This is a genomic window from Kutzneria sp. CA-103260 (assembly GCF_018263855.1).
In the GTDB taxonomy this organism is placed as follows: Bacteria; Actinomycetota; Actinomycetes; order Mycobacteriales; family Pseudonocardiaceae; genus Kutzneria.
The window spans coordinates 3,445,245-3,502,308 of the sequence record NZ_CP073318.1 but is presented as its reverse complement, the minus strand read 5'-3'; the positions used below and the strand labels follow the sequence as shown (position 1 = coordinate 3,502,308).

The window sequence follows — 57,064 nt, the reverse complement described above, 5'->3', positions numbered from 1 at the left end:
AGCGCGACGACGAGACCTCGTTGGTCACCCAGGCTCCCGGCTATCTACTGCGGGTCGATCCGGAGCAGGTCGACTTGCTCCGGTTCCAGCGCCTGTTGGCCGAGGGACGGCTGGCGCTGGCGGCGGGGAAGTGGGAACTGGCGGCGCGCACGTTGCGCCGGGCGCTGCTGCTGTGGCGCGGACCGATGCTCGCCGACCTGGTCGAACGCGGCGTCTCGGTGCCGGAGATCGCATCTCTTGACAATGAACGGCTGGCTGCCGTCGAGGACCGTTTCGATGCCGAACTGGCCTGCGGCCGGCACCTGGAGATTGTCGCGGAGCTGGAGGCGATGGTGCTGGCGGAGCCGCTGCGCGAACGCCTGTGCGGACAGCTGATGATGGCGCACTACCGCGCTGGACGGCAGGTCGACGCGCTCGGCGACTACCGAGCGATCCGGGACGAAATGGCCGACCGCCAAGGCATCGATCCGTCACCCGCGCTTCAGCAACTGCACGAGATGATCCTGCGGCACGATCCGCAACTCCACGTGCCGGCGGCGTCGACCGGCGCCGCTGCCGGGGGCGCTGGCTTGGGTGCTGATCAGGGCGTCGACCCTGTCCCGGCGGGTGGTGACGCGGTCCGGTCCTGGATTCGCCTCGAACCGACCGGCTCGGCGGCCTGCCGATGGCGTCGGTGTCCGCCTGTCGGGCGGGCCTTGGTTGAACAGGTTGACTTCGTGTGCACACGAACCCCTACCCTCGGAGGGGTGGAACGGCTGGCAGTGGGCGAGGTGGCCGAGCGGTTCGGCGTCACCAAGAACACCTTGCGCTATTACGAGAGTGTCGGGTTGCTGGATCCGGTCGAGCGGGACGCGGCCGGGCACCGGATCTACGACGAGCACGCGATGGCCTGCGTGGTGTTCGTGACCCGGCTGCGGGCCACCGGCATGTCCATCCGCAAGTTGCGGGAGTACATGGACCTCGCCCGCGCGGGCGACCACACCGCGGAACAGCGCCGGCAGATCCTGCAGGAGCACCGGGCCAGCCTGCACACGCAGCGCGCCGATATCGACGCATGTCTGGAGGTCATCGACAACAAGATCCGCGGCTACGGCCGGCTGATGGCGGTGCCGCCCGCGGGCAAGGCATCCTAGCCGGCGCGCTCGGCGGTTCGGCGCCGTTCGACATCGGCTGACCGTATACCGGCGACAACGCTGATCCTTCGCCGTCGGCGCGCTTCTTTTGTCACGATATTCCGCTCGCATTTTCGCGCGGAGTTCGGTTGCGTTCTTTTTGGGTACTTCCTGTTCATGGCCATGCCGGTCGGTCATGTTCCTGTCTTTATGAACCTTGCAATGGAGGAGAACGTGTCGTGAGCCTTCCATCGGACAGTACTACCGCTGAAAAAGAGCAGAGGCCACGGTTCTCCACCGGGCAACGGTGGTCGTTGACGGTGATCGCCTGCGCGGTCGGGCTGGACGCGAGCAGCGTCGCCGTGGTCAACGCGGCGTTGCCCGAGATCGGGCACAACCTGGTGATCTCGGCCGATGCGCTGCAATGGGTCATGACCGCGTACGCCATCGCGTTCGGTGGTTTCCTGTTGTTCGGCGGCCGGCTGACCGATGTGTTCAGCCGCCGCCTGGTGTTCGCAATCGGTGTCGCGGTCTTCGTGGTCGGCTCGCTGGTCGCGGCCGTCGCGCCGACCATGGTCGTGCTTGTGGTCGGCCGCGTACTACAGGGTTTCGGCGCCGCGCTGTCCATGCCGGCGTCCACCGCGCTGCTGTACGAGATCTTCCCCGTGGGTGCGTTGCGCAACCGGGCGCTGGGCACGTATACGGCCGTCGCCGGGGGAAGTTTCAGCGGTGGCCTCATTCTCGGCGGCCTGCTGGCGAACTGGTTCGGCTGGCGGGCGGTGTTCGCATTCACCGCCGCGTTCGGCTGCCTGGTGCTCATCGCGTCCCGGCCGACGCTGCCCGCCGGCGCCGCCAGCACTGGTCGCCGGCAACTGGACATCCTCGGCGCCATCACCATCACGCTCGGCATTCCCGCGCTGCTGTTCGCCGTGAACCACGCGAGCGAGGCGGGCTGGGGCACGGCCGGCACCGTGGTGCCGCTGGTCTTGGGCGTGCTGCTGTTGGCGGCGTTCGTCGTGCGTGAGTCCCGGTGCGAGCAACCCCTGCTGCCGCTGCGCATCCTGCGGTCGCGGCAGATCCTGTCGGCCACCGCGACCGCCTTCGTGTCCTTCGGTGGCGTCCTTGGCATGTTGTTCTTCATTCCCCTGTACATGCAGGACATCCTCGGGTTCACGCCGCTCCAGTCGGCGCTCGCGCTGCTGGCGCAGAGCATCGCCGTGATCGTGTGCGCCAACCTGACGGTGCGCATGCTGAACAGCAAGGTGAGCCATTGGAAACTGATGGCCGTCGGCCTGCTGCTGATCGCGATCGCGCTGTTGTCGTTCGTGCGCACGCCGTTGGCCGGTTCCTACTGGCTCTACCTATTCCCGGGATTCGTGGTGCTCGGGGTAGGCGTCGGAGTGTCCACTCCGGCCATGACCGCGTCCTCACTCAACGCGGTCGCTCCCGAACAGCGCGGTATCGCGGGGGCGTTCAACGTCACGGCACAACAGGCTGGCGCCAGCGTCGCCACGGTGATCCTGGTGGCGGTGGCGGTCGCGGTGACCGGCCCGAGTACCGCGCCGGCCGACGTGCTGTCCGGTTATCACGTCGCCTTCTGGACTGCCGCCGGCCTGGTGGCACTAGGTGCGCTCGTGGTGTCGGCGCTCGCGCTGTTTCAGCGCCGCGAACCGGAGGCGGAGCGGCTGTCGCGGACATCGGAGATGCACGCGGGCTGAGCACGCCACCGGTTACCGTCGGCTCCTGGACGAACCCCCTACGTCCAGGAGCCGACTGGTCTGCGGGTTGCCCGAAGCTCAGTGATCATTTCGACGGGAACCGGCTCTCGCGAGCACCATGAAAACTGTTGCCCACCAACGCTATCAGGAAACCGAATGAACGTCACCGGGCGCCCGGCGCTGAGCTGTACCGGCTGTGCCGGGACCTGGCCGAAATTCTCGCCCTGCGCGACTGGTGCCAGCAGCACGGTGTCAAGCTGCGCGTGCTGTCCGGAGCGCTGTCGGGCATCGTCGACCTGGCCGCGACCGACGCGACCACCGCCATGCTGGTCAGCGTCGGGCAGTTCCAGCGCGACCTGCAAAATGAGCTGACAACCGGACCGCCTCGCGTTTGGCCCTGCCCTGCTCGGACAGACCGCCTCCATCCGCGTACCTCATCACCCCGGGATAGACTCGATCACGGTCACGATCGTGGAGGTCAGGCCGTGACCAGCATGATCAGCTCTCGCCATTCAAGATCTTTAGCGATCCGCACCGCGGCCGGCGGCTTGGTCCTGCACCCGATTCTCCCGACGCGGTCCAGCCGATCCACCTTACCCACCCCGAACACGCGTGGTGCGCCGACCTGACGCTGCGCTGGTACGCCGTCCCCGCGATCACCAACATGTAAGTGTGGTGGGTCCGAGGGAGCACGGAGGGTGTGATGGGGGACCAGCGACGCGAGGGACAGGAAGACGATGATTTGGCCTGTCCTGGTTGAAAATGCTGTCACCGGCTGTGAGCTGGGATTTTAGGCGGCTGGTTCATAGTCGTTGAGTAGTCCCGCGAGGCGTCTCGTGCGCTTGACCCGGTCCGGCGGGGTAGGCAACGGGATCAGGTTCGGGTCGTCATCGGGTGCTCGTAGTCCAACGCTGTGGCCTTGGTGGCTGCGTCCAGCGTTGTGGTGCTGGGACGTACGCGTCCAGCACGTGGCGGACGTGGCTACGGCCGGTGATGAGCAGCCGGTCGGTGCATTCGCGTCGGAGCGAGCAGATCCAGCGTTCGGCGATCGCGTTCATCCGCGGTGCTTGCGGTGCAGTGAGGACCACGTGGATGCCGATCGAGGTGAACCCCGCGTCGAAGGCTGCGGTGAATTTGGCGTCCCGGTCGCGGATCAGGTGGGTGAACCGGTGTCCGGCGTCTTCAAGATCTGCGGCGAGGTTGCGGGCGAGTTGGGTTGCCCAGGCTCCGGTGGGGTGGTCGGTGAGGCCGAGCAGGTGGACGCGGCGGGTGTGGTGCTCGATGACGAATGCTGCGTAGAGGCGCTTGAGGGTGACGGTGTCGATATGGAGGAAGTCGATCGCGAGAAGACTGTCAGCTTGGGCGCGAAGGAACGTGCGCCAGGTGTCGCCGCGGGTGGAGGGCGGCGGTATTCGGTGGCTGCGCAGGATCCGGCGGATGGTGGAGGCGGCGATGCGGTGCCCGAGCCGTCGCAGCTCGCCTTGGATGCGGACCACGCCCCAGGTTCGGTTCTCCGTTGCCAGGCGGAGGATGAGCGCGACGATCTCGTCGCTGATTGGCGGACGGCCTGGCGGTTTCGGCTGACGCCACTTGCCGGCCGCGAGCCGGCGATGCCATCGCCGCAATGTTGCGGGCGTGACGATGCGGCGGGCCCGCAGGGATTTCGGCAGGAGCCGGGATAGGGCCGCGAGCACCGCGCGGTCGGCCCAGGCCGGTCGTGGGCGAGGGTTGGCGCGGCGGAGCACCGCGACCTCGTGGCGCAGCGCAAGTATCTCCGCGTCCTTGGACGCTGAGCCCCGAGCCAGCAGCGTCAGCCAGGACAACGCCTGGACCAAGATCACGTACAACAGCCGAACAGCCACGGACCACCGATCAACGAACGCGACAAACAGCAGGTCAAGGCTAGCGACCGAGTTCTCGACCAGGACAGGCGACGTGACGTGGTTGTCGGAGAACAAGACCGACTTCGACGTCGCCCCGGGCAAGACCGTCAGTGTGCGGATCACCGCCGACTCCTCGGCGGTGTCGCAACCCGGCACCTACGAGGGTCTGGTGTTCGTCAGCACCGATTCGCCGTACGGCGGCGTCGGTCCGGTCAAGGTGACCATGACCGCCACCCCGCCGGCCGCCTGGGGCAAGATCGCCGGCACCGTCACGAACAGCTCCGGTCAACCCGTCGCCGGCGCCACCGTGGCCGTCTGCACCATGTACGACACCAAGACCGGCGCCTGCGGCCCGACCACCTTCACCCTGAAGACCGACGGCCAAGGCCACTACCAGCTGTGGCTCAACAAGGGCTACAACCCGCTCCAAGTGATCTTCGCCAAGGACGGCTTCACGCCGGTCATGAAGATCGTCAAGGTCCAGAAGGGCGAGACCGTCACCACCGACGTCAAGCTCACCGCCAACAGCGCCTTCAGCACCGCGAAGACGCAGCAGTACCTGAACGACACCATCAAGAGAAGCAAGTAGCAGCCCGGTAGGCCGCCGCCGTCACCGCGAACTCGCGGTGACGGCGGCGGCGTCGGCCATTCCGGCGGCGTTCGGGTGGTACGGGTAGGCGGGTGAGGCAGGGGTCAGGCCTGCGAGCCAGCGGCGGGCCGGGGGTTCGCAGAGGCCGTAGTGGGCGCTGGGGTGACGGATGTCGACGTAGGACACGCCGTGCGGGCCTGGAACTGGTCGACGCCATTGACGGCGTGGCGCTGCTGGCAGGTCGGCCCGACGGGGACGGGCGTGGTGGTGGCGCAGTCGACGAAAGCGCCGCTGAGGGCGATGTCGTTGGCGGCGCGGCCAGCGCTGCGGCCAACAGCGCTGCGGCCCAACGCGTCGCGACCTCCTCAGGCCGGGGTCGGCAGCGGCGTGACGTTGTCGTCGCGGGCGGCGTCGCGGCGGACGGCCAGTCGCAGCAACGGAACCAGCGTCAGCCCGACCACCGCGGCCGCAGTGACTGCGTAGTACGGCGCGAAGATGCTGCCGGTGCCACGAAGATCAGGCAGACGCTCCGCACCGGATTGCCCGATACCAGGAAGCCGGTCAGGATCACCAGGCTTGCCCCGGCGCACGCGCCAATCAGCAGGACCTCACGACCGTATCGGCGCATGAGCCAAAGGGAAGAACGTCTCGCCGGCGTTGCCAGGCGGCGGAGGGCTATCGGCTGCGGATGCTGGTGCTTGAGCATGAGACGTCCGTTGTGGTGCGGCGGGTCTTTGCTGAGTACCTGGACGGTCAGGGAGATCGGGCGATTGCCAACGGGCTGAACAGGGATGGCATTCTCTGTCGCTCGGCGCGGCGGCCGGACCAGAACCGGCATCGGTTGGCGGACGGCTGGCAGGGCAGCACGGTACGGGCGATCCTGGAGAACCCGCGCTACACCGGCTATGCGGTCTTCGGGCGGTGGACGAAGCAAGAGACGTTGCTCGATCCGGACGACGTCGCGGACGGACTTGCACACTATCCACCCGTCTGTCTCTCGCCAGCTGTATGTAGAGACCGCAGTTGTGCCGTCCCAGGTGGGGACGGCACAACAGGTAGTCGTCCCGTCTGCGGGGACGGGAGAGAACCAGGCTCACCTGCGAAAACACACCTGGGACAAGTGGGACGGGTTGTCCGAACTCGACCCGGGCGCGTTCTGGCTGGGTGCAGGCGGCGGAAGTGCCGGCCCAGACGGCCCACCCGAGAGCCCACCATGCGGCTCATGCGGCGAGTCGCCAGGAGTGCCACTGCCGCAGGTCCTGCCTTGGTGTCCCGCGTTTAGTGGCTCCGGGTCAGGCGTGTCATGGAATGTCAGCGGAGTCGCGACATGCCTTTGCGTCGAAAACAGGAGAGCCTGCATTAGTGCAAATGATTTTCGGTGTCCGAGGCTGATCTTGCATGCTTACTACACGGCTCCTGCTCCGTGAAGTCGTATGACTGGCGAGCGCCCGTGAGTACCGGCAGCAGGTGCTGTGCATCTATAACCCAATCGGCATACCGGAGGCTTCAAGTGGTACCGCTGCGACGTGGCTGGCCTTACGCCCGGCGTCGCTGTCGTACCAGCAACAGCACTCCGCCGCAGCCGGTCATCAGCACGCCGCCGATGAACAGCACGCCGGCGAGGCTTCCGTTCAGTCCGAGTGCCGCGCGGCAGTCCGCCTCCCAGGTGTTCACGGCGGCCGCCCGCGTCGAATCCGGGAACGCCTGTTGAGCGTCCAGCACCTCCGGCTGCCAGGCGAAGGCACTGGCCGCTCCCGGCGGCCACGGCCTGCCGCAGTCGACGACCGCGGATCCCTTCGGGGTCTGGACTGTGAGGTGCACCGATGACAGCGCCACTCCGACTCCGGCGGCCAGGGCTATCAGCCCCGCGGCCAACAGGAGGGATGCCAAGATCGCGGTACCTCGCGGCGACACGACCACTCCTCACTTGTTGGGGATAACGTGCCAGTCATTGGCGCTGCCGATGACCGCGCCGGAGTTGCTGTCGCCGATCGGTTCCGGGACCTTGAAGGCGTTCGCGTTCGCGGCGAACGAGATCCCGCTGGAGCGATAGGATGCGATCTGGTTGCCGGCGTCGGCCAGCAACGTGGCCACGTTCTTGACGAAGTCGTCAAGCTTGTCCATTGCCTTCAACAACAGCGCGGGTCCGGTGATCAGATCCACGCCGGGCACGAACAGCGAGGCGCCGAGCACACCCAGGTTGAGCAGGTCACCCGCGCACTGCCCGATCAGCTTGATCGCGCTGGCGTACGTGGACTGCACCACCTGGGCACAGTTCCCGAGCGTGGTGGCGATGTTGGTCATCACCGCCTGGTTGGCGTCCAGGTTGCCGATCACGTTGCCGACATAGGCGTTGAACTGCGTGTAGGCGGGTCCCTGCCAGTAGCTGCCCAGCACGTCCTTCGTAGTCTGGAGGCCCACCTTGGTCTGCGGTATCACCGTGTTCTCGGCCCACCGATGCGCCATCTCGACGACCTTGTCCGCGTCGCCGAACAGACGATCACGAATCAGATCGAGCAGATGCAACGGGTCGGTGTAGAACACGAGCTCGGACGCCATACGGATAATCTGGTCGGCGTCGTTGGGATAGGGTGCAGAAGCCACGGGCACCTTCAAGGTCGGATTGGCGGGATTCACTTGGGCGGCTGGTAGGGCGCGTTCGTGTCCTGCGCGAGCCAGCCGAACTGTTCGTAGTACTTCTCGTCTTGGGCCTCGTAGATCTTCGCCGCGGTGTTCAGCGCCTCACTGATGGCGTTGAAGCCCTCGGCACTGGCCCTGACCTTGTTCCGGACGACCTCCAGCGCCTCGTTGTAATCGCGCACGACACCCGCAGTCTGGCCGAGCAGTCCTAGATCCGCGTCGCCGAGCTGCCAGCCCGGCATCTCTTTGATCACGAGTCCAGCGAACTGGTCGTTCGCGTCCTGAAAGGACTGCTGCGCGTGGCGCAGCGCCTCCGGGACGACCTCATACCCTTCACTCAAGTGTTCTCCCCCTTGTCGCAGGCCCGCTCATCATTCAGCCTCGGGCGCTGGCGCCATTTCCTGGCTCGCAGCGGCGCGCGCGACGGATTCCGCGTGGTGGATCGCGGCCATCACCTGTGCGCCGAGTGATCGCCCCATGGTGGTCGGTAGCGTACGCGGGTCCAGATCCACCGCGATCAGTTCACCGGCACCGGTCACCGTGACAGTGCCGAGGTTGGGCTCGATCTCCACAGTGTACGGACGGTTCATCGCGGTCTGCGCGAGTTCACGGGCCTTGCTGATGTTGGCGTCAATCTCTTCGGCAAGGGCGTAGATCTCGTTGTAGCTAGTCACCAGGCTGCCTGCTCGTCGTCGGACTTCCCGTGCACGAAGTCGATTTCCTCGAAGCTCACCTCTTCGTCCTCGTCGTCCTGGCGAGCGATGGGATGGTGAGAGTGGTCCTCCGGCCCATGGGGCGGCTCGACCGGCTCGACGGCTGGCGGCTCCGTCTTGGATATGCCCAGCGCACTGGCAGCCTCGGTGCGCGCCGCCATCGCAGCACGCACCTTGGCGCCGCGCACCGCCTCGAGGATGGCGGCGTCGAGAGCCGGAGCGTCTGCGGCACGTCGCGGGCGATCGGAGATGGTCAGTCCCAGCAGCACACCGGTGCCGTCCACGGTGGCCTGCGCCTGGCCGTCGCGCGAGATCTCTGTGAGGCGCGCGCCCGCGAGGGCCTGGCCGGCCTCGACCATCCTGCCGCGCCTCTGTGACATGTCGGTGGGCTCGATGCCCAGCGATCTCAGAATGTCCTCAGCCATCACCGCGTCCGTTCTCCGAAGCGGCATGGCCGCAAGTCCGACGACACCCTGTGATAGTAGTGCACACGCACCGTGATGGTGAGCTAAGGGCCACCATCGAGCGCAAGAGGTCCGCTCGCGCCGGGGAACTGGCGCGGACAGGCCTGCGGGCGTCGAGAACTACCGGTTCGGCGAGGTGGGGATCCCGTCGGACGCGCACCGTGACAGCGAAATGGAGGCGAAGTCGCCCTCGCCTCGCTCGTTCTTGCTCTGGCCAGCGTGCAGCATCAGCCATCCGAGCACCTGAACTGTGAGCAAGTACGAGAGACAGAACGCCGGGCAACGGCTGCAGCGTCGAATTCTGGCACGGTACACGTGAAATCGGGCCCTTGCGGCGCAATGCCGATAGTGCTTCCAGGTGAGTTGCCAACGACGGAATGTGGGGTGATGATCGGTCGCTCGGGAATAGCGGTCGGAAGCTACTCCGCCACGCGACGACGAAGCATGGCTGGGACTCATGCAGGCAGCGCCTTGACCGGCGAAAACGCCAGCTCGAACGGCATGCCTGACCACTTAGGTGTGAACCAAGGACGCCATACTGTGCCGACCTGCGGAAATGTAACTTCCGCAGGTCGGCGTGGGTTCGTTCGGAGCCGTCGAGCACAGTTTAGGGCGGTTCGGCGCGCATGGCTGCTCCCTATTTGCTCCCGTGCTGCTCCCTGGCTGCGAACAGCCCACCGATCGTTACAGCGGCTGAGTATGCAGTCAGCGCCACTTGTCTCGGCTGAGTCATCGACGGGATTGTATGCACTTGACCTGTATAGTGTCGCCCGGTCCAGCTTCCAGTAGTGAAGGGCACGCCAGTAACAGGTGCTCGGCGACGTGTGTGACTCTCGTAGTCGACAGTCGAGCCACTTGGCTGGTGCCCAGGTAGACCACTACGCCGCAGGGAGCAGTTCGGTGCTTCTACCACGCCATCTGAGACCTGGCCAGTTGCGGCGGTAGGGCAGGTTCTCCCAACCTGCGGCGGCGACGATGGCGGGAGTAACCAGGGGGCCGGGCAACGGGCCCTCTTGTCTTCGTGGAGATCGGGGTACACGGTGGAATTGGGTTGAACCATGTAGCGGGTGCAGTGACATTGACTGTGCTGACAGAAGCCCTCGCTAGTGGGATGGCTGCAACGTCGCGCAGCTTGTCATGTGTACGGAGAGCGGTGACATTTGCGAGCGTCGATGCAATGGAGTCGAGGCTATGGGAGAGCCGTGCGTGTTCCTGCCCTGTGACAGCGTCGATGCGCCGTCGCCGTGGTGTGAGTACCAATCGGGCAATCATCCCACTGAGATGGTTCCGATCATCATGCTGCGACCGGCCGATTCGCCGAGGACGGCTGGCGAGAACACCGAGCACGTTCGCGCGCTAGCCGAACTGGATGTACCACTTCCGCCGATTTTCGTCCATCGACCCACGATGCGTGTTATCGACGGAATGCATAGGCTCCACGCGGCGGCACTGCGCGCCCGTCATGCTATCGAGGTGTACTTCTTCGACGGCGACGAGGATGACGCCTTCGTACTCGCGGTCGAGGCGAACACGAAGAACGGACTTCCGTTGTCGTTAGTCGACCGCAAAGCCGCCGCTGCTCGGATCATCGCGACCCATCCCCACCATTCGGACAGGTGGATTGCCCTGGTCAGTGGCCTCACTGCGACCACCATCGGCGCGATACGAAAGTGTTCGACCGTCGAGGATTCACAGTCGAACACCAGGGTCGGCCGCGACGGCCGGACTCGTCCATTGGACTCTTCCAACGGGCGCAGACTGGCCGCTGAACTGATGCTGGCGGACCCGCGAAGGTCACTGCGAGACGTCGCGAGGGTGGCTGGTATCGCGCCGTCGACCGCATTCGACGTGCGTAACCGGCTCAATTCCGGCGCCGATCCCGTTCCGGCGAAACGTGTCACTGTGACCACATCGGACCAGTCGGAAGGGCGGTCGCGTTCGCGGCGACGTGGCCGAGCGACGCGGCCGGAATCGGGAGTGGATCCCGTAGCGATCCTGCAGACGCTGAGGAACGATCCGTCGTTGAGATTCAATGAGGCGGGGCGGGTGCTCCTGAGGTGGCTCGACGCGTATACCGTTGGTGGGCACGCGGCAGCTCCACCGATCGATAACATTCCTGCACACTGTATCTGCACAATTACGGCTCTGGCTCGACACAACGCCAGCTTTTGGGCGGCGTTCAGTGAGCGCCTCGATGATCTCGACGAGATTCCCCCGTAGGGGCGAAGGTCTACCAACGGGCACACCCGGTAAGGGTGGAGAGTTCGGTGCGCAATGGAGGTGTTCGGTCGGGCCTGCAATAGTTTGAGTGGTGTCGAACGTGTCGTGCCGACTGTGATAATAGGTCGACCAAGCGTGAAACCTGGTAACAGTTTTGTTAGCCTGAGGGGGAACATTTGGGATTGAATGGCGTTACCGAGTGGGACCTGATCGACAACGCGGAGCAAATTACCGTGATGATCACGGGTGGCTACGGCTTCATTGGTAGACACTTGGCCATGAGTCTGACATTGCGACGATTTCGTGTTGTCGTGGTTGACAAACTTGACGGGATGGGTCGGTCGAACCTGGATATGGTTGAACAGGTCCGGCTTGATATCGCCGATTTCGGTCAGTGTCTGGCCATTATGCGGACGATCAAGCCGCAGATCGTGTTCCACCTGGCGGCCTCGTCGACGATCGACGCTGCTTTCAGTGATCCGCATGGTTCGCTGATGTCGAATGTCTGCGGAACCATGAACATGCTTGAAGCCGCCCGGATAGCGTGCCCCGACCTCATGCGGTTCATACTTTCTTCGACGGACAAGGTCTACGGCGAGCTGATCGGCGAATTTTATACCGAGAGTTCATCGCTCGAAGCACGCGGCGTTTATGACGTTGGCAAGCAGTCGGCGGACACCATGGTCCAATTGTACGGCTACGAGCTAGGGCTTCCAGTGTCCACGCTACGGCTCTGCAATGTCTTCGGTCCAGGCGATCCGAATACAAGTTCGCGGATCGTCCCGCGGTCATTGAGTCGTTTGTTCGACCCGGCTGGCCCATTGCCTCCGGTGATCTATGAGGGTTCAATGGCGCACGGCAGGGACTATGTCTACGTTACAGACGTTGTCCGCGCACTGGTCGCGATAGCCTTCAACCCGCAGGCCCGGGGGCAGGTATTCAACATGGCGCCGGCCGCGTACCGGATGACGCTTGACCTGGTAGAGGAATTGATAGAGCAGTCGCGAAGGGCATGTGAGCCGCATGATAGAGGCCGTGCGGAGGCTATTCGCAGAAATGGCTACGAGGTGCTGGCCTGTGGCAGCTTGGCCCGCGAGCTCGAACGGCAGCGCTGTGACGCGAGTAAACTTCGATCGGTGCTTGGATTTCAGAACATGGTGTCCATGTCGGAAGGCTTGCGGCAAACGATCAGGTCGTTCATGCAGAATTGCGGGATCCGCTAGCAATCCGAGGTGTGTCAAGCGGGAAGTGCCCCTTGGTGTGAGTAATTGGCTGGCAACTAGGTTACCTCTGTCGAGAAGTGAGTCAATTATCGTGGTAGGTCGGCGAGTGGATCTTTTCGAGCAGTAGAAGATTCCTGACAACGGAAGGCGACGGCGTGGGCGTGGAGCAGCTTCAGAAGCGGGCCGGAAAAGCGGCCGAGTGCGCGATCTCGCACCTCTACAACCGCCGGCGGGAGAATGGATCCTGGGTGGACCGGCTCTCGTCCTCCACCATCGCGACTGCCCTCGGTGTGCTGTCGCTGGACAGGGCGGACCCGAGGGCGTACGCCGATCGCATCGCATCAGCCGTGCGTTGGTTGCGAGAGCACCAGCGCGAGGACGGCGGCTGGAGCATGGCCGATGCGGAGGCGCCCAGCAGCCCCGGCATGACTGCCTTCGGAATCGCCGCGCTGTACGAGACAGACCGGGACTCGTCGAGCGACGCCATCGATCGCGCGTGGACGTTCCTCGACGAGAACGACGGCGTCAACGTCATTCCGGGGCTCAGTGGCGACGCACCGACGACATGGCCGGCAGCCCTGCCGACGATCTGGGGGTTGGTCGGGTTACGGGACTTCCATCGGCAACCCGACCAACCTGTCGAGATCATGCTGTTGCCGCGGCGGTTGCGGAACAAGGTGTCGATCGCGCTGCCGGCGATTCTCGGGCTCGGGGTCATGCAGAGTCGGACCATGCGCCGCGGCCTGCTGCGCGGGATCCTCGGCCGGATCGCTGAGCCGCTGGCGTTGAACTGGCTTCGCGAGGTGTCCGGCACCAACGGCGGCATCGAGGAGTGCCCGATGATCGCCGGTTTCGTCTACCTCGGGCTGCGCGAGGCCGGCGTGGGAACCGACCTGCAGCTGACTTCGTTGCGGTACCTCCTGGAGACGCAACGCGAGGACGGCTCCTGGGCCATCGACCGTGACCTGGAGATCTCGGTCACCGCGTACTCAATCATGGCGCTCAGCGAGTTTCAGGACGTGGCAACCGAAGCGCCGACCCAGCCAGCCCGTGAATGGCTGTTGGGTGCCCAGTGGAACAAGCCTTTCAGGCCCCTGGGTCTACCGGCGGGTGGATGGGGCTGGGCGCTGCCATCGGGATGGCCGGAGTCCGAGGACACCGCCGTAGTGCTGAGCGTTCTTGCCGATCTTGGCGTGCCGCGGACACATCCCGCGATTCAGCTCGGGATCCGCTGGCTGGAGAACCAGCAGAACCGGGACGGTTCGTGGTCGGAGTGGGTCCGCGACTCGTCAATCATGAACGACCGGCCGTGCCCCGGTGTCACCGCCCACGTGATCATGGCTCTGCGACGGCTCGGCGAACCTATGTCGCCCCGGTCGCCGATCGGGCGAGGCCTGGCCTTCCTGCGCACGCACCAACAGAGCGACGGGTCCATCGCATCCGTCTGGTTCCGCGACAGCGTCCATGGCACCAGCCGGTTGCTGGAAGCGTTTGTGGACACATGCAACGGCTGCGGGGCGACGGCCACGGCGGCCCGCCGGTGGCTGCTCGAGAACCAAGCGGATGACGGCGGGTGGCCACTGCGTCATAAGCTCCCACCGGAGGGGAGCACGACGGAGGAGACGGCGTGGGCGTTGTTCGCCCTGCTGAAGGGCGGCGAGAGCCCACACAGCCCAGCCGTTGTGCGGGCGGTCGATTGGCTGGTGAATCACCAGGACGATCGGGGAACGTGGTCGCCCAGTGTCGTTGGGCTGTACTTCGATGACCTGTGCTACACCGACGATCTGATCGCCCACACCTTCGCGTTGCGAGCGCTTGGCCGATGGTTGCGGATGACTTCGACCAGTGGAGCGACGCGATGAGTCGGTTGCGGAGTGAGGAGTCCACTGTCGGGTGCCGGCGCCGCTGGTTGTGGCGCTTCCGACCAAGCGTTCCCGATGCAGCCGCGGCGCGGAGCAGCAACTTGCCTCCCGGGCCCCGGCTTCCCGCTGTCATGCAGACGGTCATGTGGGCGCTGGTGCCGGTGTGGTTCGGCGAAGAATGCATGGCGCGCTACGGCCCGCTTTTCACGGCGCGCATATTGGGATTCGGCAACGTCGTGTATGTCTGCACGCCGGATGGCATCCGCCGGATCCTGCGAGATGACGCCGACAAGTTCGACGCCGCCGCCGCCAATAAGTCGATCAAGTTCGTCGTCGGCGAACACTCTCTGCTGATGTCGGACGGTGCTGAGCACACCGAGCGGCGCCGCATCCTCATGCGGCCGCTGCACGGCTGCAACATGACCGACTACGTCGTACTCATGGAGTCGATCATCGACCAGGAGATCCGGCAATGGCGGGTCAACGCGCGGATCAAACTGCTCGATTGTCTCCAGCGCGTCACTCTGGAAGTGATGATGCGAGCGGTGTTCGGGATCACCGACTCCGTTCGGCTGGACCGGCTCCGGGTGCTCGTGCCCCGGCTGCTCGACATCAGCCCAGTGATCATCCTGTTGCCGGCGATGCGGAGGTCCTTCGGTGGCTTCGGGCCATGGGTTCGCTTCCAACGGCTGCTGCACGAGGTGGACGACATCATCTTCGCGGAGATCGCCGAGCGGCGCGTCGACCCGGTGAGCGACGGCACCGACGTGGTGTCGATCCTGCTGGCGAACGAGGAAGCCGCGCTCACCGACCAGGAACTGCGCGACCATATGGTCACCCTGCTCGCGGTCGGGCAGGAGACGACCGCCACCCAGCTGGCCTGGTTCTTCGAGCGGGTGCTACGGACGCCGGACGCCCTGGAGCAGATCGTGACCGCGGTCGCGGAACAGGACTGGAAGCTCATCGACGCGGCCATCCACGAGTCGATCCGGGCCCGTCCGACCACGATGGACGTCGGCAGGGTAGCGCTGAAGCCGTGGCACGCGAACGGATATGACTTCCCTGCCGGCACCATGTTCGCGGTCTCCCTAGGGCTGCTGCATCACTCCCCGCAACTACATGACAAACCCGACGTCTACCTGGTGAGCAGGTTCTCTCCCGAGGAGCCACCGAGTACGCATTTCATGCCGTTCGGTGGTGGAAACCATCGCTGTCTCGGCGCATCCCTCGCGATGATCGAGATGCGCACCGTCATCAGCACGATCATGCGCCACGTCCGCTTGGAACCCGCACGGACCGCGGCAGAACGCGTGGCGTGCAAGGGACCGATGCTCGTGCCGCGGCACGGGACAGCGGTCGTGGTCACGGAAAACCGTCTGATGCGACGCGATCCGTCCGTATCGCGCTAGTCGACGAGAGCGAGAGTCGAGATGCCGCCCCGTCCCTTCCCGTTCCCGCGGGCTTCCCGCTTGGACCTGGAGCCTGAATACCGACTGTTGCAACAGCAAGAACCGGTGTGTCGGGTCGCGTTTCCGTACGGCGAGGAAGCTTGGCTGGTCACCCGGCACGGTGATGTGCGGACGGTGCTCTCGGATGCGCGGTTCTCCCGCGCGATCTCACTTCGACGGGACGTCCCCCGTGTCACCGAAGAGAACTTCAGCGGCGGCATCGTCGCGATGGACCCGCCTGAGCACACGCGGGTCCGGTCAGTGTGCCAGCGTGCGTTCACACCCAGGACTGTTGCAAGACTGCGTGAGCGCGCCGCCGCAATCGCCACCGAACTTGTCAAGGACGCGCTGACAGCCAAGTATTTCGACGGCGTCGAGGACTTCGCGGTCCAGTACACCTTGAAGATGATCTGTGAGCTGCTCGGCGTGTCGTACGACGACAGAGACAGGTTCAGGTATTGGGCGGAGGCCGGCCTCGCGACGACCGCGATCTCGGATGACGAGCGGGTGCGGGCGACCGGGCACATGTGGGAGTTCGTTTCGGAGCTCGTGGCTCAGCGGCGGCGTTCGCCGAGAGATGACCTGATCTCGTCGATGGCGATGACCCAGGCGGAGACCAGGACTGTGTCGAACGATGAATTGGTGATCGTCGTCATGACGATCCTGGTCGCCGGCTTCGAGACGACCGCCACCCAGCTGCCCAACTTCATGTACGTGCTGTTGGAGGTGCCGGCGCGCTTCCAGTCCCTGGTCGCCGATCCGGCGGTCATCCCGTCGGCCGTTGAGGAGCTGATGCGATACGTGCCGCTCGAAGCGAACGGCGCATCGCCACGGTACGCGACCGAGGACGTCGTCCTGAGTGGAACCGTTGTCGCGGCAGGTTCTCCTGTCGTCGCCGCGACAGTGGTCGCGAACCGGGATCCGGATGTCTTCGCGGATCCCGACCGCCTGGATTTCGCCCGCGATCCCAATCCCCACCTCGGGTTCGGCATCGGCCCGCACTTCTGCCTCGGCGCGCCGCTCGCCCGGCTTGAGCTGCAGGTGGCACTGGAGGTGCTGGTGGCGGCCGTGCCCGGGTTACGGCTCACGCCGGAGGAGTCAGGCATCGAGTGGAAGGCCGGGATGGTGGTACGCGGTCCGTCGAAGCTCTTGCTGAAAGCAGCGGGATCAACCTGAGAGGAGCGCCATGACATCGCGTGAGCCACCGCCGATGGAGCGGTTCCGGCCGGCTGATCTCGAGCGGGACTGGCGCACCCTGCGCGCCACATGCCCGGTCTCACGGACCACGACACCTCAGGACACCGATGTCTGGCTCGTGACCAAGTACCACGACATCAGGTCAGTGCTGGCTGGCCAAGAGTTCAGTGTGTCGCCGATCGACCTCGGGCGGGGCAGCGGCACCGCCGAGGCGAACGAGTCGATTTTCCAGGACCCGCCTGAGCACACACGGCTTCGTGGGCTGGTGGCGGGGCCGTTCGCGGTCGGGCATGTCGGGCGGTACCGGCAGGCGATCCGTGCGACGGCGGACGAACTGATCGCGTCGATGGCGTCGGCGGACGAGCCGATCGACATCATGGAGCAGTTCGCCAAACCCTTGACGATGAACGTGATCTCCGAGGTGGTCGGCGTACCCGTCCAGGACCGGACGTTGTTCCAGCGACTGTCCGACCAACTGCTCGTTCCGTTGTCCGAGGCACAGGGCGTGGTCGCCCTGCAAGGATGGCGGCAGCTGAACGACTACGTGCTGTCCTTGATCGCGGACCGGCGACGTGAGTCGCCAGAGGAAGGCACGGACCTGCTCGCGCACATGATCCGTGCGCAGCGTGACGACGCCAGTCTGACCGACGTAGAGCTGACCACCATGGTGCTCGGGCTGCCGGTCGCGGGTTATGTCAGTACGGCCAATGCGATCGCGGTCGCCGTGCGGCACCTGGTGGAGGACAGGTGGCTTGAAAAGCTCAGGACATCTCCGGATTCCGCCGAGCTGGCGAAGCTGTTCGTCGAGGAGGTACTCCGGATCCAGTCTGGTGACAACGGCGAATCGATGCCGCGGTTCGCGTCGGAGGACGTACGGCTGGGCGATGCCGTGATTCTCAAGGGTGACATGGTGGTGGCGCCGCTGATCGCTGCCAACCGCGATGACGAGCTCTTCGAAAATCCTGACGCGTTCGATCCGCGGCGGCCGGGGCTTGCCCGGCACATAGCGTTCGGGTTCGGTATCCACCGTTGCCTTGGCGCCAACCTCGCTCGCCTCGAACTACAGTGCGCCGTCGCGGCGCTGGTGGACTCCTGGACCAGCTTCGAGATGCTGGAGAGCTGGGAGTCGGTGCCGTGGAAGGTCAACATGCTCGGCGACCGCTTCCCGGAGCGGCTGCTGGTGAGCGCGACGGCCGGCGGGGCATGATGGGCCGGCATGTGCTGTTCGCCTCGATCCCCGCTTGGGGCCATGTCTATCCCGTGCTCGCCGGCTTGGCCGAACTGGTTCGCCGAGGCCATCGCGTGAGCTGCCTGGCGTCGACGAGTTTCACTCGCGAAGTCGGCGCGATCGCGGGGGTTGTGCCGTACGACTCACCAATGGACGGCCAGGCGGAGTTGTCGGACTTGGCCGCCGTTCTGCCGCTCATGCTGAGGGAGGTCCGGGCGTCGTACGCAGTTCTCGAACGTATCGGGCGCGCGGATCGGCCCGACGTGATCGTGTCTGACGTGCTGGCGATGTCCGGCTGGGTGCTCGGCCAGGTCTTCGGGATCCCGGTGATCCGGACATGGCCCGTGTTCGCGTCCAACGCGGAGTTCTCGCTACACCGGAACTACGGGTCGCGCCCGGACAGCCCCGAGGCGATGGCCGAGTTCCTCGCTGGTGTTTCGGCGTTTCTCGCGGACATCGGACTGGATTCGATGTCGCCGCGACAGTTCTTCGAGAGCGAAGCGGAGCGGAACATCGCCTTGTTCCCTCGAGAGATCCAGCCGTGCGGCGAGACGTTCGATACACGATTCACGTTCATCAGGCCCTGTATCCGGCCAGCAGAACAGTCACCAGAGCTGGACTGGCTTCGCAACGCCAAGCCGCTAGCCGCGATCTCTCTGGGCACGGTGTTCAACGAGAAGATCGATTTCTTTCGAACCTGCATCGACAGTGTCGAGCGGCTCGGTTGGCACGCCGCGGCCGCAATAGGCGGCAAAATCCGGCCACCGGAGGTGGGCCCGGTCAGCGACCGGGTGCTGCTCCGTACGAAGCTGCCGATGATCGACACGCTGCGGCACGCATCGGTCTTGGTCTCCCATGGCGGCTTGACCAGCACGATCGAGGCACTCGCGAACGGCGTGCCCGTGCTGATAGCGCCGCAGATCGGTGAGCAGCGCGCCGTCGCTGACAGCGTCGAGACGCTCGGGCTGGGGGTCCGTCTGCCAGAGTCGTTCACCGCCGCGGAGCTCGCGGATCTGATCAAGACAGTGGTGGACGACGCGGATGTGGCCCACCGAGTGGCCGAGTTTCAGGCGAAACTGCGCAGCGAACGAAGTGGAGACGAGTTCGCCGACGCGGTCGAACTCGCGTTTCCATAGTGATGGCAAGGGGATGATGAGTTGTGGAAGACCGCGCGAAGCCGAACTCAAGGTACCCTCTGGTACGCGACTCCATAATCGACCCCCCGCAGGCCTTGGCGGAGTTGCGTGCGTCCGCACCCATCCACAAGGTTCAGCTCGCCGGCGGCGGCGAGGCCTGGCTGGTCACCCGCCACGCGGATGTACGCGCGCTGCTGGGAAATCCTGCCTTCGGCACGCAGTATCCCGGTTCGATGCCGGCCACCGACGACAGCAACCTCGCGGCCGGCTTCATGTTCCTGAAGGATCCGCCGGAACACACCAGGCTGCGCAAGAGTGTCAGCCGGGCGTTCACCACACGTCGCATCGCCGAGCTACGAGAACACGCCGAGGCGGTCGCCTCCGACCTTGTCACGACGATGCTGGCGGACGGGCCGGAAGTCGACTTGCAGGAGAGCTACGCGTACCCGTTGCCGATCGCCGTCATCTCCGAGCTGCTGGGAATTCCGGCGGCTGATCGCGTGCGCTTCCGCGGATGGGCCGACGTCGTACTCCGCTCGGTGGCCACCGCACCAGAGGAGTACGGCGAGGCGTTCACCGACCTGCAGAAGTTCGTCGTCCAGCTGGTGGAGTCGAAGCCGGACGGATCCGACGTGCTCAGCGACCTCGCCCGGCAGGAGGGGGAGACGGGCGGACTGAACCAGTTGGAGATCGCGTCCATGGCGATGGGACTGCTGATGGCCGGGTACGTGACGACCACTTCCGCCATCTCGCACGGGTTGTTGAGGTTGTTCGCGACCCAGGTGGTGCTCGACCGGATCCTCGCCGGTGAGTTGGAGATGTCAGCTGTGGTGGAGGAGTTGCTCCGGCTGCAGGACGAGGAGGTTGGGATCAACCGGATCGCGCAGTGCGATGTGGACATCTGTGGCGTTCGGATCAGCCGTGGTGAGACGGTGATCGCATCACGCTCTGGGGCCAACCGCGACCCTCGGGAGTTTGAGGACCCGGAGTCGCTGCGGGCGGATGTCGTGCGCAGCCCGCATCTGGCGTTCGGGCACGGCATCCACCACTGCCTCGGAGCCGCGCTCGCGCGGATGGAGTTGGAGGTCGCGTTCAGCACGCTGCTGACCAGGATCCCGGGCATTCGGTTGGCCGTGCCTGTCACCGAAGTGGCATGGAGTGCCGAGGGGATGGACGTCAGCATCGACCAACTGCCCGTCACCTGGTAGGGCACGAGAATGTCACGACAGAGCTGGAAGGTCTCTGACCATGGGAAACGATGAAGCAGGCGGCATACCCCGCCTCGACAGGCCCTACGGCCCGGACCAGTTGGACACGGCGCTGCTCACTCGGGGGGCGGTGATCCTTTCCGAGGCGTACTCGTCCGAACAGTGCGAGACGTTCCTGGCTCAGGTCGCCGCATACGTCCAGGAGCATCCGGAGGAGGCCGAGTACGCCGCGGGTTCGGTCCTCGGTTACTTCCAGGGAGAGACCACGTCTACGCTGCACTCGCTCGTCGGTACCATCCCGTGCGCGCCGTCCATGGTGCTACAGAAGGACATCGTGGACTGCGCGCGGCGGGTGCTCAACCCGCTGTCGGACACGATCCTGCTCACGATCGCCGAGTACATGGCCCGGCAGCCCGCCGCAGAACGCCAACAGTTGCACCGTGACACCTTCTCGTGGCGGCACTTCCCCGGCGGCGAGCATCCGGTCGCGCTCACGGTAATGGCGGCGATGACCGACTTCACCGCCGAGAACGGTGCGACCTGGGTGGTGCTGGACAGTCACGGCGGGGCACCGGACGCGCAGGCCCCGGACTGGAGCGAGGCGGTGCAGGCCGAGATGAAGCAGGGCGACGCGCTGCTCTTCCGCGCTGACCTTTTCCACGCCGGCGGCGCGAACACCACTGAGTCGGATGTGCGACGGATCTTCTCGATGGGCTTCCAGGTCGCCTGGCTGCGGACGGTGGAGAACCACGCCCTGAGCGTGCCACCCGCCAAGGCGATGGGACTTCCGTGCGAACTACAGGAGCTGCTTGGCTATTCACATGAGCTGGTGCTCGGGCTCTACAAGGGCGGTGATCCGAAGAACTCGCTGAAGCTGGCGTGATGACGCGAGCCGGGGGCAAATGCAGTTCCTTCTTGGCTAACGGACCGGACGGAACGGCTCGTGCCGGCTGCGCATGAACCGTTGGGCGACCACGGTGAGCACCATCGATGGTCCGGCCACGAGGATGGCGAGCCCCGGCCGGCCGGCGGCGGCCACGAGGAACGAGCCGAGGATGATCCGCTCCACGACCACGACCTCATGGGCGCGCAGGCCAACGGATCGGGCGATCGGCCTGGGCGCCCGCAGCACGGTCAGCAGTGACACCGAGCCGAGCGCGACTGACGCGAGCATCGCGATGTAGTAGACGACAGCGTTGATGTTCCCCCGGAACAGCACTGGCCAGGTCAGGCCCAAGGCTGTCCAACCGACATAGAACCCGACCAGCGCGCGGACGGTGGCGCTGTCACCTCGCCGAACGGGATAGGTGTGGTAGCCGCCGAGACGATCACCGTCGCGGTCGCACAGGGCGCCGAGCAGGTTGGAGCCAGCATCGTGGATCCAGAACATCAACGCCAGCGGGATGAGTTCAGCGTCCGGTAGGGGCCGCACCGTCATCGAGCCGTAGAACAGCGTCAGCGCGGTCGGCAGTCCGCGGATGATGTTTCCCCACAGGCCGCGCCCTTTTAGCCTGCTTGCGTAGGCGATGCCGGATACCGTGGCGAATGCGGCCAGTATGACGGTGAGCGGATTGACCAGCGTCGCGAGCGTCACGCCGGCTGTGATGAAGAAGATCATCAAGTTCTTCGCGGTCCTGGCCCGTATTCGGCCGGATGGTATAGGTCGATGTGGTTTAGTCAGTGCGTCCAGGTCTCGGTCGAAGTAGTCACCGCCGTACAGCGACGCGATCCAGGCGAGAGTGGGCGCGAGCCATGCAAGAGCGAGGGAATGGTAGGCAGCTTCCGGCCCGGTCAACACGGCACCGCTTAGTCCGAGAGTGCCAGCGTAGAAGGCGGTGTCGGGGCGGCATGCTTCGATGTGTGCCAGTAGTTTTACCCGAATACCGGGGGTTGTGTGCATAATTGAGATCGTATCGGCTTGTGGTGTTGTTTTTCGAGATCCTCGCATGACCGCGTCGGTTACACCGGGAGGTTTCGATGGCGCTTGCTCACGGCCGCACCGCACACATCGTCGGGGCGGGAATCGCCGGGCTCGCAACGGCTGTCGCGTTGGCCGGTAAGGGATGGTCGGTACAGGTCTTCGAGCGGAGCGCTGACCTGCGGGCGACCGGCGGAGGGATCGGTATCACCCCGAACGGAATGCACGCGCTGAACGAGATCGGTTTGGGTGACATGGTGCGTGCGTGCTCCGTGATCCAGCGGGATGGCGGAGTGCGGGCGCCGAGCGGTCGGTGGATCGCGCACAGCCCGCTGGGGTTCGTCGAGAAACGTTATGGCGAGGCGATTCGGGCGCTGCCGCGGATCACGCTGGTCCGGGCTTTGGCGTCGGCGCTCCCGTCCGGATCTGTCCATTGTGGAGCGCGTGCTGAGCCGGTCAGCACCGGCGACGCGACGAGGGCCGCGGTCATGCGAGTAGAAGGCCGCGAACTTGAGTCGGCATTGCTCGTCGGGGCCGACGGCATCCGGTCGCGGACCCGCCAGATGATGTACCCGCACCATCCGGGGCTTCGGTCCGGTGGCGCAGTGAGCTGGCGAGCGATGGTCTCATCGGATGGGCTGGCGCTGACCGCCGCCGAGACCTGGGGAGCGGGGCTGCGTTTCTCGATTCTACCTCTACCGGACGGCATGGTGCATTTCTCTGCGCTCGCCAAGATATCCGCACGTCGTGCGGTCGCGAACGGTGCCAGCGAGCTACAGGCGCTGTTCGGCAGCTGGCACGATCCAATTCCGGAATTGCTGGAAAGGGCATGGGAAACGTCGATCTTCTTCGACGAGATCGAGGAGATCAGCCGACCAGTTGACAATTTCACGATGGGCCGCATCGCGCTGGCCGGAGATGCGGCGCATCCGATGACGCCGAACGTCGGGTCAGCGAGCCTGGCACTCGAGGACGCTGTCGAGCTCGCGCACGTGGTGGCCGACGCCGCGGCCTGGGACGCGTTGCGAGAAGGCCTCGCGTGCTACGACAGGGTCCGGCGCCCCCGCACCTCCCGGCTGAGCCGGATGTCAGGACGGATGGGGCGGTTCGCCCAGTGCTCAGCCCTACCGGCGGTAGCCGCCCGCAACGGCGGTGTGTGGCTCGGGGGGCTCCTTCCCGAGGTGGTTTCCCGGCGGCCGATGGACGCCATGGTGGGCTGGTCACCGCCCTCGACTCGGGCCACAGCCGCGTTCGGCGAAGCCACCTTGCGCCGCGCTCCGCCCGCTGTTTGAATGTCTTCCGTGACACGCGGAGTGATCCCGCGTTATTGTAGATCGCGAGTTAGTCCGAATCCTTTACGCGCGAAGGTAGGGCGACATGGAAGCGCGCGACTTCGAGCTGCTCATCGGGCAGAACATCATTGACAAGTACCATTCCGATGTTAGCAGGGAATCAGTTTTTGAATGGGTCGGACTTGAATGGGATCTGCTGGACGACGTGTGGCCTCCCATTTACTCGCCAGGCGGTGAGCTGTACGCCGACGAAATCCCGTTCGTTGAGATGTCGTCGTTTTTGGAAATGGGCTGTGGCGTCGGAATTATGTCGGTACTCGCAGCTCTGGCCGGCTGCCGCACGGTAGTCGGACTCGACATCAACCCGGCGGCGGTCCGGAATACCGAGATGAACGCCGAGCGTCACAGTGTCGCCGATCGGGTGACAGCTCGGGAGAGCGACCTGTACTCTGCGATCAGGCCTGGGGAGCGGTTCGACGGGATCTACTGGAATCCACCGTTCCTGGATGCTCCTGAGGACGTCGTCGACTCCTCCATCTGGCACGAGACCATGTTTGATCCGGCGTACTCAAAACTGCGGCGCTTTCTGCGTGGCGCGCTCGATCTGCTCAATCCAGGCGGCCGGGTCTATCTCTGGTTCGGTGAGGCCCTGGGCAATCCCTCCCTGATAGGTGACCTGGCCGAGGAGTTGGGTCTCCAACTGAGAACGATCAAGAGGTTGGAACTGTCGGCGGTGCCCGAAGCGCTTGCCGACGCCTTCCCCGACCACGTGGTGAACGCGGCCGAGCACGCCCAGTGGCACCTACACCTGCTGGAGCTCACGCCCATGACCAGGAATGGAGCAGCGCTCACATGACCGACATGCTCCAGAAGGCAGCCAAGATCGCCGACGAGGTGTTGCTCCCCGCCGCGAGCGAGGTCGACCGGTACGGCCGGATACCCGGCAGTCACTTTGACCGTCTGGCAGAGGACGGTTTCTACGGTCTCGTGGCGCCACCCGAGTTCGGCGGGCTCGGCGTCGAGTTCCCGGACTTCCTGGAATTGGTGGAGATCCTCGCCAGCGCCTGTCTCACCACCACGTTCACCTGGCTGCAGCACCACGGTGTCGTGATGGGACTGGCGATGACGCCGAACTCGGCCCTGCGCGCACAGTATCTCGGTCGTGCGGCGAGCGGCGAGTTGCGCGGCGGCAGCGCGTTCTCCGGTGCCATCCCGGTTCCACCGCACGTGCGGGCCACCAGGTCCGGCGAGGGCTGGACGATCAACGGCCAGGTGCCGTTCGTGAGTGGATGGGGTCTGGTCGACGTCTTGCACGTATCCGCGTTGGATGAACAGTGCGGCGATGTCGTCAGCGGTCTCATCGAGGCGAAGCCGGGTGATGGCATCGCGGCGGTTCACCCGCTGTCCTTGGTCGCGGCGCAGGCCAGCAACACGGTGCGACTGGAGTTCCGGGATCTCCACCTTCCCGATGAGATGGTCACCACTCGGGCCAATCGCGACGAGTACATCGCCGGCCTGGCAAGGGGATCGCGGGTCGACGGCTCGTTGGCGTTGGGCCTGCTCAGGCGTGCGGTGGCGCTACTGGAGTCCGCCGGGCAGTTGGCCATTGCGGAAGCCGTGCGGGCCAGGGCCGCGCAGGTGCGGACGAAGTTCGATGCGGCGATGGCTTTTCCGGCGGACCTGCCTGTGACACGCGCGGCTTGTTCCGAACTCGCGCAGCAAGCCTGCACGGCCTACCTCGTCGCGGTTGGAGGCGCCGGCCTGGTCAGCACCCATGATGCGCAACGGCTGACGAGGGAGTCGCTTTTCACCCTCGTTGTCGCCGGCCGGCCTGATGTCAGGACAGCGCTGTTGGGGCTGCTGGAACGCCGCGCCCGTTGCGGAGATCACGCGGTCGCGGGAGGATTCGCATGAACCAGGTCGGACTCACCGAGGGGTACCTCGCCTACGACGACGTCGGGGACGGTCCTCCGGTCGTGTTTCTGCACGATGGCACGCTCGACCGGCGGGTGTGGGACCGGCAACTGCTCGCCTTCGATGAATACCGCGTCCTCAACCTCGACGCGCGCGGGCATGGTGAGTCCTTCACACCGACGACTCCGTACTGGCGTGGCGACGACGTGATCGCCCTGCTCGATCAGCTCAACCTGCCATCGGCTGTCCTGGTAGGACAGTCCATGGGAGGCACGAGCGCTCTCGACATCGCGATGGACCTTCCGGACCGGGTACGCGGCGTGGTCATCAGCGGCTGTGGAACCTCCGAACAGTACTGGCAGAGCCCGTTCGTCGTCGGCCTGCTGAAGCGTCAGAAGGCCGCGGCGTTGCGGTGCGACACCGACGCCTACATCGAGATGTACCTGCGTCTTTGGGTGGACGGGCCAGCGCGTGAGCCGCACGAGGTCTGTCCGTCGGTGCGCGAACGATGCCGAGAAATGGCGATGCACACCGCCACTCGTCACGCCCGACCAGACCCGGTCCTGCCAGGCAAGGCGGTCGACACCTGGGCCCGGCTGCCCGCCATCAACACGCCGTTGCTTGCTGTCGTTGGCGAACTCGACTGTTCCGACGTCAAAGAGATGGTGGAGCGGGTGGTCTCGGCGGTCCCGAACGCGAAGCTCGAAGTGTTCGCCGGGGCGGGGCACATGCTGAACATGGAACAGCCGGCCCGGTTCACCCACACGGTGCGGGAGTTCCTCGATGGCCTGTCCGGTCAGCCATCGTAGGAGGAGATCATGGACATTCAGTCTTTCACCTTGCCGTTCGACCGACCGTCACCGCTGGACCCGCCGGCGGCCTACACGGAACTCCGCCTCGACTCGCCAGTGGTCCGGACCATTACCGCCTCGGGGCAGCCCGCCTGGGTGGTGATCGGCGCCGACGCCGCCCAGCGTGTGCTGTCGGACCGTCGGTTCGGGATCCTGCGTCCAGGTGCCTCGGCAGACACCGAATCACTGCTCTGCGATGGCGACGATCACGCCAGGCTGCGGCGGGTGATCTCTCGCGGCCTCAGCGCCCGGGCCTTGGACGGCCTGCGGCTGCGAGTAGAGCACCTGGCCAGCGAATTCGTGTCGGACGTGAAGCGGGGCGGACCGCCGGCCGACCTCGTGGCGAGCCTGTCCAGGCCGCTGACGCTCGCCGTGATCACTGAGATGCTCGGTGTCCCGGTGGACGACCGCGAGCGTTTCTACACCTGGGCCGAGGCAGTGTCCGTGCTGATCGCGGACCCCGAGCGCCATGCGGCAACGTGGGACGAAATCATCGAGTTTCTCAGTGGATTGGTCACGGCCAAGCGTGCGAATCCGGGCGATGACCTGCTCAGCGCCCTGGTCGCGGTGCGCGATTCGGACGACGATCGGCTCAACGACCGCGAGCTGCTGCTGGCCGCTGCCTCCTTGCTTTCCGGCGGCCAACTGACGACGGCCAATTCCCTGTCGATCGGCGTGATCAAGCTGATTCAGGCCGGCGGCCTCGGTGGCCTCGGCGACCACCAGGCCGTGGCCTCGGCTGTCGAGGAGATTCTGCGCCACCAGGCGGGAATCAGCGGCGAGGCGTTTCCCCGCTGGGCTCATGAGGATCTTCAACTAGCCGGCCACACCATCGCCGCCGGCGACATGGTCATTGTCCGGATCGAGGCCGCGAACCGCGATCCGGCCCGCTTCCCCGACCCCGACCGGTTCGATCCAGCCAGAGTGCCCAAACCGCACCTGAGGTTCGGGCACGGCCCGCATCGCTGCGTCGGAGCGGCCGTGGCGCGGATGGAGATCGCCGCCGCCGTCGCCGCACTGGCGAACCAGATGCCAGGTCTCGCGATGACCTCCACGTCGGAGGACATCCCCTGGACCGATCACCCGCTCGACAGTGGGCCGGCCACCTTACTCGTGGCGTGGTGACGCTGCCGAACAAAGCATTCACTAATCGTAGGAACTTCAGTGCAAGGGGAATTCCCGATGGCGCCATTGAATGTCTTTCTGATACAGCAGGGGGTCTGGGCTATGGCGCTCAAGTCGATGCCGCTGGCTTCCGGCTATCTGAAGGCGACCGCGCTGCGGGATGAACACATCGCCGCGAATGTGGACATCCAGATCCACAACTTCGACGGCGGCAGCACTCTCTTCGGCATGGCTAACAAGCTTTTCCGTGCCGATGTGCCCGACGTTATCGCCTTCTCTGTGCTCGGTTGGAATTACCGAGAATTCGCCGCGCTCGCCGAGACCTTCAAACAGCTCAATCCGGACGGCTGGGTGGTCTTCGGCGGCAACCATGTCTCACATCAGGCCGGCCGTGTCTTCGGCATGTACCCCTTCGTCGACATCGTGGTCAATGGCGAGGGCGAGTTCACCTTCCGCGACCTGTTACTTGCCCGGCTCAACCGAGTTTCCCCACACGTGCTACACGACATCGAGGGGATCTCGTTCCAGGACGCCGCCGGCGGGCTGGTCACTACCCAGGACCGGCCGCGGATCGAGGACCTCGACCTCATCGCCTCGCCATTCCTCACTGGTGTTATACCGATGACCGACGAGAACGGTGAGTTCCCGTATGACGTCGCACTACTCGAGACGAATCGAGGCTGTCCGTACAAATGCTCGTTCTGCTACTGGGGCGGTGCGGTCGGCCAACGCGTCCGCGCGTTCTCTCGGGAGCGGCTCCGGCGAGAGGTTGAGATATTCGCTCAGTACAGGGTGCATACGATCGTGCTGTGTGACGCGAACTTCGGGATGATGCCGATCGATCTCGAGTTCGTTCAGGACGTCATCGACATCCGCGCCGAGTACGGATTCCCCAGGAGTATCGAGACTTCCTGGGCCAAGAACAAGTCCAAGGTCTTCTATGAGATCGTCAAGTCGATGAAGGATGCCGGGCTGCACAGCTCCTTCACCCTCGCGCTGCAGACGTTGGACGAGAACACTCTCGACCTGATGAACCGGCGCAACATGAAGGTCAATGATTGGGAGAGTCTGGCTGAGTGGCTCGGCCGGGAAGGGCTCGACTGTTACGCCGAGCTCATCTGGGGCGCTCCCGGGGAGACCATCGACTCGTTCATGAAGGGGTACGACCGGCTCGCCAACCACGTCTCCCGGGTCGCGGTCTACCCGATGCTGATCCTGCCGAACACCACGTACCAGCGGGACAGGGAGAAGTTCGGGCTGGTCACCGTCCGGGGCAACACCGATGACTTCGAATACCTGCTGTCCCACGACACCATGCCGGCGTGGGACAACCAGTACATGCACCGGTTCATCTTCGTGTCCAGGCTGGTCGCCGAGAACCCGGTCTTCCGGTACATCTGGGCACCGCTACGCGCCCTTGGCGGGATAACGCAGTCAGAGGTGATCCGATCGCTGATGGCCTGGTTCGAGACCGATGACAGTTCTGGCGTCGAGCCGTACCGCAACGGCATGTTCAACTCGTTCACCGATTCCGATGTGTTGGCTCCCGTCCTTGCCCATGTGTATGGTGACGACGAGGCCAAGGAAGTGTTGCGGCGCTGGTGGAACGAGTCGCTCATGCCGCTGGTGCCACAGGCGGTTCGTTCGTTGCTGGACAGCGTGTTCGAATACGACCTGCTGACGCTCCCGGCCTACACCGGTCCGGGACGCGAAGTATCACCGCGCTATGCCAACGAAAGCCTCCCGCAGGTCGAGGTGAACGGCGAGAAGTTCTATGTATGGCGCGACGTCCGGCTTGATTGCGACGTGCCAGCCCTGGTGCTGGCGCTTCGTCGAGAGGAACCGTACGACCATGTCATCCGGGAGATAGTCAGCTCGATCTACTACAAGGTCGGTGCCAACCACTTCCTACCCTCGACCAATCATGAAGAAATTGTCTACTACATGGGGCGACTCGAGTGGCAGTTGCTCGGTCGAAGCGGTGCGGCTACAGATATTTCCGAGTGAGGCACCGTGCCTCCAATGGAAGGGTGAAACTGTCATGATCACGTTTGGTAATCCGGGTATCGCGCCTAAGCTGGCGGTGATGCTCGCGGTGGTGTTGTCGGCAAGCGCCGGCACAGCGATCGTGGGAACTTCTCCGGCGTTCGCGGCATCGCCGACAATCGCGGTGGATCAATCGAGCGGGCTGGTCGATGCCCAGGCGACGGTGGTGGTCGGTAGCGGCTTCACGGCCGGAGACCGCGTCGGCGTCGTGCAATGCAACAGGCCCGCGGATCCGGCGCAGATCAGCTGTAATGATGCGGACGGCGCAGTAGTGACCGTCGGCGCGCGCGGTGAATTCCAAACCCAGCTAACCGTCCGTCGGGAATTCAACGGAACCAATCCGCTGACCGGAAAGCCGGCGGGACACGTCGATTGCGGTGTGGCTCGAGGTTGTGCAGTCACGGCCGGTAGCATTGCGTACCCGGGCATTTTTGCGAACCCGGTTCCGATCAGTTTCGGTGGCTGACAGGTGAACGTCATGCGTTCGAGCCGGCCTGTCTGGTTCGGACGCATGACGTCATCGTCGGAACGAGGAGGAAAAGGCGATGCGCGGTCATGTGACGGTGAACGCAATCGCAGGTGATGCCGAGCTCCAGAACGTGCTGTCGAGAGCGGGGGAGCTCGTCTCGCTTGTCAGCAAGGTGGCAGCGCGCCTGGAGGAACGCTGGGACGCCAGCTCGGGCCTGCTGGACCGCATGTGCGCCCATGCGCTCGTGCCGTCCGGGAAGTTGTTCCGCCCCATACTCCTGCTCGAATCCGCGCTCGCTGTCGGTGGTGACGCCGAACAGGTGCTTCCGGCCGCGATCGGCGCGGAATGTGGTCACACGGCCAGCCTGGTCCACGACGACATCATCGACGACGACGACTTGCGCCGAGGCAGGCCTTCGGTCCAGCACAAGTACGGGGTCGACAACGCGATCGTCGCCGGTGACGCGCTTATTTTCGCCCTGTTCGCCGCCCTCGCCGAGTGCCGGGCCACCGGTGTGCCGCCCGACCGGATCGTCGCGGCGCTGGACGTCGTCGCCAGGTGCGGGATCGACCTGTGCCGCGGCCAGAGTCTGGAGTCCGAGTTGTGCCGCCGGATGGACTTCGACGTCGACGCGTACCTGACGATGGTGAAGCTCAAGACAGCCGCTCTGTTCAGGGGAGCGTGTGAATGCGGTGCGCTGCTCGCCGGTGGCGACGACAGCATGGTCCGGGCGTTGGGGACGTACGCCGAGAACCTGGGTACCGCGTTCCAGATCCATGACGACCTGCGGTCCTACACGCGCAACACCGAAGTCATGGGCAAGCCGGACACCAGCGACATCCGTAACCGCAGACCGACCCTGCCCGTGCTCCTGGCGTACGAGTCCGGGGATCCCGTGGACCGCCGGGCCATCAAGGACGTGCTGTCTGGCGACGGTGATCCAGTGACGAGGCGGGACAGCCTCGTCAAGATCCTGGAGCAGACCGGGGCGCTCTCCGCCGCGTATGCGCGTGGCGGCCAGTACGTGGACAACTCGGTCGCCGCGTTGCAACCGTTGCCGCCCAGTGCCAGCCGGGAGCGGTTGCGAGGCTACGCGGAGGCGGCCATCGGCCCGCGCGGCGAGCGGCGGGAAGCCATGGAGCCACATTGTGATCGCCGATCAGGCGCGGTGGCCGCAGTTCTTGGGAGTAGCCATGAACCATCAGCGACCCCTGCCGACGAGCCCGTTCGCCCGGCCGGACATTCTCGACATTCCGCCGGCCGTGCGGGAGATGAGGGGCAAGTGCCCGGTGTCCCGGTTTCGCACCATGGCCGGTGACGAGGCGTGGATGGTCACCCGCCTCGACGAGGCGAAGCGGCTCTTCTCCGATCCGAGGCTGACTCGCTCCCATCCTGATCCGATGAACGCTCCGAGGGTCACCAATTCCGCGTTGCTCGACGGCGCGGACTGGGGCTATGAGGACTATGAGAGCGAGCGAGACGGCGAGGCTGCGATGCGCGCGCTGTTGTCGAAGTTCTTTTCGGCGCGACGGATGGCGACACTGACGCCACGGATCGAAGGGTTCGTCGACGACCTGTTGGCGGCCATGGCCGAGCAGGGACCGCCGGCGGATCTCGTTGAGTCCTTGGCTCGCCCGCTGCCCATGCTGGTCATCTGCGAGCTGCTCGGCGTACCGTATGCCGACCGTGGCCGATTTCGGAGGTGGTCGGAGCAGGCGGCCGACCCGGTGGACGGACAGGGCTCTCGTGCGGCACTGGAAAGCATCCACGGCTACATGGAAGAGTTGCTGGAGCGCAAGCGAATCGAATCGGCAGAAGACGTCCTGTCCGATCTCGCCGCCGCGTGTGAGTCTGGTGCGCTGAAGCCGCTCGAGGCGAACGCGATGGCGACCGGCGTGCTGTTCGCGGGGCATGCGACCACTGTCGTCGTCATCCAGTGGGGCGCACTGCACATGCTGACCAATCCCTCGCAGCGCGAGGCATTACGACGAGACCGCTCGTTGCTCCCTTCAGCTGTCGAGGAGATACTCCGTCGCCGGATGTCCGGTGGAGAAGCGCTCGCCCGCTACGCCACTGCGGACATCGTGGTCGGCGACGTGACCATCCGGGCCGGGGACGCCGTGGTGATCAACCTGATCGGGGTCAATCACGACCCGCTCGCGTTTCCCCAGCCAGACCAGTTCGACATCGCCCGGAAACCCAATCCGCACTTAACTTTCGGATATGGTCGGCACGTGTGCGTCGGTCAGAACCTGGCCCGCCTCGAGTTGCGTGCGGTGTTCGGCCAGCTCTTCGAGAAGTTCCCGACCCTGTTCCTCGCAGCTCCGGTGAACCAGTTGCGGGTGAATGACAACCCGGTCGTCGGTGGCCTGCGCGAACTGCCAGTGGCGTGGTGACGAATCCCTGGTGACGAATCCCTGGAGGCGATTTCGGAGGAGTGGATGACGGCTCACAAGGACGCGGCCCGGCTGATGGACCTGGTGTTCGGTTTCATCCCGGCGCAGGTTGTGCACACCGTGGCAACGCTCGATCTGGCCGATCGGCTCGCTGACGAACCGGCCTCACTGGAAGAGTTGGCCAGGCTGACCAACTGCCATGAGCCGTCGTTGCGGCGCCTGCTCCGCGGTGCCGTCCATTTAGGACTGCTTGTCGTGAACGAGGAAGGGAGCTATGAGCTGACCTCGTCTGGACAGCTGCTGCGCGCGGACGTGCCCTGTTCGGTCAAGTATCTGGCCAGGGAGATGGGTGGCGAGCCCACCTGGAGTGCCTGCGGCAGAATCGAGCACACCGTGCGCACCGGCCAGCCTGCGGTGGAGCACGTTTTCGGCCGCTCGAGCTACGCTTGGATGGCGGACAATCCGAGCGCGGAGGCCTCGCTCTACGCGTGGGTGCTCGAAACGGCGCGGCGTGACGCGCCCGCGTTCGTCGCGGCACTTGACGTGGCGGACGCCCGTGACATGGTGGATGTCGGCGGTGGCAACGGCATTCTGACGGCCGGGTTGCTGGCCGTGAACCCGGGGCTCACCGGCACAATCTTCGACCGGGCGGCAGGACTGGAGAATGCCCGTGCGGTGCTGGAAGAAGCCGGCATATCCGACCGGTGTTCACTGGTGGTGGGGGACTTCCTGACCGATCCGCTGCCGGCGGGGCGCGATGTCTATGTGGTCAAGGGCGTGCTCAGTGACTGGGTCGACGACGACGCCGTTCGTGTCCTCCAGGCCTGTCACCGGGCGATGCGTGCTGACAGCAGGTTGTTCCTGATCGATCTGATCATGCCCGCGCTGGACACGACGTCCGATCCGGTCGCGGTGATGAGTGACCTGTGCACGCTCGCCTGTGGTGGCGCCATCCGCACCGAGAAGGAGTTTCGTGACTTGCTCGCCGCCGCCGGGCTGCGACTGGAGGAGGTCAGTGGAAACCAGGCCGAGACCGGCGCGAGCATCCTGCACGTGGTCAAGAACTGAGAACTCGGAAACCACCTGGAGGAGACAGAGTGTGGCGAACGGAGAACACGACACCTGAAGCGCGGTTCGTGCCGCTGCCGTTCCGGCGCGCCCAGGCCTGCCCGTTCGACCCGGCGTCGGAGATCACCCGGCGCCGCGCCGAGGAGCCGGTCAGCCGCTTCCAGCTACCCAACGGGGATTCCGCATGGCTGGTCACTCGGCATGCCGACGTCCGCGGTGTGCTCAGCGACCCTCGCTTCAGCAACGCGCTGGCCCCGGGGACGCTGCTGCGTCCGCCGAACCCGGACAGGCCGGTGGAGGAGCCTCCGATGCCCCTGGGGATGTTCATCGGCATGGACCCGCCAGAGCACACCCGCCTCCGGCGGATAGTGACCGGCGAGTTCACCGTGAAGCGCATGAACCGGCTGCGGCCGCGCATTGAACAGATCGTGTCCCAGCATCTCGACGCCATGGAACTCGCCGGTCGCCCGGTCGATCTGGTCCAGGACTTCGCCATGCCGATTCCGTCCCTGGTGATGTGCGAGCTCCTCGGCGTCCCGTACGGCGACCGCGCCGACTTCCAGCGCCGCAGTCGCGCGGCCGTCGACATGGCGGTCGATCCGGAACAGGGACTGGTCATGTTCCTGGAGATGCAGGAGTACATGGCCAGTCTCGTTGCCGGTCAGCGCGCGGATGCCGGCGACGACCTGCTCGGCATGCTGGTGCGGGAACACGGCGACGAACTCTCCGACGCGGAACTTGTCGGCATCGGCAACATGTTGCTCACTGCGGGCCATGAAACCACCGCGAACATGCTTGCCATCGGCGTGCTCCTGCTCCTGCGGCACCCGCGGCAGGCCGCGGTCATCCGGGACACGCCGGAGGTCGTGGACCAGGCTGTCGAGGAGATGCTGCGCTATCTCTCCATCGTCCCCAGTGGACTGGTCCGCACCGCCACCGAGGAGGTGCCGGTCGGCGGCACGCTCATCGAAGCGGGAGACTACGTCCTGGTCTCGCTGCCGGCGGCGAACCGCGACGGCACGCGCTACCCTGACGCCGACCAGTTCGACATCACCCACAACGCCGACCAACATGTGGCGTTCGGCCACGGCATCCATCACTGCATCGGTGCCCCACTGGCCAGGATGGAACTGCGGACAGCGTTTCCGGCTCTGCTGCGGCGATTTCCTACCCTGCGACTGGCGGTTCCGTTCGACTGTGTCCGATTCCGTCCGAGCGGAAGTGTCCACAGCGTGGAGGCGCTGCCCGTGACCTGGTGACGGTGCGGAAGGATGTCGCCCGCCTGTCCGGAGCGATCCAGCTCGACCATGAGTGATTGTCGCGTACATCGAGACGAGGTTACGTACACATGCGCACGAAGGTCACCTTCGTCGAATTGACCGCATATGAGGGTGTTCTGCCGCTCGCCACCGGCTATCTCCAGGCCTACGCGTCGCAGGTCCCGGAGATCGCCGCGGAGTGCTCGTTCGAGATCTACTCGCGCTGGGCGGCCGGCGACCGCCTCGCGGTGGCCGAGGAGCTGATCGGGAAGGACAGCGATGTCTACGCGTTGAGCTGCTACCTCTGGAACATGGGCATTGTCCGGTGGTTGCTCGACCGCGTGTACGAGCACCATCCCGACGCGCAGTTCATCCTCGGCGGCCCGCAGGTGATGAATCACATTCAGGACTATGTCTCCGCGGATCGCGAGAACGTCGTGGTCTGTAACGGGGAGGGGGAGCGGACCTTCCTGGCCTATCTCAGGCAGGTCGTCAGCGGGGACATGGATCTGCACGAGGTGCCAGGGGTGAGCTACTGGCGAGACGGCGAACTGGTGACCACGCCCCGGGCGGAGCGGATCGTGGATCTCAACGAGATACCGTCGGCGTTCACCACAGGGGTGTTCGAACCGGGGAAATACTCGTCCGCGATCCTGGAGACCAACCGCGGCTGCCCGTACAACTGTGGATTCTGCGCGTGGGGAGCGGCGACCAACGACAAGGTCTACAAGTTCGATGACAACCGGGTCAGGGAGGACATCGCCTGGATCTCCGCGAACCAGTTCGGGTCCGTGTTCATCGCGGACGCGAACTGGGGGATCAGCCCACGTGACGTCGAGTTCACGAAGTACATCGTGGAGCAGAAGGACAGGTACGGGTATCCGCGCCGGGTGGACATGGCTGCGGCCAAGAACAGGCCTGACCGGATGGCCGTCATCACTGAGACCCTGGCAAAGGGCGGCCTGACGACCAGCCAGACGGTCTCCCTGCAGACAATGGACTCCCACACGCTCGACATGGTGCAGCGCAGCAACATCCGGCTGTCGGCGTACACCACACTCCAGACCACGCTGCGGGAGAAGGGCATCAACTCCAACGTCGAGCTGATCTGGCCGCTTCCAGGCGAGACTTTGGAGACGTACCAGAAAGGCATCACCGAGCTCTGCCGGCTGCGTGCGGACGTCATCATGGTCTATCCCCAGTTGCTGCTCCACAACACGCCCATCTACAAGCAGCGCGACGTGTTCGGCGTGCAGACCGCTCGGGTGCCGAGCGAGGTCGCTGAAGCGGACGTCGTCCTGTCCACGAACTGGGTCACCACCTCGGAGTACGAAGAGGGCGTGTGGTTCGCGTACGCCATGCACGCCCTCTACAACGTGCGGGGCCTCTACTACCTGGCGAACTACCTGGACCGTAACGGGATTGCTACGTTCGCCGACGTTTACGCGAACGCCGCTCGGTACTTCAAGAACCGGCCGGATGCGGCTGTCACGCAGTACTTCGCCGACTCGGTGAAGAACCTTGGCAACTACGACTTCCGTGACAGCGGCATGGTCGCGCACATGGTGCTGCACGCGCACCGCGAAGAGTTCGATGAGCTACTGGCGCGGTTCGTGCGAACGCAACCCTGGTGGACGAACGAGAACGCCCAGGCCGCGTTCGAACTGGACCTACTTGCGCGCCCATACATCTATGCGGAGCCGATGCGGACTCCCGGCTACGAGTTCAGGCACATCCGATGCGAGAGGATCGACGACTACCGGCTCTCGATGACACTGCCGCCGGCCATCGGGGAACTGCTCGCAGAGCTTGACCTGATCGGCTACGAAGGGCCAGTGCCACGGGAGGTGCTGATGGAGCAGAAGACGGCCCGGAAGCTTCCCTACATGGACGAGCTCGGCACCGCGGCCAACGCGCTGTACTGCCAAGGCATGTTCGTTTGTCTGCGCGACTATCTGCCGACTTTCGTGGCCGTCCCCGCTCCGGCCAACGGCGGCCGGTAATTCGTTGACAGCGGTGGCACTACCAGAGCAGTCGAGATCCTCGATTACCCATCTCGTCCAGCCGCTGCGTCCCGTGGCCTATTCCGCGCGTGTCACTTGGAGGGGAGGACTTGACCCTGGATGTTGGACACCTGACACACTCAGACCGTGATGGTCTGGGTGGACTGGAGTCCTGAATAGATGGTGATGAAGCACTACTCGCCGGAGTTTCGGGCCGAGGCGGTCGCGTTGTACCGGTCCCGCCCGGGCACCACGGTCGCCGCGGTGGCCCGGGATCTCGGGATCAACATCGAGACGCTGCGAAGCTGGATCCGGGCCGATCAGGCGCGAGGCGCCGACGCCGAGACTGCGGCGCCCGCGGACACCCACCCTGTCCCAGGTTCGTTGGAAGCGGAGAACGCCGCGCTGTGTAGGAAGGTCCGCGAGTCGGGGGAGGAACGCGAGATCCCGCGCAAGGCGGCCAAGTATTTCGCCGGCCAGACGCGCTGGTGAGGAGTTGGTGTGTCCTGGCGGGCACCGGCGGCGGGATGGCTTTTCTAGGGGTGCCGCTGCGCACGGAGTTCACGGAGATGGTCCGCCGGCGGTCTGGGGCCGCGTCGGTGCTGCACGGGCAGCAGCTCGACCGCTGGAGGTTGGTGGAGTTCGGGCTCCCACGCAATGCCCTCAACCCCGGTGGCTAAACCGCCACGAGGTGAGTGGCTGTCGATCGAGCGGGAGTTAGAACGGTGTGAGGTGCCGTTGCCCGCGGCGAACGAACCGATCACACACTGACCGCGAGTCTGGCGCAGCGGATCGTATAGCGGCGGATCAACCAGTCGATCGCCGAGTACGAGGTCCTCAACACCCTGGAGCAAAGCTGGGGCGGGTTGTGCACGCATGTGCGTGAGGGAGGGCTCGAACCTGCGCGCCTCTGGCGTCGTCGGTGAAGTCGATCACACAGGCTTGGGTGAACTGGGTCTTCGGCTGGCCCGGTGACGCCGCAACGGGCCCAGTCGGGTGTGGACCGGTGGCGACCGGCTGATAGGGCGGCCATCGGGCAGGTAGGGGCGGGAGCAGACGGCAACGGCGGTCAACGGTCGCGAACGGTCGTCGGCCGCACCCAGTACGTGGATGTTGGGGTTCGTTGATGTCGGTTGGCAGATCCACCCCGTCGGGTGGTGCGAACCGCGACCCCGTAACGATGTTACGTAAAAACTTGGGGGCGCCCGCTCCTGTTTCGCTCCTATTTTTGGGCTCTAGCGGGGTTTTGGTCCACTGTGGATGATCGACTGAAGATCGTCGGCGGGCATGAGAAAGGCCCGCCGACCTGGGCATCTGCCCTGGCCTGGCGGGCCTTCTTTGACCGTCGGGACGACAGGATTTGAACCTGCGACCCCTTGACCCCCAGTCAAGTGCGCTACCAAACTGCGCCACGTCCCGGTCTGGCACTCGGTGTTCGTTGAGTGCTCGCATAGCTTAGCGCACTCGGGGGAAAGATCGAAATCGGGGGGTTGCGGGGTGCTGAGCTGGGGAAATGGCGGGTTATGGGGGTGTGGCGTGCGCAGTCGTGCGGGGGTTGTCGGGAAGGCCGTTTGACTGGGGCGCCTGGGGGCTGCTGTCGGGGATGGGGGCGACCGTGTGGCCCAAGGCTCTGGGAGCGCTTCCAGGAATTGGGTAACGGGAGGGCGTGTAACCGTTGACATTGGGGGTGGGGACGTCGCAGACTCGCCGGCATCGTCTGGAAGCGCTTCCAGAATGGAGCGGAGGGACATGCGGCAGAGAGTTGTGGTGGCGGCCCTGGCAGTGGCGCTGGTGGCGGCTGGGGTTGGCGGATGTGGGGCGGGGGACGCGTCGGACGGGAAGGTGCACCTGTCCATCGCGACGTTCGGGGAGTTCGGGTACGAGGACCTGCTGAAGGAGTACCAGGCGGAGCACCCGAACGTGGTGGTGACGCAGCACAAGGTGGGCCAGGCGGCCCCGCACCACCAGGAGCTGTTCACGAAGCTGGCGGCCGGCTCGGGGCTGGACGACGTCGAGGCGGTGGAGGAGGGGTACCTGGCCCAGGTCCTGACCAAGGCGGACAAGTTCAACGACTTGAGCAAGATCGGGCCGGCGGACGCGGGGCCGGATCGGTGGCTGCCCTGGAAGTACGACGCGGGCAAGTCGAAGGACGGCAAGCTGATCGGGTACGGCACGGACATCGGCCCGCTGGCGATGTGCTACCGCAAGGACCTGTTACAGCAGGCGGGGTTGCCGAGCGACCCGGACGGGGTGAAGGCGCTCTTCGCGAGCTGGCAGAGCTACTTCGCGGCGGGCAAGACCTATGCGGAGAAGACGGGCAAGGCCTGGTTCGACACCTCGACGCAGATCTTCAACGCGATGCACAACCAGCACGAAGTGGGCTACTACGACAAGAACAACACGCTGGTGGTGGCCACGAACCCGGACATCAAGGCGGACTGGGACGCGGTGACGCAGGCGATCGCGGACAAGGAGTCGGCGAAGCTGGTGTCGTTCAGCAACGAGTGGCAGGCGGGCTTCAAGACCAGTGCCTTCGCCACGACGGTGTGCCCGGCCTGGATGCTCGGCTCGGTGGAGCAGAACTCGGGCCCGGACAACAAGGGCAAGTGGGCGGTCACGGACGCCTTCCCCAACGGCGGCGGCAACTGGGGCGGCTCGTACCTCACGGTTCCGTTGCAGAGCAAGCATCCCAAGGAGGCGGCGGAGCTGGCGGCCTGGCTGACGGCGCCGCAGCAGCAGATCAAGGCGTTCGTGGCCAAGGGCCCCTTCCCGAGCCAGGTGCAGGCCCTGCAGTCGCCGGAGCTGTTGAACCAGACCAACGCCTACTTCGGTGACGCCAAGACCGGTGCCCTGTACGCGGAACAGGCCAAGAAGGTGGCCAAGGCGCAGTACAAGGGCCCGCAGGACGGCCAGATCCAGGATAACGTGTTCGCGCCGGCTCTCCAGGCGGTGGAGCAGGGCAAAGCGGCGGCGGACGGCTGGCAGCAGGCGGTGGCCGGGGCGCAGAAGGCCGCGAAGTGACGCTGACCCAACTGCCGGTGCGGCGGCCGCGGGACACGCCGGCCGTCGCACGGCAGGCCCGCTGGGCGCGTCTCGACCTCAAGGTCTCGCCCTACCTCTACATCGCGCCGTTCTTCGTGTTGTTCGCGGTGGTCGGCCTGTTTCCGTTGCTGTACACGGGATATGTCTCGCTGTTCGACTGGCAGCTGGGCGACGACACGGCGAAGTTCCTGGGCGCCGGCAACTACACCGAACTGCTCCAGGATCCGCAGTTCTGGAACGCGCTGGCCAACACGGTCAGCATCTTCCTGCTCTCCAGCGTGCCGCAGGTGATCGTGGCGGTCGGGGTGGCGGCGCTGCTGAACACGAACCTGAGGCTGCGCACGGGATTCCGGATGGGTGTCCTCGTCCCGTACGTCGCCAGCCTGGTGGCGGTCGGCATCATCTTCGGCAACCTGTTCGGCGTCAACTACGGCCTGGTCAATTCCATCATGGACGCCGTCGGCATCGGGAAGATCGACTGGCAGGCCAACCGGTTCGCCAGCCACATCGCCATCGCCACCATGGTGAACTGGCGCTGGACCGGCTACAACGCGCTGATCGTGCTGGCCGCGATGCAGGCGATCCCGCCGGAGCTGCACGAGGCGGCGATGATCGACGGCGCGGGCCCCTGGCGCCGGTTCCGGAGTGTCACGCTGCCGTTGCTGCGGCCGACCATCACCTTCGTGGTGATCACGTCCACCATCGGCGGCCTGCAGATCTTCACCGAGCCCAAGCTGTTCAGCGCCATGCCCGGCTCGAACACCGGCGGCTCCACCAACCAGTTCCAGACGGTCACGCTGTACCTGTATCAGTCGGCGTTCGAGAACCTGCGCCTGGGCTACGCCAGCGCCATCGCCTGGATGCTGTTCCTGGTGATCGTGCTGGCCGCGGTCGGAAACTACTTCCTGACCAGGAGGCTGAGCCGGTGAGACGACCCGGATTCCTGATCTACGGCCTGCTCGTCGCCTTCATCCTCGGCTCGGTGTTCCCGCTCTACTGGTCGTTCCTGGTGCCCAGCCACGGCAACGACATCCTCACCGACAAGGTGCCGCCGCTGCTGCCCGGCGGCAACTTCTTCGCCAACGCCCAGCAGGTGCTGGACACGATCCCGTTCTGGCACGCCATGCTGAACAGCGTCATCGTGTCCGGCTCGGTGGCGCTGTCGGTGGTGGTCTTCTCCACGCTGGCCGGCTTCGCCTTCGCCAAGCTGAGGTTCCGCGGCAGCAACGTCCTTTTTGTACTCGTGGTGGTGACGATGGCGGTGCCCACGCAGCTGGGCATCATCCCGTTGTACATGGCCATGTCCGAGTTCGGCTGGGCCGGCCACCTGCAGGCGGTGATCGTGCCCAACCTGGTCAGCGCGTTCGGCGTGTTCTGGATGCGCCAGTACCTGGCTGACGCGGTGCCCTCGGAGCTGATCGAGGCAGCCCGCGCCGACGGCTGCTCGATGATCCGGGTCTTCTGGCACGTGGCTGTGCCGGCGGCCCGGCCGGCCGCGGCCATGCTCGGCCTGTTCACGTTCATGCAGTCCTGGAACGACTTCCTGTGGCCGCTGATCGCGCTGGACCAGAACAACCCGACCATCCAGCTGGCCCTGGAACAGCTCCAGGCCGGCTACTACGTGAACTACGCGCTGGTGCTGGCCGGCACCACGCTGGCGACTATCCCGATCTTCCTGCTGTTCGTGGCGGTGGGCCGTCAGCTGGTCGCCGGCATCATGCAGGGCGCCGTGAAGGGGTAACTGTGCTTGTTTCCGATGGGGTGTTCCCGGAAGGATTCCTGTGGGGCGCGGCGACCGCGGCCTACCAGGTGGAGGGCGCGGCGGCCGAGGACGGCCGGTGCGAATCGGTGTGGGACGTGTTCAGCCGGCAGCCGGGACGCGTGGCCAACGGCGACACCGGGGAAGTGGCGGCCAACCACTACCACCTGCTCGACGTCGACCTGGCCCTGATGTCCGAGCTGAACCTCAACGCCTACCGGTTTTCCGTGTCCTGGCCCCGGATCGTCGACGACGACGGCGCGGTCAACCGCAAGGGCGTCGACTTCTACGAGCGGCTCGTCGACGGCCTGCTCGACCGCGGCATCCGGCCGTTTCTCACGCTGTACCACTGGGATCTGCCGCAGCGGCACGAGAGTCAGGGCGGCTGGGCCAATCGGGACACCGCGCAGCACTTCGCCGACTACACGCAGATCGTGCACGAGGCGCTCGGCGACCGGGTCGAAGACTGGACCACGCTGAACGAGCCGTACTGCGCGTCCCTGCTCGGCTACGGCGCCGGCGTGCATGCCCCGGGCCGCCGCGAACCGAAGGCCGCGGCGGCGGCCGTGCACCATCTCCTGCTGGCCCACGGTCTGGCCCGCTCGGTCATCGGCGACAAGGGCAGGGTGGGCATCACGCTGAACCTGTACCCGGTCGATCCGGTGGACCCGAGCGACGAGGCAGACGTGGACGCGGCGCGGCGGGTCGACGGCCTGCAGAACCGGATCTTCCTGGACCCCGTGCTCAAGGGGGCCTATCCGCAGGACGTGCTCGACGACCTTCAGCCCCTGGGCTTCGCCGACCACATCAAACCCGGCGATTTGGCCCTGATCGCGGCCCCGCTGGACACGCTGGGCGTCAACTACTACACCGGCCACCACGTCACCGGCCGCCCCGGCGGCCACACGCCGGAATGGATCGGCTCGGAGCACGTGCACAACGTCCCGCGCGGCCTGCCGACCACGGCGATGGGCTGGGAGGAATTGCCGGACGGATTGTTCCGGGTGCTGAACCGCCTGCACGCCGAATACCCCAGGCTGCCCATTCACATCACTGAGAACGGCGCCGCCTACGACGACGTGGCCGACCCGCGCGGCTTTGTCGTGGACTATGGCCGGCAGCGATATTTCGAACAACACCTGCGGGCCGTCGAGACGGCGATCAGGGCCGGTGTCGACGTCCGCGGCTACTTCGCCTGGTCGCTGCTGGACAACTTCGAATGGGCCGAGGGCTACGCGAAAAGATTCGGCGTGACGCATGTCGACTTCGACACCTTCGTCCGCACTCCTAAGCTGAGCGGCAGGTGGTACGCGACGGTGGCGAGGGCGAACGCCCTGCCGGAGTAGGGGTAGAGCGTGGCCGAAGACGGCCGGGAGGTCCCGACCCTCGACGAGGTGGCCCGGGTGGCCGGGGTGTCCCGGTCCACCGCATCGCGGGTGATCAACGGCCGGACCTACGTCAGCGCGAAGGCGAAGGAGGCGGTCGCGCAGGCCGTGACCAGCCTCGGCTACAGCCCGAACATGCTGGCCAGGTCGCTGGCGATGAAGCGGACCAACTCCATCGCGCTGGTCGTGTCCGAGCACGGCGACCGGGTGCTCGGCGACCCGTTCTTCGCCCGCGTGCTGCGCGGCGTGCACGCCGGCCTGGCCGGCAGCGGCCTGCAGCTGGTGCTGCTGATGTCCCAGGACGAGCAGGACCACGGCACGATGGCCAACTACCTGACCTCCGGGCACGTGGACGGCGCGCTGGTGGTCAGCCTGCACGGTGAGGACTCGCTGCCGGCCCAGCTGGTCGCCTCCGGCCTGCCGGTGGTGCTGTGCGGGCGGCCGCTGGCCAAGGTCGACGTGCCCTATGTGGACGCCGACAACTTCAATGGGGCCGGGCAGGCCGCGCAGCACCTGATCGACCTGGGCCGCCGGCACATCGGCACCATCGCCGGGCCGCGGGACATGGCCGTGGGCATCGACCGGCTCAGCGGCTGGCGGCGGACGCTGTCGATGGCCGGCCGCCCCATCGATGCCATCGCGCACGCCGACTTCAGCCTGGAGGGCGGCACGGCGGCGATGGAGCAGCTGCTGACCGAGCACCCGGACCTGGACGCGGTGTTCGTGGCGTCGGACCTGATGGCCATCGGCGCGCTGCACGTGCTGCGGGGCCGGGGCATCCGTGTGCCGGAGGACATCGCGGTGATCGGCTTCGACGACTCGGGCCTGGCCGCCACCTCGGTGCCGCCGCTGACCACGGTCCGGCAGCCGATAGAGGAACTGGGGCGGACGATGACCTGGCGGCTGCTGGCGCAGTTCGAGGGCGATGCGGACCTGCCGCCGTCGGTGCTGCTGCCCACGGAGTTGATCCGACGGGAGACGGCCTGAGCGCGGTAGCGTGCTGGCGTGACCAGCCCGGAGCCGTTGCAGCCCGTCGACGAGTCCTTCGACAGCGTGCTGGCGTTCGTCGCCCATCCCGACGACCTGGAGTACGGGGCCGCGGCGGCGATCGCCCGCTGGACCGCGCAGGGCAAGCGCGTCGTCTACGGCCTGGCCACCAGCGGCGAGGCCGGCATCGACGGCATCGAGCCGGAGCAGTGCGGCCCGTTGCGGGAGGCCGAGGAGCGGGCCGGCGCGGCGGTTGTCGGTGTGGAGACGGTGGAGTTCTACGGTTTCCAGGACGGTGTCGTGGAGTACGGCCTGCCGCTGCGGCGAGCGGTGGCCGAGGCGGTCCGCCGGCACCGGCCGGATGTGGTGCTGACGGGCGGTTTCCAGGAGTTCTGGGACAGCGGCCAGCCCAACCAGGCCGACCACATCGCCGTCGGCCGGGCCCTGATGGACGGCGCCCGCGACGCCGCCAACCGGTGGATCTTCCGGGATCTGGGGCTGGAACCGTGGCGGGCCAAGCGGATGCTGGTCTGCGGCAGCAACCGGGCGCGGCACGCCGTCGACGTGACCGACACGTTCGAACTCGGGGTCGCCTCGCTGGCGGCGCACGCCGAGTACCTGCGGGGGCTGGTCGACAACCCGATGAGCGAGCCCCGCGAGTTCCTGGAGACGTTCGCCGGCCAGGTCGGCGTCGGGCTGGGCGTGCGCTACGGCGTCTCGTTCGAGGTCATCGACCTGTAGTCGCTGCTACGGTCGAGGCATGTCCCGCGCCGACGCGACCAAGGCCCGCCTGCTGGCGGCGGCGACCGACGAGTTCTCGCGCTACGGCATCGCCGGCGCCCGGGTGGACCGGATCGCCGTGGCGGCGCAGGCCAACAAGAACCTGATCTACGTCTACTACACGAACAAGGAATCCCTGTTCCGGGCGGTGTTCGAGGCGCACGTGGTGCGGCTGCTGGACGAGGTGCCGTTCACGCCCGCGGACCTGCCCGGCTACGCGGGCCGGCTCTACGACTTCTTCCGCGCCAACCCGCGGCTGCTGCGGCTGGCCGCCTGGTTCCGGCTGGAGCAGGGCGACTACGACGAGGCGTTCGCCGCGATCGCCGAGTCCAATCGGGCCAAGGTGGCGGCGATCGGCGAGAGCACCCGGTATCCGCCCGATGTGGTGCTGACGCTCGTGATCGCCACCGCGGCGGCGTGGGGGTCCGGCAATCCGGCGACGGTGTCGACCTACGATGGCCCCGACCCCAAGATCGTTCGCGCGGCGATCGAGGCCGCCGTGCGCGGCGTCGTCGCGGGAGAGGACCCGGCAGGCATGAGCGAGCTTGCGAGCGAATCATTCAACGGAGAGCGTCCGCGAATGCGGACACCGGGCGCTGGCGAGGTGCAGCAGTGAGCGAAGCGCCCGCCTCCGACCTCGCCGGCTGGCGCCAGGCGCCCTTCACCGGGGCCGGCCTGACCTACGACTGCTACGAGAAGGGCGAGGGCCCGGGCGTGGTGCTGGTGCCCGAGGTCCCGGGTATCACGCCGGAGGTGCTGGGCCTGGCCGATCACCTGGTCGAGCAGGGTTTCACCGTGGTGGTGCCGTCCCCGTTCGGCACGCCGGGCAAGCCGATGGGCGTCGGCTACACGCTCGGCGTGATCGCCCGGCTGTGCGTGAGCGCCGAGTTCCGGGCCTTCACGGTGAACGCGCAGCGGCCGATCACCCAGTACCTGCGGGCGTTGGCCCGCGACCTGGCCGGCCGCACCCCGGGCAAGGGCGTCGGCGTGATCGGCATGTGCTTCACCGGCGGCTTCGCGCTGGCCACGGCGGTCGAGGACGTGGTGCTCGCGCCGGTGGTGAGCCAGCCGTCGGTGCCGTTGCCGCTGGGTGCGGCCCGCAAGGCCGACCCCGGCTTGTCCGAGGCCGAGTTGCAGACCGTGATCAAGCGAACCGAGGACGGTTTGTGTGTGCTGGGCCTGCGATTCAGTGAGGACAGCACGTCGCCGCGTGAGCGGTTCGCCACGCTGCGCCAGCGGCTCGGCGACGCGTTCGAGGTGATCGAGCTGGACTCGAAGCCGGGCAACCCCGGTGGCTTCGGCAAGGGGGCCCATTCGGTGCTGACCGCCGAGGTCCGTGAGCGGCCGGGGCACCAGGCTCTGGCCGCCCGCGAGCGGGTCGTGGCGTTCCTGCGCGAGCGGCTGTCGGTATGACGGATCTGGTGCTGCGCAACGTTCATCGGCGCGGTCGGCTGGTCGACGTGCAGGTGCACGGGGGAGTGGTCGAGGCCTTCGCCGAGCCCGGCGTGCTGACGGGTGAGGCGATCGATGGCCACGGTGGGCATCTGCTGCCGGGACTGGTCGACGCGCACGTGCACATGCAGCAGTGGGCCTCGAATCGGCGGCGGATTTCGTTGGGGGAGGCCAAGTCCGCGGCTGCGGCGGTGGAACTGGTGCGGGGCAGCGCCGAGGACTGGGTGTTCGGCGCGAACTTCGTGGACGGGCTGTGGCCCGACGTGCCGCACAAGGACCTGCTGGAGCAGGCGATGCCGGGCCGCAAGGCGGCCCTGTTCAGCGCTGATCTGCACACGCTCTGGCTGAGCCCGGCGGCGCTGAAGGAGCTCGGCGTTGATCACCCGACCGGCGTGCTGGTCGAAGCGGAATGCATGGCCGTCACGGCGAAACTGCCGGCCGGCGACCCGGACGTGTGGGTGTTGGAGGCCGCCGAAGCGGCGGCGGCCCGTGGCGTCACCGGGATTCGTGACTACGAGCTGACCGACACGGTGGCCGACTGGACTCGCCGGCTGGGCCTCGGGACGCCGTCGGTTCGGGTGACGTGCGTGATCGCCAAGCACCTGCTGGACGTGGCGATCGATCGAGGGCACCGGACCGGCGACGTGGTGCCGGGAACGGACGGGTTGCTGTCCGTCGGGCCGCTGAAGCTGTTCTCCGACGGCTCGTTGAACACGCGGACCGCCCTCTGCCACGACCCGTACGAGGGCGACGGGCACGGCGTGGCCGTTGTGCCGCAAGAGGAATTGGTCACGTTGATGCGTCGCGCCTGGGCGCACGGGATCGTGCCGGCGGTGCACGCGATCGGCGACCGGGCCAACCAGATCGCCCTGGACGCCTTCGAGACCGTCGGCTGCCCGGGCCGCATCGAGCACGCCCAGTTGGTGTCGGAGGCGGACCTGCCCCGGTTCGCACAGCTGGGCGTGCTCGCCTCCGTGCAGCCCGCGCACGCGCCGGACGATCGTGACGTGGCGGACCGGCACTGGGCCGGCCGTACCGCGCGGGCCTTTCCGTACGCCTCGCTGCTGGCCGCCGGGGCGACGCTGGAGATCGGCTCGGACGCCCCGGTCGCGCCGCTGGATCCGTGGGACGGTATCGCCAGCGCGGTCACCCGCACCGACGACGACCGGCCGGCGTGGCACCCGGAGCAGCGCATTGCCCTGGACGTCGCGCTGGCTGCGGCGTGCGGTGGACGCACCGCCGTCGAGGTCGGAGACGTGGCCGATCTCCTTGTCGCGGAACGGGATCCGGCGAAAAACGAGTTGCGCGACATGCCGGTGGTGCTGACGATGCTGGGCGGCCGCATCACCCATGGGGGAGAACAATGACCGAGTTGCCGTACACGACCTACTGCGACGCGATCACCGACGAGGCCGCGCGCATCGCCTCGATCGCCGCCGCGCATGACCTGACGGCGAAGGTGCCGAGCTGCCCGGACTGGACGCTGGCCGACCTGGTGCGACACGTCGGCGTGCTCCAGCAGTGGTTCGCGGCCATGATCGACCGCCGGTCGCCGACACGGTTGTCACCACGCGAAGTCGCCTACGGCGTGCCCGCGGATATCGCCGGCTACCCGGAGTGGTGCGCGTCGCGGGCCGTCGAGGTCGACAGGGTGCTGCGCGCCGCCGACCCGGACGCGGCGATGTACACCTGGGGACCGGGCAGCCGAGTGGCGTTCTGGGCGCGGCGGATGCTGATGGAGCTGCTGGTGCACCGCCACGACGCCGAGCTGGCGGCCGGTTCGCTCACGGAGATCGATCCGATCCTGGCAGCCGACGGTGTCGAGGAGTTCCTGGTCAACCTGCCGTCCGCGGAGTCGTTCGCCCCGCACCTCAGCGCTCTGCGCGGCGGCGGTGAGACGGTCCGATTCGCGACGCCCGGCGCCGAGTGGACTGTCCGGCTCGACCCTGAGTCGTTCGGCCTGGTGCCGTCCGGGACGCCCGACGCCGCCGTGATGACGACGCCGGAAGCCTTGCTGCTGCTCGTCTACGGCCGCGTCGGCGTCGACGACCCCCGGGTGCGGACCAGCGGCGACGCCGCGCTGCTGGCCAAGTGGTTCACGCACTCCACGTTCTGACCGGGCCTACTCCTCGGCCGCCATCCGCTCCAGCTCCGCCACGGCCTCGTGCGCGGTGCTGCGGGCGGCGACCAGGCGGTCCCGGAACTCGTTGTGCAGGGCCTGCATCCGCGCCGTGTGCTCGTCCGCGGCCGAGGTCTGCTGCCGGGCGTGCTCGTCGGCCTCACGAACGGTGAGGGCCGCTCGCTCCTCGGCGAAGCGCGTCACCTTGGCCGCCTCCGCGCGGGCCCGAGCCATCAGCTGCTCGTGCTCGCGGGCCAGCTTGGCCTTGAGCTCGTCGTACTCGCGGTCGAGGGCGTCGTTGTGCTCGTTGTACTTGCGCTCCAACGCGATCCGCCGCTGTTGGAGGTCCGCGCGCTGCTCGGCCAGCTCCCGCTCGGCCGCCCCTCTCTGCTCGCGGATCTCCTCCGCGGCCAGGTCCATGATGATGCGCACGCGCTCGTTGACGTTCTCGCCGGTGAGCGGCTCGTCGGCCAGCTGGCGGACGCGCTCGCGCAGCGCGGTCAGCTCCTCCTCGGCCGCGCCGAGTCGCTTGGCCAGCTCGGCGTTGCCGGCGCGGGCCAGGTCCCGTTCGCGGGTGGCCGTGCGCAGGTCGAACTCAAGGCGGGTCACACGCTCGTTGACCTGGCGCGTGTTGTAGCCCCGGATGACCACGTCGAAGTGGTTGGGTCTGCGGGCCTCGGAGCCTGCCGCTTCGTCGCCTGTCATACCTCCACCCTACTGAGACGATCATGTCGCCGTTCACCCGAACCGGCGATAGGGATCGTCCGGGTAGCCGTGTTGTGCCGACCATCCCGTCGAAAAGGGCAAAAGCCATCAACCCGGCGGCCATCTTGACGGCCTTCGGCCGGGGTTCTAACGTCCTCCCAATCCGTCAGGAAGGTTTCCTAACCATTCCGGGCGGATGCTCTACCGCCGCCTTCCTCGTCCCTGCTAGGAAGGAACCCTGCCCCATGGTTAGCGCAGTTCGCCGTGCCCTCACCGTCGCCGCCGCGGCCCTGCTGCCCGCGGCCGCGCTCGCCGCCGGCGCGACCGGAGCCACCGCCGCGACGCCCAAGTCCTTCCCCGCCAAGTTCGCCGCGCCCTACCTGGAGCTGTCCAGCAGCACCGCAGGTGACATGGCCGCCGACAAGAGCGCCTCCGGCGTCAGCCACTACACGCTGGCGTTCCTCATTCCCAAGAGCGGCTGCACGCCGCAGTGGGAGGCGGGCGGCTCGGCCGTCGGGGCGTTCAAGTCCCAGATCAGCTCGCTGCAGTCGGCCGGCGGCGACGTGATCATCTCCTTCGGCGGCGCCGAGGGTGGTGAGCTGGCCCTCACCTGCACCAGCACGTCCAGCCTGCAGGCCGCCTACGCCAACGTCGTCAAGACCAACAACGTGCACCGGCTCGACTTCGACATCGAAGGCGGGCCGCTGGACAACAAGGCCTCCATCACCCGCCGCGACCAGGCGCTCGCCGCGCTGCAGAAGGCCGACCCGTCCGTGCAGGTCGACTTCACGCTGCCGGTCGACCCGGGCGGCCTGCCGAGCAATGCCCTCAACCTGCTCAAGGACGCCAAGGCCCAGGGGGTGAAGGTCAGCACCGTCAACATCATGACCATGGACTTCGGCGACGGCGAGAACGCCCTCAACGACGCCGAGTCGGCGGCCAAGGGCACCGCCAAGCAACTGGCCAGCCTCTACGGCGCGTCCTCCGCGCAGGCGTGGGCCATGATCGGCCTGACCCCCATCGCCGGCAAGAACGACGACAACGAGAACTTCACCCAGGCCAACGCCAAGACCCTGCTGTCGTTCGCCAAGTCCAACGGCGTCAGCGAGCTCTCCTTCTGGGAGGTCCACTCCTACGACAAGAAGGTCGGCTACGCCTACTCGAAGATCTTCAACGGCATCGGCTGAGGTCCTGTGATGGGCTCCGTCGCGCGGCGGGGCCCATCACGCCATGGTGCTCTCGGCGCCGGTCCCGCTGTGCTAGCGTGGTTTCCGGACGTACGAAAGTCACTGTCCGGTAGGTAGTCCGGATGGCGGTCATGCCGCTCGTACAGTGCCCGTCGAGGCACACCCGGTGCGTCCCTTTTCGTTTGTTGTCGAGAAGGGACCGAACGTGTCGGACATGCACGTCATCATCGCCGGGGGCGGCCTGGGTGGCCTGGCCCTCGCCCAGGGGCTTCGTCAGGCGGGAATCACCGTCTCCGTGTACGAGAAGGATCCCGCTGCGGCCTTTCGCAACCAGGGCTATCGCATCCGCATCAACCCGGACGGCATCACCGCGCTCCGGGAACTGCTGACGCCGCCGGCCTTCGAGCTGTTCGCGGCGACCTCCGCCACCCCGGGGGCGCGCATGGCCACCTACGACCACCGGCTGGACCTGGTGCACGCCCAGGAACTCCCGCTCGTGCCGGATCTGCCCGGCGGCGGGCATCTCGCGGTCAACCGTCTGACGCTGCGGCAGATCCTGTTGTCGGGCCTGGACAAGGCGGTGCACTACGGTGCCAGGCTCACGCGCTACGACGTCAACCCGTCGGGAACTGTCACCGCGCACTTCGCCGACGGCGCCAGTGCCACGGGTGACGTCCTGATCGGCGCTGACGGCGTCAACTCGGCTGTCCGCAAGCAGTACCTGCCGCAGGCGCAGGTCGTCGACGCCGGACTCCGGCTGCTCTACGGCAAGGTTCCCTTCGCCGTCCACCAGGCCCCGCCCGAGCTGCTGGGCCTGTGGACCACGGTGGTCGGCCCGCAGCGGCGCTTCCTCGGTCTCGCCCCGGTGCGGTACCGCGAGCCGATGCGCCAGGCGGCGGCGCGGATCGCTCCGGAGATCGAGCTCAGCGAGGACAGCGACTACCTCGTGTGCGTCTTCGGCGCCCGACGCGAACTGTTCCCCTGCTCCGACGAGGAGCTGTTCGCCATGGACGGCCCGCGACTGCGGGCGCTGACCCTGAGTCAGGTGGCGGGCTGGGACCCGGCGTTGGTCGAGATCGTGTCGGCCCAGGATCCCGTCACGATCTTCCCGGTCACGGTGCGGACCAGCGTGCCCACCGCCGCGGGCCGGCCCACTGCGGTCACCCTGCTCGGCGACGCCATCCACGTGATGAGCCCCGCCATCGGCGTCGGCGCGAACACCGCGCTGCGCGATGCCTGCCTGCTGCGCGCCCAACTCGTCCAGGCCGCCGGTGGCCGATCCCTCGACGTTGTCCTGCGCGCGTACGAAGAGGAGATGACCGACTACGGCTTCGACGCCGTGCGCGAGTCGGCCAGCCGAGGGCACTCGCTCGTCGGCCAGGACCCACTGCCCTAGCCGTCCGCGGCGACCCGGGCTTGCACTTTCACAACAGTGTTGATTAAGTCGGGTCCATGGGTGATCCGGATCTGGACGTGCTGGCGGAGCAGGAGCGCAGGCTCGTGTTCGAGGGCTTCGACAACGACACGGCGTGGGCGTTGGGCGTGCAGATGGTGACGGTGGCCCGGGAGCGGGGGCTGCCGGTGGTGGTGTCGATCGAGCGGAACGGGCAGCGGCTGTTTCACGCGGCGTTGCCGGGGACGGCGGCTGACAACGACGCCTGGGTGGAGCGGAAGGTGCGGGTGGTCCGCCGGTACGGCCGCAGTTCGTATCAGGTGGGCTGCCATTTCCGGGCGGAGGGCAGCACGTTCGAGGAGAAGTCCCGGCTCGACCCGAACGAGTACGCGGCGCACGGAGGGGCGTTTCCGCTGACGGTCAAAAACGTCGGCGTGGTCGGGTCGATCACGGTGTCGGGCCTGCCGCAGGCCGACGATCACGCCTTCGTGGTGGAGCAGATCGAGCGGTTTCTCGCCGACCGGCCCTGAGGCGGCCCGAGCCGGGTGGCTTCGCTCCGGTGGAGCAAGGGGTGGCCCGGGTGGCGGCCCGGGCCGGCTCGGGGTCAGCTCACCTTCTTGCCGTTCACGGTGACGTTGCTGAACTTCCGACCGTCTATGTTGGACAGTGTGTTGGACGTGTCGGACACGCCGGCGAAGGCGCAGTTGGAGACGGTGAGGCCGGCGATGTGGTCGCTGGACAGGCCGCTGACGTCGAAGGCCTTGCCGTTGACCTTGGTGCTGGTGCAGTTGGTCAGGGTGAACGGCCCGAACTTGGGCGGGTAGTTGCCGGTCTGGCTGTTGTAGGTCATGGTCACGTAGGCGATGTCGCGGTCGAAGGTGCCGCTGACGGTGTCCAGGTTGATGTTCTGGGCGAAGCCGCCGCGCAGGGTGTTGGACTTGACGTACAGGGCGAACTTGGTGGCCCCGGTGACCTTCAGTTGGTAGGCGTAGACGTTGCGGACGCCGCCGGTGATCTCGCTGCCGACGGTGACCGCGCCCCAGTTGCCGTTCATGGTGCAGTTGACGATCACGATGTTCTGCGAGGGCACGTTGACCCGGCGGCCGTCGGCGTCCCGGCCGGACTTGATGGCGATGTTGTCGTCGTGGGCGCCGAGCACGCAGTTGCTGATCACGACGTGGTCGCACGACTCGGGGTCGCAGCCGTCGGTGTTGGAGTGGGCGGTGCTGGGATCGGTGTTCACGCCGTCGACGGTGACGTTCTTGGACAGCGTGGGATGGATCTGCCAGAACATGGGGTTCTTCAGGGTGATGCCCTGGATCAGCACGGTGTCGCAGGAGTACGGCTCGATGAACGTGGACCGCATGTCGTGGCCGGAGCCGGGCACGACGCGCTGCTCCGGCGGCACGCCCTTGGCCACGAGGCCGTCGAGGTAGGCACGGTCGCTGCCCTTGTTCCACGACGAGGTGCCGCCGGCGTCGAGCACACCGCTGCCGGTGACGGCGATGTTGTGCTCGCCGTGGGCGTAGATCATGGGGGAGCGGTTCATGCACTCGATGCCCTCGTAGCGGGTGAGCACCGTGGGGAACTTCGAGGCGTCGCCGCTGAACTTGAGCGTGGCGCCGTCGGCCAGGTTCAGGTCGACGTTGCTCTTGAGGTAGATCGCGCCGGTGACGTAGGTGCCCTTGGCCACCACGACATGGCCGCCGCCGGCGGCGTTGGCGGCGGTGATGGCCTTGGCGAAGGCGGCGGTGTTGTCGGTCTTGCCGTCGGCGACCGCGCCGTAGTCGGCGACCTTGAAGGTGCGGTCCGGGAAGACCGGCAGCTTGGTGTTGGCCACGATGTCGTTCGCGGCCGGCCACGGCAGGGTCGGCACCGCGTGGCCATGCCGGCCTCGGCAGGCCGGCGCGGCGGAAGCGGGGGTCGCGAGCAGCGGGGCCACGCCGAGCGCGCCGGTCACGGCCGCGCCCAGCTTGATGATCTGCCTGCGCGAGAGCGCGCCAGCCATCGACGTTCCTCCTCGGTGAGGGGTCGCGGCGGCGGGCCGCCCGTAACTGTAAAGGTTTCCACACAGGGTTGGAGTGTGTCGTGGGTCACATACCAATGGGTGTGTGCACTGTCGGTGGTGTGGCGGCTGACACCAACGTTCCGGTGAAATTGTCGTTCACACCATTCGGGCCCCGGGGCGGCGCGCGAGTGACGGCGCGACGGCCTCGGTCACGGTCAGCACCGGCGAGCCCGCCCACAGCGACCATTCGGTGACGGTGTGTGACCAGTTGGGTCGCTGTCGACGCTGGGCCGGGCGACGCCCCCGCCCGGGCGTGACGCAGGTCGCCGACCCGGCGCGACCGGTCGGCGATCGGCGCTCGTCGCTGCGGGTGGACGCCTCTCCCATGGCGCTGATCAGGCGGTATCCTCTTCTGATCGGGTCGGCGGAGGAGGTTCAGGTGGTCGAGCCAGTCCACGAGTTCCAACTCCTGCACGTGACCCAGTCCTGGCCGGCGCCGGACTACCACGACCCGATCTACGACGCCATCAAGGCCGACCCGCCGGCGGGCTGCGTGCCCGAGGACTTCGGCGGCCTGTTCGGACTGCGCTGCGAACGCAAGGCCCCGACCCTGCTCGACGCCGTCGCCGAGGTGTGCCACGAGGTCCGGACCACGCACAACCTGGTGATGACCGACCTCGGCATCGAGAAGTTGTGGGAGTGGTCGCCGGACGGCCGGGACGGCTTCGGCGCCACCATCGTCGGCCAGTTGCTGTTGATGGCCTCCTCGCGCGGGCAGCAGCTCGGCTACGACATCGAGGACCTGGTCCGCTTCATCCGCACCGCCGCGGCGGCCAAATAGCATCACGCAAGGCGGTCGCCGGACAGCCGCGTGCCGGCCTGCTTGACGTGCCGCAGCAGCGGCGAGACCTCCAGGCTTTCCAGCCCGGGCAGGGATCCGACGCGGTCCGAAGTGAACTCGAAGAGCTCGTCGAAGTCCCGGAAGTGCGCCACGGCGTGGAGGTTGTGCGGGCCGGACAGAGCCGCGGCGAAGGCGATCTCCGGCTCCTGTGCGAGGGCGCGCCCGACGCTCTTCACCGCCGACGGATGCACGCGCAGCCACAGGTTGGCCCGGGCGTGATAGCCCAACGCCGTCGCGGCGATCTCGACATCGATGTGCACAACTCGGCGCTGTAGCAGGGTTTCGAGCCGACGTGACACGCGTCCGGGCGTGAGGTCCGACGCGGTGGCGAGGTCGACCAGGCTGGCCCGACCGTCCACGGCGAGGACGTCGAGGATCGCCGAGTCCTCGGGCGTGAGCTGCACGGGATCGCGCGCCACGACTGGGGATTCGGTGAACGGGGCGCCCTCGCTGCCGAGCGCCGACTCCTGCTCCGCAGTCAGCGTGCCCCGCAGAGCGGCCCAGTAGTGGCCGCGTCCGCCGACGAACTGGCGGAGCATCGCGGCCGCGTTGATGTCGAGCACGGCCGCCGTGCGGGGCAGCCGGTGGCCAAGCAGGTCGTCACGGTCTTCCTGGGTCCGCGACCGCACCGCGCAGGTGATCTCCGAACCGGCCGCGCACAACGCCACCCAGCTGACGTCGTCGCGCTTGGCGAGGGCGTCGGCGATCGCCGCGACACTGCCGGGCCGGCAGCGCAGGCGCACCAGCCACTTGCTCTGCCCCAGCGCGCCCGGATCGACGACGCCGGCCACGCGGAGGACACCGTCGGCGCGCAGCCGACGATAACGACGTGAGATGGCGGCCTCGGTGACGCCGAGCGCGGCGGCCATGGCGGCGAACGATGCCCGTGGCGCGACCTGGAGCGCGCGAATGAGACGCACATCGTCAGGCGGCAAATCGATGGATTCAGCCACGGGAACGCCAGTCACGAGGGTAATCCTACAAACCGGAGCCCGCGACGGGCGTCGCAGCCGGCCACCGGCAAGACTTGAATCGTCAGCTCATACCGTACGAAGGAGGACGGCACCCAGTGCCAGAGACCATTCTCATCGTCGGCGCGTCGCGAGGCCTCGGCCACGCCATGGCGACCGAGTTCCACGACCGCGGCTGGAACGTGATCGGCACCGTCCGCGACACCACCGCCCGAACGTCCCTGCACGACCTCGCCGACCGCTCCAACGGCCGTGTCACCGTTGAACGCCTCGACATCAACGAGCCCGGTCACATCCCGCCGCTGCGCGAGAGCCTGGCCGGGCGGGAACTCGACGTGCTGTTCATCAACGCCGGCACCACGAACAACGATGTGGACACACCCATCGGCGCGGTGTCCACGGCCGACTTCATGGAGGTGATGGTCACCAACGCGCTCAGCCCCATGCGGGTCATCGAGGCGTTGACGGACCTCGTGACGCCGACCGGGCTGATCGGCGTGATGTCCTCCGGGCAGGGCAGCATCACCAACAACCAGACTGGCCTACGCGAGCTCTACCGGGGCAGCAAGGCGGTCCTGAACATGTTCATGCGCAGCTACGCGGCCCGACAGGCCGACACCGAACGCGGCTTCGTGCTGATGGCGCCGGGCTGGATCCGCACGGCCCTGGGCGGACCCGACGCGCCGTTCACCATGGCGGAGGCCATCCCGCAGGTCGTGGACGTTCTGCTGGCACGACTGGGAAAGCCGGGTCTGGAGTACGTGGACCGCTTCGGGCAGACCGTGCCCTGGTGAGTCCACAGTGGAGGGTCAGGCGGCGAGGTCGTCCTCGGCGCGGGCGGCCAGCCGCCAGATGAGCTCCTCGGCCTGCTCGGCGTCGAGCGCGGGCGGGGCGTCGGGTTGGCCGGGGCACCTGCCCCCGATCACGTCCTGCACGAACCGGTGGACCTCGTCCGCCTCGGCGAGCACGTCGCCGCCGAGATAGGCCAGCACCACCGGGTCCTCGGCCGGCGCCGTCTCCAGCGCCACCGACCAGCCGTGGCGCTCGTCCCACAGCAGCATCAGGTCCAGCTCCGGGAACACCGGGCTGCGCCGGTGCAGCGCCAGGTAAGCGACGGACAGCTCACTCACCTCGTGGTGCACGGCATGCCGGGGCACCACGAGGGCAGCGGCGACGGAGTCGACGTAGCGGGTCAGGCCCCGCGCGGTGAGACTATCGGGATCAACATTCACGCACCGTGATTACCCGCGGAATCGGGCGTCGAAACCGGTCAGCTCCGGAAATCCTGCGGCCCGCCCAGGGCGCTCAGAATTCGTTGCATCACCTGGGGATCGACGCCCACCGGCTCGTCGGCCAGCGCCTCGGCGGCCGGCGAGCGGCGCTGCTCGCGGCG

The 57,064-nt window shown here is 66.6% G+C and carries 57 protein-coding genes and 1 tRNA gene (2 of these 58 only partly in view); 43 read left to right on the top strand and 15 right to left on the bottom strand.

Annotated elements, in window-relative coordinates:
* The 3 genes from JJ691_RS15160 to JJ691_RS53170 form a co-directional block, all read left to right on the top strand.
* Window positions 1–1,133, top strand: the 3' portion of a protein-coding gene (locus JJ691_RS15160) for a BTAD domain-containing putative transcriptional regulator (protein WP_211769412.1). It extends 229 nt beyond the left edge of the window; 1,133 of the gene's 1,362 nt are visible here — the last part of the coding sequence; its start codon lies beyond the left edge, outside the window; its stop codon occupies window positions 1,131–1,133.
* Between the two features lie 299 nt (window positions 1,134–1,432).
* On the top strand, window positions 1,433–2,830 hold the full coding sequence (locus tag JJ691_RS15155; protein ID WP_249228231.1) for an MFS transporter: 1,398 nt from the start codon (window positions 1,433–1,435) through the stop codon (window positions 2,828–2,830).
* Between the two features lie 517 nt (window positions 2,831–3,347).
* The gene (locus JJ691_RS53170; RefSeq protein WP_306291384.1) at window positions 3,348–3,500 is read left to right on the top strand and encodes a nitric oxide synthase oxygenase; all 153 of its coding nucleotides are present in this window, start codon (window positions 3,348–3,350) and stop codon (window positions 3,498–3,500) included.
* Between the two features lie 217 nt (window positions 3,501–3,717).
* Here the strand turns inward: JJ691_RS53170 and JJ691_RS15145 are convergent, their stop codons facing one another.
* Window positions 3,718–4,788, bottom strand: coding sequence for a helix-turn-helix domain-containing protein (locus tag JJ691_RS15145; protein WP_249227934.1), 1,071 nt, complete (start codon window positions 4,786–4,788; stop codon window positions 3,718–3,720).
* Between JJ691_RS15145 and JJ691_RS15140 the strand changes: the two genes are divergently transcribed.
* Window positions 4,766–5,302 (top strand): carboxypeptidase-like regulatory domain-containing protein, encoded by a 537-nt coding sequence (locus tag JJ691_RS15140; protein ID WP_211769410.1) that lies wholly within the window; start codon window positions 4,766–4,768, stop codon window positions 5,300–5,302. The genes JJ691_RS15145 and JJ691_RS15140 overlap by 23 nt on opposite strands.
* A 21-nt stretch (window positions 5,303–5,323) precedes the next feature.
* Here the strand turns inward: JJ691_RS15140 and JJ691_RS15135 are convergent, their stop codons facing one another.
* A complete protein-coding gene (locus JJ691_RS15135; RefSeq protein ID WP_211769409.1) occupies window positions 5,324–5,488 on the bottom strand; it encodes a hypothetical protein in 165 nt (54 codons plus the stop codon).
* Window positions 5,489–5,667: 179 nt separating this feature from the next.
* A complete protein-coding gene (locus JJ691_RS15130; RefSeq protein ID WP_211769408.1) occupies window positions 5,668–5,892 on the bottom strand; it encodes a hypothetical protein in 225 nt (74 codons plus the stop codon).
* A 98-nt stretch (window positions 5,893–5,990) separates the two neighbouring features.
* Here JJ691_RS15130 and JJ691_RS15125 point away from each other — a divergent pair, with 98 nt between their 5' ends.
* The gene (locus JJ691_RS15125) at window positions 5,991–6,584 is read left to right on the top strand and encodes a recombinase family protein (protein ID WP_211769407.1); all 594 of its coding nucleotides are present in this window, start codon (window positions 5,991–5,993) and stop codon (window positions 6,582–6,584) included.
* Window positions 6,585–6,838: 254 nt separating this feature from the next.
* On the opposite strand, the gene JJ691_RS15120 is transcribed toward JJ691_RS15125, so the two are convergent.
* Genes JJ691_RS15120 through JJ691_RS15100 form a run of 5 tightly spaced genes read right to left on the bottom strand, consistent with a single transcriptional unit; the run spans window position 6,839 to window position 9,080 of the window.
* Window positions 6,839–7,216, bottom strand: a complete 378-nt coding sequence (locus JJ691_RS15120) for a hypothetical protein (RefSeq protein ID WP_211769406.1) — start codon at window positions 7,214–7,216, stop codon at window positions 6,839–6,841.
* A 9-nt stretch (window positions 7,217–7,225) separates the two neighbouring features.
* Window positions 7,226–7,939: a WXG100 family type VII secretion target gene (locus JJ691_RS15115; RefSeq protein WP_211769405.1), complete on the bottom strand. Its 714-nt coding sequence runs from the start codon at window positions 7,937–7,939 to the stop codon at window positions 7,226–7,228.
* The gene (locus JJ691_RS15110) at window positions 7,936–8,283 is read right to left on the bottom strand and encodes a type VII secretion target (protein ID WP_211769404.1); all 348 of its coding nucleotides are present in this window, start codon (window positions 8,281–8,283) and stop codon (window positions 7,936–7,938) included. Before JJ691_RS15110 ends, JJ691_RS15115 begins: the two co-directional genes overlap by 4 nt.
* Window positions 8,284–8,313: 30 nt before the next feature.
* Window positions 8,314–8,616: a YbaB/EbfC family nucleoid-associated protein gene (locus JJ691_RS15105; RefSeq protein WP_211769403.1), complete on the bottom strand. Its 303-nt coding sequence runs from the start codon at window positions 8,614–8,616 to the stop codon at window positions 8,314–8,316.
* Window positions 8,613–9,080 (bottom strand): YbaB/EbfC family nucleoid-associated protein, encoded by a 468-nt coding sequence (locus tag JJ691_RS15100; RefSeq protein WP_211769402.1) that lies wholly within the window; start codon window positions 9,078–9,080, stop codon window positions 8,613–8,615. The genes JJ691_RS15105 and JJ691_RS15100 overlap by 4 nt, the downstream gene beginning before the upstream one ends.
* Before the next feature lie 1,230 nt (window positions 9,081–10,310).
* Here JJ691_RS15100 and JJ691_RS15095 point away from each other — a divergent pair.
* From JJ691_RS15095 to JJ691_RS15055, 9 genes are all read left to right on the top strand, one after another.
* Window positions 10,311–11,339 carry a streptomycin biosynthesis protein gene (locus JJ691_RS15095; RefSeq protein WP_249227933.1) on the top strand — a complete coding sequence of 343 codons (1,029 nt, stop codon included), beginning with the start codon at window positions 10,311–10,313 and terminating at the stop codon, window positions 11,337–11,339.
* Window positions 11,340–11,515: 176 nt separating this feature from the next.
* On the top strand, window positions 11,516–12,562 hold the full coding sequence (locus JJ691_RS15090) for an NAD-dependent epimerase/dehydratase family protein (RefSeq protein ID WP_211769401.1): 1,047 nt from the start codon (window positions 11,516–11,518) through the stop codon (window positions 12,560–12,562).
* Window positions 12,563–12,717: 155 nt separating this feature from the next.
* Window positions 12,718–14,424, top strand: a complete 1,707-nt coding sequence (locus JJ691_RS15085) for a prenyltransferase/squalene oxidase repeat-containing protein (protein WP_211769400.1) — start codon at window positions 12,718–12,720, stop codon at window positions 14,422–14,424.
* Complete coding sequence (locus tag JJ691_RS15080) at window positions 14,385–15,833, top strand: cytochrome P450 (RefSeq protein WP_306291371.1); 1,449 nt, start codon at window positions 14,385–14,387, stop codon at window positions 15,831–15,833. The genes JJ691_RS15085 and JJ691_RS15080 overlap by 40 nt, the downstream gene beginning before the upstream one ends.
* Before the next feature lie 60 nt (window positions 15,834–15,893).
* The gene (locus JJ691_RS15075; protein WP_249227932.1) at window positions 15,894–17,048 is read left to right on the top strand and encodes a cytochrome P450; all 1,155 of its coding nucleotides are present in this window, start codon (window positions 15,894–15,896) and stop codon (window positions 17,046–17,048) included.
* A 10-nt stretch (window positions 17,049–17,058) separates the two neighbouring features.
* Window positions 17,059–18,276: a cytochrome P450 gene (locus JJ691_RS15070; protein ID WP_211769397.1), complete on the top strand. Its 1,218-nt coding sequence runs from the start codon at window positions 17,059–17,061 to the stop codon at window positions 18,274–18,276.
* A gap of 11 nt (window positions 18,277–18,287) precedes the next feature.
* On the top strand, window positions 18,288–19,433 hold the full coding sequence (locus JJ691_RS15065) for a nucleotide disphospho-sugar-binding domain-containing protein (RefSeq protein ID WP_211769396.1): 1,146 nt from the start codon (window positions 18,288–18,290) through the stop codon (window positions 19,431–19,433).
* Between the two features lie 23 nt (window positions 19,434–19,456).
* Complete coding sequence (locus tag JJ691_RS15060) at window positions 19,457–20,641, top strand: cytochrome P450 (protein WP_211769395.1); 1,185 nt, start codon at window positions 19,457–19,459, stop codon at window positions 20,639–20,641.
* Between the two features lie 40 nt (window positions 20,642–20,681).
* Window positions 20,682–21,524, top strand: coding sequence for a phytanoyl-CoA dioxygenase family protein (locus JJ691_RS15055; RefSeq protein WP_211769394.1), 843 nt, complete (start codon window positions 20,682–20,684; stop codon window positions 21,522–21,524).
* Between the two features lie 36 nt (window positions 21,525–21,560).
* Here JJ691_RS15055 and JJ691_RS15050 read toward each other — a convergent pair whose 3' ends face one another.
* Window positions 21,561–22,541 (bottom strand): UbiA family prenyltransferase, encoded by a 981-nt coding sequence (locus tag JJ691_RS15050; protein WP_211769393.1) that lies wholly within the window; start codon window positions 22,539–22,541, stop codon window positions 21,561–21,563.
* A 77-nt stretch (window positions 22,542–22,618) separates the two neighbouring features.
* Between JJ691_RS15050 and JJ691_RS15045 the strand changes: the two genes are divergently transcribed.
* The 14 genes from JJ691_RS15045 (at window position 22,619) to JJ691_RS14980 (ending at window position 37,662) form a co-directional block, all read left to right on the top strand.
* On the top strand, window positions 22,619–23,851 hold the full coding sequence (locus JJ691_RS15045; RefSeq protein WP_211769392.1) for an FAD-dependent monooxygenase: 1,233 nt from the start codon (window positions 22,619–22,621) through the stop codon (window positions 23,849–23,851).
* Window positions 23,852–23,936: 85 nt separating this feature from the next.
* The gene (locus tag JJ691_RS15040; protein ID WP_211769391.1) at window positions 23,937–24,707 is read left to right on the top strand and encodes a methyltransferase; all 771 of its coding nucleotides are present in this window, start codon (window positions 23,937–23,939) and stop codon (window positions 24,705–24,707) included.
* A complete protein-coding gene (locus JJ691_RS15035; protein WP_211769390.1) occupies window positions 24,704–25,765 on the top strand; it encodes an acyl-CoA dehydrogenase family protein in 1,062 nt (353 codons plus the stop codon). Before JJ691_RS15040 ends, JJ691_RS15035 begins: the two co-directional genes overlap by 4 nt.
* A complete protein-coding gene (locus JJ691_RS15030) occupies window positions 25,762–26,574 on the top strand; it encodes an alpha/beta fold hydrolase (RefSeq protein ID WP_211769389.1) in 813 nt (270 codons plus the stop codon). Before JJ691_RS15035 ends, JJ691_RS15030 begins: the two co-directional genes overlap by 4 nt.
* A gap of 30 nt (window positions 26,575–26,604) precedes the next feature.
* On the top strand, window positions 26,605–27,741 hold the full coding sequence (locus tag JJ691_RS15025) for a cytochrome P450 (RefSeq protein ID WP_211769388.1): 1,137 nt from the start codon (window positions 26,605–26,607) through the stop codon (window positions 27,739–27,741).
* 57 nt (window positions 27,742–27,798) lie between these two features.
* Complete coding sequence (locus tag JJ691_RS15020; protein WP_211769387.1) at window positions 27,799–29,748, top strand: KedN5 family methylcobalamin-dependent radical SAM C-methyltransferase; 1,950 nt, start codon at window positions 27,799–27,801, stop codon at window positions 29,746–29,748.
* A gap of 34 nt (window positions 29,749–29,782) precedes the next feature.
* A complete protein-coding gene (locus JJ691_RS15015; protein ID WP_211769386.1) occupies window positions 29,783–30,253 on the top strand; it encodes an enediyne antibiotic chromoprotein in 471 nt (156 codons plus the stop codon).
* A gap of 79 nt (window positions 30,254–30,332) precedes the next feature.
* Window positions 30,333–31,574 carry a polyprenyl synthetase family protein gene (locus JJ691_RS15010; RefSeq protein ID WP_211769385.1) on the top strand — a complete coding sequence of 414 codons (1,242 nt, stop codon included), beginning with the start codon at window positions 30,333–30,335 and terminating at the stop codon, window positions 31,572–31,574.
* Window positions 31,564–32,652 carry a cytochrome P450 gene (locus tag JJ691_RS15005; protein WP_211769384.1) on the top strand — a complete coding sequence of 363 codons (1,089 nt, stop codon included), beginning with the start codon at window positions 31,564–31,566 and terminating at the stop codon, window positions 32,650–32,652. The genes JJ691_RS15010 and JJ691_RS15005 overlap by 11 nt, the downstream gene beginning before the upstream one ends.
* Window positions 32,653–32,697: 45 nt before the next feature.
* The gene (locus JJ691_RS15000) at window positions 32,698–33,720 is read left to right on the top strand and encodes a methyltransferase (protein WP_211769383.1); all 1,023 of its coding nucleotides are present in this window, start codon (window positions 32,698–32,700) and stop codon (window positions 33,718–33,720) included.
* 320 nt (window positions 33,721–34,040) lie between these two features.
* Window positions 34,041–34,979: a cytochrome P450 gene (locus tag JJ691_RS14995; protein ID WP_249227930.1), complete on the top strand. Its 939-nt coding sequence runs from the start codon at window positions 34,041–34,043 to the stop codon at window positions 34,977–34,979.
* 89 nt (window positions 34,980–35,068) lie between these two features.
* Entirely contained in the window at window positions 35,069–36,982 is a 1,914-nt protein-coding gene (locus JJ691_RS14990) for a B12-binding domain-containing radical SAM protein (RefSeq protein WP_211769381.1), read from the top strand.
* Between the two features lie 180 nt (window positions 36,983–37,162).
* Window positions 37,163–37,474, top strand: a complete 312-nt coding sequence (locus tag JJ691_RS14985; protein ID WP_211769380.1) for a transposase — start codon at window positions 37,163–37,165, stop codon at window positions 37,472–37,474.
* A 35-nt stretch (window positions 37,475–37,509) separates the two neighbouring features.
* Window positions 37,510–37,662 carry a hypothetical protein gene (locus JJ691_RS14980; protein WP_211769379.1) on the top strand — a complete coding sequence of 51 codons (153 nt, stop codon included), beginning with the start codon at window positions 37,510–37,512 and terminating at the stop codon, window positions 37,660–37,662.
* Window positions 37,663–38,327: 665 nt separating this feature from the next.
* Here JJ691_RS14980 and JJ691_RS14975 read toward each other — a convergent pair.
* Window positions 38,328–38,401 (bottom strand) — tRNA-Pro (locus tag JJ691_RS14975).
* Between the two features lie 330 nt (window positions 38,402–38,731).
* Here JJ691_RS14975 and JJ691_RS14970 point away from each other — a divergent pair.
* From JJ691_RS14970 to JJ691_RS14925, 10 genes are read left to right on the top strand one after another with little or no spacing between them, the layout of a single operon-like run.
* Complete coding sequence (locus JJ691_RS14970) at window positions 38,732–40,003, top strand: ABC transporter substrate-binding protein (protein WP_211769378.1); 1,272 nt, start codon at window positions 38,732–38,734, stop codon at window positions 40,001–40,003.
* Between the two features lie 11 nt (window positions 40,004–40,014).
* Entirely contained in the window at window positions 40,015–40,953 is a 939-nt protein-coding gene (locus JJ691_RS14965) for a carbohydrate ABC transporter permease (protein ID WP_442912774.1), read from the top strand.
* The gene (locus JJ691_RS14960; protein ID WP_249227929.1) at window positions 40,950–41,765 is read left to right on the top strand and encodes a carbohydrate ABC transporter permease; all 816 of its coding nucleotides are present in this window, start codon (window positions 40,950–40,952) and stop codon (window positions 41,763–41,765) included. Before JJ691_RS14965 ends, JJ691_RS14960 begins: the two co-directional genes overlap by 4 nt.
* A gap of 2 nt (window positions 41,766–41,767) precedes the next feature.
* On the top strand, window positions 41,768–43,129 hold the full coding sequence (locus tag JJ691_RS14955; protein WP_249227928.1) for a GH1 family beta-glucosidase: 1,362 nt from the start codon (window positions 41,768–41,770) through the stop codon (window positions 43,127–43,129).
* Window positions 43,130–43,138: 9 nt separating this feature from the next.
* Window positions 43,139–44,155 carry a LacI family DNA-binding transcriptional regulator gene (locus JJ691_RS14950; RefSeq protein ID WP_211769376.1) on the top strand — a complete coding sequence of 339 codons (1,017 nt, stop codon included), beginning with the start codon at window positions 43,139–43,141 and terminating at the stop codon, window positions 44,153–44,155.
* An 18-nt stretch (window positions 44,156–44,173) separates the two neighbouring features.
* Window positions 44,174–44,896: a PIG-L deacetylase family protein gene (locus JJ691_RS14945; RefSeq protein WP_211769375.1), complete on the top strand. Its 723-nt coding sequence runs from the start codon at window positions 44,174–44,176 to the stop codon at window positions 44,894–44,896.
* Window positions 44,897–44,915: 19 nt separating this feature from the next.
* Window positions 44,916–45,551, top strand: a complete 636-nt coding sequence (locus tag JJ691_RS14940; protein ID WP_211769374.1) for a TetR family transcriptional regulator — start codon at window positions 44,916–44,918, stop codon at window positions 45,549–45,551.
* A complete protein-coding gene (locus JJ691_RS14935; protein ID WP_211769373.1) occupies window positions 45,548–46,348 on the top strand; it encodes a dienelactone hydrolase family protein in 801 nt (266 codons plus the stop codon). Before JJ691_RS14940 ends, JJ691_RS14935 begins: the two co-directional genes overlap by 4 nt.
* Entirely contained in the window at window positions 46,345–47,754 is a 1,410-nt protein-coding gene (locus JJ691_RS14930) for an amidohydrolase (protein ID WP_211769372.1), read from the top strand. The genes JJ691_RS14935 and JJ691_RS14930 overlap by 4 nt, the downstream gene beginning before the upstream one ends.
* Complete coding sequence (locus JJ691_RS14925) at window positions 47,751–48,503, top strand: maleylpyruvate isomerase family mycothiol-dependent enzyme (RefSeq protein ID WP_211769371.1); 753 nt, start codon at window positions 47,751–47,753, stop codon at window positions 48,501–48,503. The genes JJ691_RS14930 and JJ691_RS14925 overlap by 4 nt, the downstream gene beginning before the upstream one ends.
* Before the next feature lie 6 nt (window positions 48,504–48,509).
* On the opposite strand, the gene JJ691_RS14920 is transcribed toward JJ691_RS14925, so the two are convergent.
* Window positions 48,510–49,211, bottom strand: coding sequence for a hypothetical protein (locus tag JJ691_RS14920; RefSeq protein WP_211769370.1), 702 nt, complete (start codon window positions 49,209–49,211; stop codon window positions 48,510–48,512).
* Between the two features lie 245 nt (window positions 49,212–49,456).
* On the opposite strand from JJ691_RS14920, the gene JJ691_RS14915 reads away from it, so the two are divergent.
* The 3 genes from JJ691_RS14915 to JJ691_RS14905 all read left to right on the top strand — a co-directional run bounded on the left by JJ691_RS14915 (window position 49,457) and on the right by JJ691_RS14905 (window position 52,321).
* The gene (locus JJ691_RS14915; RefSeq protein ID WP_211769369.1) at window positions 49,457–50,398 is read left to right on the top strand and encodes a chitinase; all 942 of its coding nucleotides are present in this window, start codon (window positions 49,457–49,459) and stop codon (window positions 50,396–50,398) included.
* A gap of 214 nt (window positions 50,399–50,612) precedes the next feature.
* Window positions 50,613–51,794: an FAD-dependent oxidoreductase gene (locus tag JJ691_RS14910; protein ID WP_211769368.1), complete on the top strand. Its 1,182-nt coding sequence runs from the start codon at window positions 50,613–50,615 to the stop codon at window positions 51,792–51,794.
* A gap of 56 nt (window positions 51,795–51,850) precedes the next feature.
* Complete coding sequence (locus tag JJ691_RS14905) at window positions 51,851–52,321, top strand: heme-degrading domain-containing protein (RefSeq protein WP_211769367.1); 471 nt, start codon at window positions 51,851–51,853, stop codon at window positions 52,319–52,321.
* Window positions 52,322–52,395: 74 nt separating this feature from the next.
* Here JJ691_RS14905 and JJ691_RS14900 read toward each other — a convergent pair whose 3' ends face one another.
* Window positions 52,396–53,799 carry a glycoside hydrolase family 28 protein gene (locus JJ691_RS14900; RefSeq protein WP_211769366.1) on the bottom strand — a complete coding sequence of 468 codons (1,404 nt, stop codon included), beginning with the start codon at window positions 53,797–53,799 and terminating at the stop codon, window positions 52,396–52,398.
* A 439-nt stretch (window positions 53,800–54,238) separates the two neighbouring features.
* Here JJ691_RS14900 and JJ691_RS14895 point away from each other — a divergent pair, with 439 nt between their 5' ends.
* Window positions 54,239–54,640: a hypothetical protein gene (locus JJ691_RS14895; RefSeq protein ID WP_211769365.1), complete on the top strand. Its 402-nt coding sequence runs from the start codon at window positions 54,239–54,241 to the stop codon at window positions 54,638–54,640.
* A gap of 2 nt (window positions 54,641–54,642) precedes the next feature.
* Here JJ691_RS14895 and JJ691_RS14890 read toward each other — a convergent pair whose 3' ends face one another.
* Window positions 54,643–55,620: an Lrp/AsnC family transcriptional regulator gene (locus JJ691_RS14890; protein WP_249227927.1), complete on the bottom strand. Its 978-nt coding sequence runs from the start codon at window positions 55,618–55,620 to the stop codon at window positions 54,643–54,645.
* A gap of 149 nt (window positions 55,621–55,769) precedes the next feature.
* Here JJ691_RS14890 and JJ691_RS14885 point away from each other — a divergent pair, with 149 nt between their 5' ends.
* On the top strand, window positions 55,770–56,465 hold the full coding sequence (locus JJ691_RS14885; protein ID WP_256449392.1) for an SDR family oxidoreductase: 696 nt from the start codon (window positions 55,770–55,772) through the stop codon (window positions 56,463–56,465).
* Window positions 56,466–56,480: 15 nt separating this feature from the next.
* Here the strand turns inward: JJ691_RS14885 and JJ691_RS14880 are convergent, their stop codons facing one another.
* Both JJ691_RS14880 and JJ691_RS14875 read right to left on the bottom strand, forming a co-directional pair.
* Window positions 56,481–56,903: a DUF6292 family protein gene (locus tag JJ691_RS14880; RefSeq protein ID WP_211769363.1), complete on the bottom strand. Its 423-nt coding sequence runs from the start codon at window positions 56,901–56,903 to the stop codon at window positions 56,481–56,483.
* Between the two features lie 38 nt (window positions 56,904–56,941).
* A protein-coding gene (locus tag JJ691_RS14875; protein ID WP_211769362.1) for an ATP-binding protein crosses the window boundary here: on the bottom strand, window positions 56,942–57,064 show its final stretch. Its footprint extends 390 nt past the window's final position; only the last 123 of its 513 coding nucleotides appear in the window; its start codon lies off the right edge, out of view; the stop codon is at window positions 56,942–56,944.

Excerpts from the sequence above, each read along its gene's own strand:
- JJ691_RS15015 (WP_211769386.1), top strand. The coding sequence starts at position 29,783 with ATGATCACGTTTGGTAATCCGGGTATCGCGCCTAAGCTGGCGGTGATG.
- JJ691_RS15035 (WP_211769390.1), top strand. The coding sequence starts at position 24,704 with ATGACCGACATGCTCCAGAAGGCAGCCAAGATCGCCGACGAGGTGTTG.
- JJ691_RS14930 (WP_211769372.1), top strand. The coding sequence starts at position 46,345 with ATGACGGATCTGGTGCTGCGCAACGTTCATCGGCGCGGTCGGCTGGTC.
- JJ691_RS15045 (WP_211769392.1), top strand. The coding sequence starts at position 22,619 with ATGGCGCTTGCTCACGGCCGCACCGCACACATCGTCGGGGCGGGAATC.
- JJ691_RS14920 (WP_211769370.1), bottom strand. The coding sequence starts at position 49,211 with ATGACAGGCGACGAAGCGGCAGGCTCCGAGGCCCGCAGACCCAACCAC.
- JJ691_RS15000 (WP_211769383.1), top strand. The coding sequence starts at position 32,698 with ATGACGGCTCACAAGGACGCGGCCCGGCTGATGGACCTGGTGTTCGGT.
- JJ691_RS14980 (WP_211769379.1), top strand. The coding sequence starts at position 37,510 with ATGGCTTTTCTAGGGGTGCCGCTGCGCACGGAGTTCACGGAGATGGTC.
- JJ691_RS14985 (WP_211769380.1), top strand. The coding sequence starts at position 37,163 with ATGGTGATGAAGCACTACTCGCCGGAGTTTCGGGCCGAGGCGGTCGCG.
- JJ691_RS14925 (WP_211769371.1), top strand. The coding sequence starts at position 47,751 with ATGACCGAGTTGCCGTACACGACCTACTGCGACGCGATCACCGACGAG.
- JJ691_RS15010 (WP_211769385.1), top strand. The coding sequence starts at position 30,333 with ATGCGCGGTCATGTGACGGTGAACGCAATCGCAGGTGATGCCGAGCTC.
- JJ691_RS14910 (WP_211769368.1), top strand. The coding sequence starts at position 50,613 with ATGCACGTCATCATCGCCGGGGGCGGCCTGGGTGGCCTGGCCCTCGCC.
- JJ691_RS15125 (WP_211769407.1), top strand. The coding sequence starts at position 5,991 with ATGCTGGTGCTTGAGCATGAGACGTCCGTTGTGGTGCGGCGGGTCTTT.
- JJ691_RS15070 (WP_211769397.1), top strand. The coding sequence starts at position 17,059 with ATGACATCGCGTGAGCCACCGCCGATGGAGCGGTTCCGGCCGGCTGAT.
- JJ691_RS14990 (WP_211769381.1), top strand. The coding sequence starts at position 35,069 with ATGCGCACGAAGGTCACCTTCGTCGAATTGACCGCATATGAGGGTGTT.
- JJ691_RS15080 (WP_306291371.1), top strand. The coding sequence starts at position 14,385 with ATGGTTGCGGATGACTTCGACCAGTGGAGCGACGCGATGAGTCGGTTG.
- JJ691_RS14940 (WP_211769374.1), top strand. The coding sequence starts at position 44,916 with ATGTCCCGCGCCGACGCGACCAAGGCCCGCCTGCTGGCGGCGGCGACC.
- JJ691_RS15040 (WP_211769391.1), top strand. The coding sequence starts at position 23,937 with ATGGAAGCGCGCGACTTCGAGCTGCTCATCGGGCAGAACATCATTGAC.
- JJ691_RS14900 (WP_211769366.1), bottom strand. The coding sequence starts at position 53,799 with ATGGCTGGCGCGCTCTCGCGCAGGCAGATCATCAAGCTGGGCGCGGCC.
- JJ691_RS15095 (WP_249227933.1), top strand. The coding sequence starts at position 10,311 with ATGGGAGAGCCGTGCGTGTTCCTGCCCTGTGACAGCGTCGATGCGCCG.
- JJ691_RS15100 (WP_211769402.1), bottom strand. The coding sequence starts at position 9,080 with ATGGCTGAGGACATTCTGAGATCGCTGGGCATCGAGCCCACCGACATG.
- JJ691_RS14970 (WP_211769378.1), top strand. The coding sequence starts at position 38,732 with ATGCGGCAGAGAGTTGTGGTGGCGGCCCTGGCAGTGGCGCTGGTGGCG.
- JJ691_RS14905 (WP_211769367.1), top strand. The coding sequence starts at position 51,851 with ATGGGTGATCCGGATCTGGACGTGCTGGCGGAGCAGGAGCGCAGGCTC.
- JJ691_RS15050 (WP_211769393.1), bottom strand. The coding sequence starts at position 22,541 with ATGCACACAACCCCCGGTATTCGGGTAAAACTACTGGCACACATCGAA.
- JJ691_RS15030 (WP_211769389.1), top strand. The coding sequence starts at position 25,762 with ATGAACCAGGTCGGACTCACCGAGGGGTACCTCGCCTACGACGACGTC.
- JJ691_RS14995 (WP_249227930.1), top strand. The coding sequence starts at position 34,041 with ATGTTCATCGGCATGGACCCGCCAGAGCACACCCGCCTCCGGCGGATA.
- JJ691_RS14915 (WP_211769369.1), top strand. The coding sequence starts at position 49,457 with ATGGTTAGCGCAGTTCGCCGTGCCCTCACCGTCGCCGCCGCGGCCCTG.
- JJ691_RS15005 (WP_211769384.1), top strand. The coding sequence starts at position 31,564 with ATGGCCGGTGACGAGGCGTGGATGGTCACCCGCCTCGACGAGGCGAAG.
- JJ691_RS15020 (WP_211769387.1), top strand. The coding sequence starts at position 27,799 with ATGGCGCCATTGAATGTCTTTCTGATACAGCAGGGGGTCTGGGCTATG.
- JJ691_RS15055 (WP_211769394.1), top strand. The coding sequence starts at position 20,682 with ATGGGAAACGATGAAGCAGGCGGCATACCCCGCCTCGACAGGCCCTAC.